The organism is Flavobacterium amnicola (assembly GCF_004122165.1).
Classification (GTDB): domain Bacteria; phylum Bacteroidota; class Bacteroidia; order Flavobacteriales; family Flavobacteriaceae; genus Flavobacterium; species Flavobacterium amnicola.
The window spans coordinates 1-57,671 of sequence record NZ_SBKO01000006.1 but is presented as its reverse complement, the minus strand read 5'-3'; the positions used below and the strand labels follow the sequence as shown (position 1 = coordinate 57,671).

Genomic DNA, 57,671 nt, shown 5'->3' with positions numbered 1-57,671 from the left:
GAAAGAACAACTAAGTAAATGGCAATGGTTTTCGGTATTGTTGTGTGTCATTAGTTGTGGTATTTTATCCTATGGTCACGTAACAGAATTGATATACAGTCTTGTTATTGCGACAACCTTTGCTTTGTATTTAATCAGTCAACGTAAGAACAATCAGTTTGATCGCTTTGTGGTGTTAACGGTTCAAATGGTAATTGCTACATCAGTATTGTTGCCTTTTTATCCTTTTTATAAGGGAGAAACACCAACAGCTTCTTTATTTTGGATTTTGATGACACTGATCGTGCTTTTGTTTACAATCATTCCGTTATTTCTGAATTTGTATGCACTCAAAGGCATGAATTCATCTGCTGTTGGGATTTTAATGTATACCAATCCGTTAATCAATTTTCTGTTGGCATTATTTTACTTCAAAGAAGAAATCAATCTGTCACAAGCCATTGCTTATTCACTCATTTTGGTTTCGATACTACTGTTTAATGAAAAAATGTTTTTTAAAACTAAATATTCCTGATAATGAGTTGTTTGTATGTTTTATAAATGTTAAAATTTTGTTAAAATAACAACGTTTTGTCAGTTAAAAGTAAAAAAATACGACCAAATGCATCATTGTTAAGGTGCTAACTTGTAGGTGCTTTTTTGTTAAAATTCTTTTCATAAGTATTTTTATGTTTGCTTCCAATTAACTAAAAAACCAAATTATTATGAAAAAGAATGTTTTGCTTTTTGGAGCATTAGCACTCACCACAATCTTTGCTTGTTCCAAAGAGGATGAGACTACAACTTTAACCAACGAACAACCTGCTGAACAAACTGTTAAACAACCATCAGGTATTGAAAATGAATGTAGTTATGTAGATGCTTATTGGCCTTCTTCTGCTGTTTTATCTACAACTTTATCTGCGGGCGCAGGTACGTCTTCTGATGTTACTTTGATGAACAATCAAAACTCAGCTATTAAAACTTTTTGGAGAGGAACTACTGTGGCGGCACCTACTTTTAGATTTGTTCAAAACGGTACAAATTGGAGTTCTACGTATAACGCAATTTCTTACAGTACGGGAAGAATTTATTATGGAGAAGGAATTTTTAGAGATGCAAAATCTAAAGATGCTTCCAATTTAGTCAATGTAATGATTCTGGCTCACGAATACGGACATCAATTGCAATATGCTTTTGGATTACCTTCTAAAAAAGAAAGTACAGCAAGACCAAATGAATTAGAAGCTGATGGTATGGCAGGATATTACTTACGAAGAGGCTATGGTAAAACCACGTTCTCGAGTATTTCTACCGCTTATGAATTCGCTTATGCTATTGGAGATTATCAAACAACAAGCTCGGGTCATCATGGAACTCCACCTCAAAGACGTTCAGCTGTACGTTTAGGATTTTTGTTAGCCGATCCTGCAAATGCTAAATTAACGGCTAGTCAATTTGATTATAACTTTTTCTACTATTATAACGGAGTGCTAGCAGGAACATATCGCTTGGCAAAACCGTCAACGATTAGCAATGCGACACACCAATACATATTGTCACATATGGAAGAATTAAAGAGAATCCAATCTGGGGAAATGTCTGACACAGAATATTTCAACTTAGACTAGTTCTTTTTATAATGCCTATAATAATCGTAAGGCCACCCAAAGGGTGGCTTTATTGTTTTTATTTTTTTGATTTTGACTTTAGGTTGTCATTTTGTCATACCTATTTCCTTGAAAACTGACAATTTACTCTATTTTCTTCCTTGGCACAATCCTTGTCATTTTGGATTTCGAGTTGTTAAATAGAATATACAAAAATTAAATATATTAAAAATGGGTAAAATAATCGGAATTGACTTAGGTACAACGAACTCTTGTGTTTCTGTAATGGAAGGAAATGAGGCAGTAGTTATTCCTAATGCTGAAGGAAAAAGAACAACACCATCTATCATTGCATTTGTGGAAGGTGGAGAAATTAAAGTGGGAGACCCTGCAAAAAGACAAGCAGTGACGAATCCAACGAAAACGGTTGCTTCTATCAAACGTTTTATGGGACACACTTTTTCTGAAACGACTGATGAAGCAAAAAGAGTTCCATATGCTGTAGTAAAAGGAGACAACAATACACCACGTGTGGATATTGATGGTCGTTTATATACAGCGCAAGAATTGTCAGCTATGACACTTCAAAAAATGAAAAAAACAGCTGAAGACTATTTAGGTCAAACAGTTACGGAAGCAGTTATTACTGTTCCTGCTTACTTTAATGATGCACAACGTCAAGCGACTAAAGAAGCTGGTGAAATTGCAGGTCTTAAAGTAATGCGTATCATCAATGAGCCTACTGCTGCGGCATTAGCTTACGGATTGGATAAAAAAGGACAGGATCAAAAAATTGCTGTATACGATTTAGGTGGTGGTACTTTTGATATTTCTATCCTTGAATTAGGAGATGGAGTTTTCGAAGTATTGTCAACAAATGGAGATACACACTTAGGTGGAGATGATTTTGACCAAACAATCATTGACTGGTTGGCAGATGAATTCAAAGCAGAAGAAGGAATAGACTTACGTTTGGATCCAATGTCATTACAAAGAATTAAAGAAGCAGCTGAAAAAGCTAAAATCGAGTTGTCATCTTCTGCTGAAACAGAAATCAACTTGCCTTATGTTACAGCTACCGCTTCAGGACCAAAACACTTAGTTAAAAAATTATCAAGAGCTAAATTCGAGCAATTGTCTGATTCTTTAGTAAAACGTTCTATGGAACCAGTTGCTAAAGCATTAAAAGATGCAGGTTTATCTACTTCTGATATTGACGAAGTTATCCTTGTAGGAGGTTCAACTCGTATGCCAAGAATTGCTGACGAAGTTGAAAAATTCTTCGGTAAAAAAGCGTCTAAAGGAGTTAATCCCGATGAGGTTGTAGCAATTGGAGCTGCTATTCAAGGTGGAGTTCTTTCTGGAGATGTAAAAGATGTATTGTTATTAGACGTTACGCCTTTATCTTTAGGTATCGAAACTATGGGTGGTGTAATGACTACATTAATTGAGTCGAATACTACTATTCCAACTAAAAAATCGCAAGTATTCTCTACGGCTGCCGATTCTCAACCAACAGTTGAAATCCACGTGTTGCAAGGAGCTAGAGCAATGGCTGCTGATAATAAAACAATTGGTCGTTTCCATTTAGATGGTATTCCACCAGCACCAAGAGGTGTTCCACAAATTGAAGTAACTTTTGATATTGATGCTAATGGTATCATCAAAGTTTCGGCAACTGACAAAGGAACTGGAAAATCACATGACATTCGTATTGAAGCTTCTTCTGGTTTAACTGCTGAAGAAATCGAAAGAATGAAAAAAGATGCTGAAGCCAATGCAGATGCAGATAAAATCGCTAGAGAGCGCATTGAAAAAATCAATGAAGCTGATAGTATGATTTTCCAAACAGAATCTCAATTGAAAGAGTTAGCAGATAAATTATCTGACGAGCACAAAACAGCGATTGAATTTGCTTTAACTGAATTAAGATTAGCTCACCAAAATCAAGATTTGGAAGCTATCCAAAAAGGTTTAGACAATGTTAATGCGGCTTGGAAAACAGCTACGGAAGCAATGTACGCACAAGGTGAGCAAGGGCAACCACAAGGTGAGCCACAAGCACAACAAGCTGAAGGTGATAACGTTCAAGACGTAGAATTTGAAGAAGTGAAGTAATTCTTTTTTAGATAAAAAAAACCCGAATCAGAAATGGTTCGGGTTTTTGTTTTTTACTGTTGATGATAAAACTATTTTATCGCAATCACCGAAATTTCAATATTTACATTTTTAGGTAAGGTGGCTACTTGTACCGTTTCTCTTGCGGGTGCAATATCTTCTTTGAAATATTTTCCGTAAACCGCATTAATTCTGGCGAAATCGCCCATATTCATAATAAATATTGTTGCTTTTACGACATTATCAAAAGTCATATCAGCGGCTTCCAGAACAGCTTTTAAGTTTTGCATCACTTGTTCGGTTTCCACTTCAATATTGTCTAAAACCAATTCTCCGTTAGCAGGATTTATCGCTACTTGACCAGAAGTGTATAAAGTATTTCCGCTTAAAACAGCTTGGCTGTATGGGCCAATTGGCGCGGGTGCTTTTTCAGTAAATATGATTTTCTTTGCCATTTTTTAGAATTTAATAATTTTGTGAACTCTTTTTTTATTGATGAAATTTTGAATAATATTTCTCGTGTCCCGATTGTTTTGCATCGGAATAATAATGGTTTTTAAAATCTCTAGATTGTTGATCTGATGATTTAAATCGTAAAAACAATAGCCTTTATAAATCCCATTTTCCAATAAAACGGCACTGCGTTCATTGGTGGAACGTCCCTTATCAATAATCACCATACTTTGATTGTTGAACTGATGATTTTGAATGAAATTCTCCACTCTGATGTTATAGTCTTCGGGTTGCTCCTTTCCTATACAGGCGCCGAAACATTGCTTGATGTCGTATTGAAAACACCCTTTTTTGGTATCATATAAGCCGTTTACTTTCTGGCAGAGTTGGTGCTTTTCGGTGATTTTAAACAAAGCGTTTTTGCCTTCCTGCTGGCTCGAAAATGAAGTGATTTCCTTTTTACGACCATCTGCTTTTAACACTTTTAAAGCCAAATACCCATTGTCATCCATGTCAGCATACAACGCCCATGGGAAAATGGTTTTGCGTTGTGCTCTGTTGTAAATCGGCTTGTTGATTTTTATTTCATCACTTTCTTTTAAAAGTGCGATTAATTCGCTTCCTGTTTCTTCAAAAGTTACGGTATAGACTTCGTGTTGTATCTTTTTACTTTTGCTAGACGTTCCAGTAAAATGTTGGTTGACCCTTTTTTTTATGTTTCGGCTTTTACCAATATAAATGAGTTCTCCTTTTTCATTATGGATATAATAAATGCCTACTTTACTTGGTAAGGCTTCCACAATATCTAATAATTTTGGCGACATGCCCGATTTAATTTCGGTCTTGACAAACGTTTTGACAATACTTTTTTCAGCATCTTTAGCCAATAGCATTTTGAATAATTTCACCGTTGCTAAAGCATCTCCGCTGGCTCTATGTCTGTCGGTAACCGGAATTCCTAATCCGCGAACGAGTTTTCCTAAGCTGTAGGAAGGTTGGTCCGGAATTAGTTTTTTAGACAATTCTACAGTACACAAGGTGGGTCTTTGAAAATGAAAGCCCAAACGACGGAATTCGGTTCGCAGAATGCGATAATCAAATGAAGCGTTATGCGCTACTACGATACAATCTTCGGTGATTTCAATAATGCGTTTGGCTACTTCATAAAACTTAGGAGCACTACGAAGCATGGCGTTGTTAATTCCTGTCAGTTTTACTACAAAGGGTTGGATTTCCTTTTCAGGATTCACCAAACTTATAAATTGGTCAATGACCTCATGGCCATCAAATTTATAGATGGCGATTTCGGTAATACCTTCTTCGTTGTATTGCCCTCCGGTGGTTTCTATGTCGAGTATGCAGTAAATAATATTTCTTTTTTATTTATCTCCCTCCAAATATACTACTTCCAACTCGAATCATGGTACTACCACATGCAATGGCTAATTGATAATCGCCACTCATTCCCATCGAGAGGGTTGAGAATTGACAATTAGCAATTGATAATGATTTTACTTTATCGAAAATAGATTTCAAATATTGGAATTCTTGTTTGATTTGATTTTGGTCTTCTGTAAATGTTGCCATTCCCATTAAGCCTGTAATCTTTATATTATCCATTTGTTTTACTTCTTCAGATTGAAGAATCTCTTCCAATTCCTTTTCATCTAATCCGAATTTTGTTTCTTCTTTTGCGATATAAATTTGTAGTAAACAAGGAATAATTCGATTGTGTTTTTTGGCTTGTTTGTTGATTTCTTCTAGTAATTTCAGACTGTCAACTCCGTGAATTAAACTCACGTATTCGGCCATAAATTTAACTTTATTAGTCTGTACATGCCCAATCATATGCCATTCGATATCTTTTGGCATGACTTCCCATTTTTCGGTCATTTCCTGGATTTTATTTTCGCCAAAAATACGCTGACCGGCATTGTAAGCTTCCATCAAGTCACTTACAGGTTTGGTTTTGGAAACCGCTACTAAAGTTACTTGTGGTGGAAGTGTAGCCTTTATGTTATTAAGGTTTTGTTGGATTGACATTGTGTTTTACTTTGTGTGCGATACGCTATAACTCATAGATCAAAAGACCACTTCTAAATTTAGGCTCTATATAGGTACTTTTGGGTGGCATAATCAAATTGTTGTCAGCTAATAATTTTATTTCATTGATATCAGAAGGGTAGAGCATAAAGCCGACTTTAAATTCTTCTTCGTCAATCATTTCTTTCATATGTAAAATAGATTGCTTGCCTGGTAAATAATCGATGCGTTCGTCGTTTCGTAAATCTTCCAATCCTAATATCGGATTCAAAACAGTATCATACAAAATTTGAGCATCCAGGTTTTCCAGAATCCCTTTGGTACTTTCTTTATGTTTGTATTGTAAGGCATAAAAATTACCGTTAAGGTACATGCCAAACTCATATTTATTTTTGGGTTGAAACAATTCACTTTGCTTATCTGTAATGACAAAATTTTTGGCAACCAGTTTTATGAAATCTTCTTGGGTGTGCCCATTTAAATCGCGAACTACACGGTTAAATTCATAAATTTTGACATTGCTTTCGGCAATTAAAAAACTCATGAAATAATTCAAATTTGGGTTTCCAGAAGCTTTGTCTTGTTCGTATAATAACTCTGCCGAAGCCGAACGATGATGACCATCGGCGATGTATAAATTCGGAATACTTGCAAAATGATCGATCAATAAATTGATTTCGGTTTCCGTATCAATTTTCCAAAGTGTGTGCTTTTCTTTATTGGTGGTCGAAAACTCGTAAATTGGTTTACTTTTTTTATGAATCGCAATAAAGGTATTGATTTCTGTACTATCAGGATAAGTAATCAAAACAGGTTCGGTATTAAAACCAGTTTGATGCAAATAATCTTTAAAAAGTTCGACGCGATATTGTAACGTATCTTCGTGTTTTTTGATGACATCGTTTTGATAATCTTCAATAGAAGTTCCGGCAATAATTCCAGTGAAAGAGTTGGTTTTGGTCTGAATTTCGTATAAATAAAAAACCGGTTTCTCTTCTTGAAATACTATTTTTTCATTTTTGAAATCATTATATTTTAACGTTACGGCCTTGAATCGCTTGTCGGAAGTAATACGTTGCGCATTGGCATAAGCGGGATTAATAACATGTAAAAACGAGTACGGATTAAAATTCAGCCATGCCGCTAGTTCGGCAGGAGAATAATCATCGTACATTCTACAAGAAACCAATCCGACTTTATCAGGTGCGGGACGAACGGCTTTGAAAGGAATTATTTTGGCCATTTATTCAATTGATAATGGATAATTAATAATTAACAATTCATTTTAAAAACTACCAATTATCAATTATCCATTGTTAATTATGAAAATTGTTTCGAAACTTTTTCTGCTTTTTTGCTTTCCGAATAATCGTAAAAACCTTCTCCTGATTTTACGCCTAATTTACCCGCCATAACCATGTTCACTAACAATGGGCATGGAGCGTATTTCGGATTTTTGAAGCCATCGTACATTACGTTTAAAATCGATAAACATACGTCTAGTCCAATAAAATCAGCTAATTGTAAAGGTCCCATTGGGTGCGCCATTCCTAATTTCATAACCGTGTCAATTTCTTGAACGCCGGCTACACCATTGTATAATGTTTCAATCGATTCGTTAATCATTGGCATTAAAATTCGGTTGGCTACAAAACCAGGGTAGTCGTTTACTTCAGTAGGTGTTTTACCTAATTTTACCGATAAATCCATAATGATTTTAGTCACTTCATCAGACGTAGAATAACCACGGATGATTTCTACTAATTTCATGATCGGCACTGGGTTCATGAAGTGCATTCCGATAACTCGCTCCGGATGTACTACTTGCGCAGCGATTTGCGTAATCGAAATAGAAGAAGTGTTAGAGGCTAAAATCACGTTGTGATCACAAACGTCACTTAATTGCTTGAAGATATTCAGTTTTAAGCCTACGTTTTCAGTAGCAGCTTCCACCACTAAATCACAACCTACGACACCGTCTTTAATGTCGGTATAGGTAATAATATTGCCAATTGTTTTGTGTTTGTCTTCTTCAGTGATAGCACCTTTAGTCACCATACGGTCAAGGTTCGCAGCAATTGTTGCCATTCCTTTTTCTAAAGATTTTTCTGAAATATCGATAAGTTTTACGGTAAATCCTGATTGTGCAAAGGTGTGGGCAATTCCGTTACCCATAGTTCCTGCTCCAATTACTGCAATGTGTTTCATTTTGTATTTATATTGAAAGTAGTTTTAATTATTTTTTCATTGAATCAATGATTTGGTAGGCTACGCGTAATGCTTCTGTAGCTTGTTCCAAAGTCACTACCGGAGTAGTGTTATTTTTGATGGCATCGGCGAACGATTCTAACTCATCCAAAATCGCGTTATTTGGTTCTACAGAAGGATTGTCATAATAGATTTGTTTTTTTACGCCCTCGGCATTTTGTAAAATCATATCAAAATCACCTGGAACTTCTGGTGCATCTTTCATTTTTACAACTTCACAAACTTTATCTAAATAATCGACAGAGATGTAGGCATCTTTTTGGAAGAAACGCGATTTACGCATGTTTTTCATCGAAATACGACTTGAAGTGATATTGGCTACACAACCATTTTCAAATTCAATTCTGGCATTCGAAATATCGGGTGAATCGCTTAAAACGGAAACACCACTTGCATTAACGCTTTTTACTTTCGATTGTACCACACTCAAAATGGCATCAATATCGTGAATCATCAAATCTAAAACCACAGGTACATCAGTACCACGCGGATTGAATTCGGCCAAACGATGTGTCTCGATAAACATCGGATTCTCAATTTTATCTTTCACTGCTTTAAAGGCAGGATTGAAACGTTCTACGTGCCCCACTTGCCCTTTTACGTTATATTCGTTGGCTAAAGCAATAATTTCTTCGGCTTCTTCCACGGTGGTAGCAATCGGTTTTTCTATAAATACGTGCTTGCCACTTTTAATAGATACTTTAGCACATTTGTAATGTGAAAGGGTGGGAGTAACAATATCAATAACATCAACGGCGTGAATTAATTTGGCAATGGTGTCAAATCGTTTGTAGCCAAATTCGGCCGCAATTTTATCAGCATATTCCGGATTTTCATCATAAAAGCCTACTAATTCGTATTTGGTTGATTCTTTAAGTAATCGTAAATGTATTTTTCCAAGGTGACCAGCACCTAACACGCCAACTTTAAGCATAGAATTGTATTTTAAACAAATGTAATATTATTTGTTTCAAGTTTCAAGTTTCAAGTTCAAAGTTTTGATTGATTTCTTGTTTGATTTTTACTTTTTTTAGCCCTATTTTTACCAAATATAATTACTTAAAAAGTTGAAAGATACCAACAAACATCAAGGGCTTAGAAATCAATTAGTAAAACTTTTGTCACAAAAAGGGATAACTGATAAAAATGTTTTGGAAGCCATCAACAAGATACCGAGACATCTTTTTTTAGAATCCGGTTTTGAGGATTTTGCCTACCAAGACAAACCTTTTCCTATTGGTGCAGGGCAAACCATCTCACAACCCTACACTGTGGCATTTCAGACAGAATTGCTTCAAGTAAAAAAAGACGACAAAATATTAGAAATTGGAACGGGTTCAGGTTATCAAACGGCAGTATTGTGTGTGATGGGAGCTAAAGTGTATTCTGTAGAACGTCAAAACGAACTTTTTAAAAAAACCTCTACATTACTTCCTAAAATGGGAATACGTCCCAAACATCTTTCCTTTGGCGATGGTTATAAAGGATTGCCAAATTATGCTCCTTTTGATAGTATTATCGTAACCGCCGGAGCTCCTTTTATTCCGCAACCTTTAATGGCACAACTTAAAATTGGTGGCAGACTTGTCATTCCTGTTGGGGAAGATGTACAAGTGATGACTTTATTGATTCGAAAAACCGAAACACAATTTGAAAAACATGAATTAGGAGATTTCCGATTCGTGCCTTTATTAGAAGATAAAAATTAGAATTATTTATAGTCTTTTTTTATTCGATCTAAATCGCGCTTGTTGTCGCGATCTTTTATAGTTTCGCGTTTGTCATAATTTTTCTTACCACGACACAATGCAATATCTAATTTGGCCAAACCTTTTTCGTTGGTAAACAATCGCAAAGGAACAATTGTAAGCCCTTTGTTTTGAACATCCTTCAATAGTCCTTTCAACTCCTTTTTGTTTAAAAGAAGTTTGCGTTCACTTTTAGCTTTATGATTGAATTGATTGCCAAAATGATACTCCTCAATATTCGAGTTAATGACAAAAAGTTCATTATTGTGAAATTCACAAAAGCTTTCGGCAATACCTGCTTTTCCTAATCGTATGGATTTGATTTCGGTTCCTGTTAAAACAATTCCAGCTGTATATCGATCGATAATTTCATAATCGAATTTGGCTCTTTTGTTGAGTATATTGACTGTTTTTAACATAGGTTGGCAAATTTAAGGGAAAAATTGTTCTTTTCAATTTTTGAAAGTATTTTTTTTAAAACTGCTTGATTATCAATTAAGTGTGTTTTTATCGGTATTTTGCTACAATTCATCGATTTGGTGATTATTTTTTTAATTGTTTTTGATATTTTTAAAAGAATTAACTGAAAAACCAACCAAAATGACAAAAAAACTCTTAAAATTTTGCGCAATATCTCTGTTTGCGCTGGCTTCGTGTACTAAAGAAGATACCACAACAACCGAAGCGTCAATTTCAATTCCTGAATCTCAAAAAACCGCTCTGTCGGCGGTAGAGGTAAAATCTAAAGTTTTAGAACAAGTAAATCAAAACAAACAATTTAATTGGGGTTCAACATCCGATTATATGGTTTGGAGTGCACTTCAAAACGGAAACAATGTGTGTACTATTGGTTTTGGAAATTCTAAAACTGATTTCGACCGAAGTAAATCTAGTAATCATGTGTACTTGCAAAATCAACTCTTAAGTTTGATTTCTAAATTTGAAGGAAAACCGATTGCTAAAATTCTAATTAACGCCGATCCATATTTAAATCTAATAGATGTGATTATAGAAAAGCAAGAAACCGTGATTGCCTTGAGAAGATTAGGTTATGTTCGTTATGTAGAACCTTCCGATTTTAGAATGACAGATGATGGGGCTAATGAAAATAAAAATGTGACTACAGATGCTATTGCTTCCTCTTCGGGATGTGGTTTGGAATCAGAAGCTGTAAATGCTCTAGATTATACTATTGTAACGCCAAATGCCAAAGCACCTTGGGCTTTTTACAAACACAATATTCCTTCGGCTTGGTCGTATTCATCGGGAAAAGGTATTGGTTTAGGAGTTGTAGATTCTGGTGCATCTACGGTAAATTCATTGCTAAATGCAAGTTTTAACAATGGACTTTCTACTGGAAGAACGGTCCAAAAATATGGGGTGTATGTTGATTCTATTTGGCCTTGGAGTACAGGTACCGATGGAGTAAATGATTTGTGTGGTCACGGAACAAGTATGGCTTCTGTAGCGACGGCTCCGCGTAATGATAAAGGACAGCCAGTAGGAGTTGCTTATAATGCAAACCTTGTAACTTATCGTGCTGCATCCAACGTTGTACTTGACGGATATCACGAACAAAATGGAGTGAAGAATGCTTTTACCGCGTTAGGAAATAATGCCAATGTAAAGATCATTTCGATGTCAATGGGGCATATAATTTCTGTTGGCAAAATTGAAGATGGTGTACGATATGCTTACAGCAAAGGGAAATTAATATTCTGTGCTGCTGGTACTTCTACAAGTTTTACAACATTTGCGGGTGTAATTTTCCCAGCATGGATGGCTGAAACAGTTGCGGTTACAGGAATCAAAGAAGCAAGTACGTATCAAGCTTGTGATGTTTGTCATACAGGTGGTAAAGTAGATTTTACTATTATGATGGAGAGAGCTTCCGGGAATCATATTCCAGTTAATAGTTATTATGATGCGCAAGGAGATTATGTGGGTGGTTCTTCGGTAGCCACTGCTACAACAGCAGGTATTGCGGCTTTAGTTTGGGCTAAAAATCCGACCTGGACTCGTGATCAAGTATTGGCAAAAATGCGTCAAACTTCTCATTTATATCCTAATAAACATGCTGAATATGGTTATGGAATGCCAAACGCTTTGTTAGCTGTTCAATAAAATTTGTTTTAGTTAAAAAGAAAAAGCCACGCATTGCGTGGCTTTTTTATTGTTGGGTAGCAATAAATTAATAACTTAATTTTAAACCACCATAAATATTGCGTCCTGCGGCGTTAATACCAGAAGCAAAATTTCTATACATTGTATCAAACATATTTTCTACTCCAGCATAGATGGTAACATATTTCATTGGTTTTCCAGCTACTTTAACGTTATACGTTTGCCAAGATGGCATACCAAACGATGGTGCGTATTGTTGATTGTCTTCACCACTGGTTGAATAATCTTCAATGTCTTTTTTACCATTATAAAGCATGTTAGCATCTACGGTTACATATTTGCTTTCGTAATTAAAACCGACTTTCCCATAATGTGGTGGAATGTGATCTAAAGGTTTTTCCTCTCTAGAATCTTTGGCAATAGAGCGACCATAGGTGTGGTTATAGCTTCCGTATATTTTAAAGTTCTTACAAACATTTAAATTCAATTTAGAAGAATATCCAAAGATATAACCATGATTTAAATTTTGAGAAGCATAAACATCTGCAGGGAAACCGTCATAGTTAATAGTGCTAGCACCATTATAAGTAAACTTATCCGAAACAATTACATCGTATAAATGCGTGTAAAAAATAGTGTTGTCAAGTTCTAAAGTTCTTTTTTCATTAAATAAAGTAATACCAAAGTCTCCTGTAATGTTTTTTTCGGGTTTGATATTTGGGTTTGGAACCACCAATCTTCCGTTTCCAGATGAAGAACCTACTGTCGATTCAAATACTTTAGCTAAATCATCAACATTAGGAGTTCTATAACCCGTTGAAAGGTTAAATGAAACTCTAACGTTTTTGGTTGAATTATTTACAATTCCAGCGGCAGCACTATAGGTGATATTGCTTTGTTCGATGTCTTTGAAAGGGAATTTAAAGAAATTTTGATTTACAAATTCACTACGTAATTTTGTAAAACCACCACGTAATCCTAGGTTATACGATGTTTTTTCAGTAATATTAGCGTTATAAGTTGCAAAGGCATCTGTACGTAGGGTAAAGTTTTTTCCATCAGGATAACGAGTATCTAAAGAATCAATTATACCTGTAACTCGATTCGTTCTGTTTGCAGTCGATTGTAAATCATCATAAAAACCTTCCACACCATACAATAAAGTTCCGTTACCTACTTTTGCCTTCAAATCTACATTGACAGAGTAAACAGAAATGTTTTCGATACGCGAATCTAAATTATCAGAATTACGAGATCTGTTAATACGGCTTTCTTCAATTTTTTGATAATTAGCCCCAACAGACAAATCACTATTTAAAAATGCTTTGTCTTTTGTGAATTTATATCCAGCTAAAAGACGTTCTTGTGGACCATAATTCCATACAGCGTAACGCAGTTTATTACTTCTAATATCAGTTAAACGGTCGTAACGAGGAATGTCATTAGTGGTTGAATATTGTAAATTTAAACTATGTGAAGACGTTTCGTTTGGTGCATAAACTAATTTTTGCATTGCATTGTACTGCTTATAACCAGAATATATTTGTGTGTACGGGTCTGGGTTTTTTACAATTTCATCAATATTACCTACTGTAGCCACATATTCAGGGCGTAAACCGAAGTAATCATAATTTCCATTAGGTTTGGTTCCCATTTTTAAATCGCCAAAATCATTGTAAGAAACGGCTGTTAAACCAGCAAATTTTGCACCGTGAAAGCCAAAATCAAAATATCCTGATTTTTCTTTGTTAGCACTTCCGTAACGCGTGTTTAAGTTTGCCGAAAACGATTTTCCAGCTTCAGAAAGTAATTTAGCACGTTTTGTAACTAAGTTGATTGCCCCACCCATAGCGTCTGAACCATATTGAGTAGAAGCAGAACCGAACAAAACATCCGCTTTTTCTAGCATATTTTCGTCAACGGTAATTACATTTTGTAAGTGACCACCACGATACACTAAATTGTTCATACGAACACCATCTACTAGAAGTAAGATTCTACTTGACTCTAAACCTCTTATTACGGGGCTTCCACCACCTTGTTGTGATTTTTGTACGAACAAACTTCCAGAGTTAGAAAGCATTTCGGCAGTCGTTTGATAATTTCCAAATTCAATTTCTTTTTTGTCGATGGTTTGAATTTGTTGCGAATTCTTTTTAGAATTATTATAACGCAACGCTTCCACCTTTACTTCATTCAATTTGTTTGAAGTAGTATCCTGTTCTTCTTGAGAAAACACAGATGCAGCAGCCATAATAGCTACAAGAGTAATTATTTTTTTCATTTTTTTAATAATAGATTGTACGGTTCATTATCATATGTCATTAAGGACTTGCCTGTTGAAATATGAAAATTATTTACTATTTGTATAACTTACGTATTATTGTTTATACAGCCAGTGGTGGCTTTAATAGAGAAGTTACGATATGAATTGTCTTACCTTCTTTTACGTTGAAATTTTCTTTAAAATTAGTTTCGTTGCTAAAAGAGTAGGTAACGGCAATTTCTTCCTCTAAAGTTACATAAGGAAGTTTTTTTTGTATTGTTTTTTTCTTGTCTTTCGAATTGGGATAGTCTTTCTTTAAAAAATGATTGAAAAAAAGATGTAATTTATGTTCTTGGGAATCTTTAAAAGCAATTAATTTAACGACTCCGTCTTTTTCAATTGAATGGGAATAAACATCATAAAAAACACCATCTATTTTGAATTCTTTTTTGTTTTTAATGGAATTCCAGCTTTTTAAAGTGATGTATTTTGTTTCACGTAAATGAAATTTGGTGACTTGCCTTTCTTGTCTATACGTTTTGATTTTTTCGTAAATCGTATCGGAAAAATAGGGCAATAACTGTATGGCATATATGCATATGACAGTTAATAGTGCTATATTTTTGAATCGCTTGAACATAATTGGGTCTACAAATATAAAAACATATCTGCAATTACTTATCTTTTAGCTTGGAATATATAACCGTATCTAAAAAACGACCTTCATAAAATTCATTTTCCTTGAGATGGGCTTCTTTAACAAATCCACTTTTTTCTAAAACTTTTGCCGAAGCCAAATTCTTAGGGTCAATAATCCCTTCAAGAGAGTGCATTTTCATATGGTTGAAACCGTAGTCACAAATCAACTGAACGGCTTCAGTAGCAATGCCTTTTCCGTAAGCTTCTGGTAACAGCATATAGCCAATTTCCGAGCGGTAATGTTCCCATTTAATACGATAATGTCCTATAATTCCGAGAAGTTTATTACTCGGTTTTAATGTAATTGCCCAATTGATACCTTCTCCAGTGTCAATTTTATCGTTAATCATGGTGATGTGTGCCATGGCTTCGTCAAGATTGGTAACCAAAGGTCTTGGGATATATTCCATTATTTTAGGATCGCTTTTCAAGGCATACACTTCTTGAATGTCATCGGAAGTTAATCGGCGAAGGACTAAGCGGTCGGATTCTAAATTCTGAAATGGGAGAAAAGGATTTGTAGTCATGTTATAAAATTTCTATACGAAAAGAGCATTCAAATTTATCATTCGGTGCAAGCGTTTGAATGGCTTCTTTATTTAAAATATTTCCATCTGATTTTAAGGAATCTGCATATCCAAACCAAGGTTCTATACATAAAAATGGTGCCTCCGCTTTGGTCCAAATTCCCAAATGAGGAAAATTTCCAAGATGAATTTTTAAATATGGATTTCCATTTTCAAATATAGTTAAACTTCTGGATGAAATGTTTTTGAAAACCAAGGCATCTTTCTCGAAAAGCGAGTAGGATAGTGGAAGTATTTGATTGTCTAATGGAATTTTGGTTGTTTCGCCTGAAAATTGTTCGTTTTCTAAGGCATGTGTAACCAGTTCTGCATCACTGTCGAACAAAATTTGGTAGTCATTTTTGCTAAAATCTATCGCAAAAGCAGGATGCGCGCCAATCGAAAAAGGCATTATAGTATCGGAATTGTTAATTACCGTGTATTGTAAGGAAAGGGAGTTTTTTTCTAAGCTATATTTTAATTTCAAGTCAAATTGAAACGGATACGCTTGTAATGTGATACTGTTTTCAGTCAATAAAAATTCAATTGTACTCTCTTTTTGATCAATGATTTTAAATTCATAATCTCTTGCAAATCCATGTCTTCCTAATGTGTAAGACGCATTGTTAATGGAAAAAGTATCTTTTTTCAATCGCCCTACAATAGGAAATAAAATAGGGGAAGTTTTGTTCCAGAATTTTGTATCGACATCCCAAATATAATTGTTCTTGTTTTGTTTGATTTGAATCAATTCGGCACCTTTTGAATGTATTTCAACAGAAAGATTTTCATTTGAAATGATGTTATTCATTTATATTCAGAATTTTAGTTGTATTTAAATTTAATTTATTAACTTTATGATAACCCAAATTTATTAAAATTATAATGGTATGAGCGTAGAATTTGTAACAATTGAAAAAGAAGCAATTGCGGACTTGCATTTTCCAAAAAAAGATGTTTTGGAAGAGCGCGAAGATATCGCAAGAAGAAAGCAAGAATTGGACAGAGCGTTGTCTTTAGGAAATCTGGAGCATTCTAAAATTAAAATATTTTTTGAAGACGATGCTTCAAAGAAGATGGTGGAAACAACTATTTGGGGCGTTACCGAGGAAAGAGTGATTTTAAAACAAGGGGTTGTTATCCCGATTCAACGAATTTATAAATCTATTTGATACGTTAGTTAAAGTGATTGACACCCTTTGAAATTATTTTTTGAGGGTGTTTTTTTATGCGGTAGTATTCCAAGGTGTGTTAAAAATTAACTTCAAATTACAGTTTTAATTCTTATTAAATTTTATTTCAGAATTTAACACCTTTTAAGGTTTTGTTTAACATCATCCTTGAGCAATGAAATTTAATTTTACAGAACAATCATCAATCCAAAAACTTATTTGATCATTTAGGTATTTCATGTACAGTTGAAAACTATTTGTTTAATTAAATTTTTGGATTATGAAAAAAGTAATGAGTATTTTGTTATTCGTTTTTCCGCTACTAGTTTTAGGACAGGAAAAAAGAGATTTAGAATTAAGTTCTGATGAATTGCCAACAGTAGTAATTAAAAATGCTGGCGATGATTTTTCGGTTTATTTACCTGATAGAAACCCTGATCAGAAAGTTAGACAGTTACAAGACAAGTTTATTGGCTATAATTTAGGTAAAAATGAAGAAGGCTTTGATGAATTTTTAGTTTTGTTTGAAGGGGAAGATGCTTCTTTAGCTGCTACTTACAATGAAAAAGGCAAATTGTTACGAGTAGTAGAAAAATATGAAAATGTAAAGCTTCCACGTAAAGTTATTTTTTCAGTGTATAAGGAATATCCCGATTGGGTCATTGTTCAAGATAAATTTTTATACACCCAAAAAGATGGGGATATATTAAAAAAACAGTATAATTTAAAAATTAAAAAAGGGAAAGAGACTAAAAAAATTGTAGTGAAACCTAATGGTGATTTAATTGCAGATTTGTAAGATCTAATACAAAGACTAAAAAGGCTGTCAGAATATGACAGCCTTTTTATAATCTAAAAAACCAAACTTTATTTTTCCGAATGGTTGCTGAAAACCAATTCTCCATTAAAACTGTCAAGTAATATTATACTTTCGTTGCTTACTTTACCAGCTAAGATTTCTTTCGACAATCGATTAAGCACTTCTCTTTGAATAACTCTTTTTACCGGACGCGCTCCAAATGTTGGATCATATCCTTTTTGAGATAAATAGGTAATAGCCTCCGGAGTAGCATCCATTGTAATTTGTTGCTGTCCCAACATTTTAATGACATTTTTCAATTGTAGTTTTACAATTTCTTTTATGTTTTCATTGCTTAATGGAGTAAACATTACAATCTCGTCTATTCGATTGATGAATTCGGGACGAACCGTTTGCTTTAATAATCCTAATACTTCTACTTTGGCAGCTTCTGTAGCTGCTTCGATATCACCCTTCAAGTTTTCAAATTTCTCTTGAATAATATGACTGCCCATGTTAGAGGTCATAATGATAATGGTATTTTTGAAATCGGCTACACGACCTTTATTGTCGGTCAACCTTCCTTCGTCTAATACTTGCAAAAGGATATTGAAAGTATCCGGATGTGCTTTTTCAATTTCATCTAATAATATTACCGAATAAGGTTTTCTTCTTACCGCTTCGGTTAATTGTCCGCCTTCATCATACCCAACATAACCTGGAGGAGCACCTACTAATCGACTCACACTATGACGTTCTTGATATTCGCTCATATCGATTCGTGTCATGGCATTTTCATCGTCAAAAAGATATTCGGCCAATGCTTTAGCCAATTCGGTTTTACCTACTCCCGTTGTCCCTAAGAATAGAAAAGATCCAATTGGTTTTTTCATGTCCTGAAGACCAGCACGGCTTCTACGCACAGCATCACTAATCGCTTCTATAGCTTCTTCTTGCCCAACAACTCTTCGATGTAATTCTTCTTCCAAATGAAGTAGCTTGTCTCTTTCACCTTGTAGCATTTTCATAACAGGAATTCCTGTCCATTTTGCGACCACTTCTGCAATGTCTTCCCGCGTCACTTCTTCTTTAATCAAGGAAGTTTCCGATTGGTTTTCTGCTAACTGAAGTTGTAATCCGTCTAATTTTTCTTGTGCTTCTTTGATTTTTCCATAGCGAATCTCGGCTACTTTCCCATAATCTCCTTCACGTTCGGCACGTTCGGCTTCTCCTTTGAAATCTTCAATTTCTTGCTTTACCGCTTGGATAGTGTCTACCAAATCTTTTTCCGATTTCCAACGGGTGAATATTTCATTGCGTTCTTCTTTCAAATTGGCCAAATCCAATCCAAGAATTTTTAGTTTATTTTCATCATTTTCTCTTTTGATTGCTTCGATTTCAATTTCCAACTGCATGATTTTTCGATCCAAAACATCCAATTCTTCTGGTTTCGAATTGATTTCCATACGCAGTTTAGAAGCCGCTTCATCCATTAAATCGATGGCTTTGTCCGGTAAAAAACGATTGGTAATATAGCGTTGCGATAACTCAACCGCAGCGATGATGGCGTCGTCTTTAATACGAACTTTGTGATGGGTTTCATATTTTTCTTTGATTCCACGTAAGATTGAAATGGCACTTTCGGTATCCGGTTCGTCAATCATTACTTTTTGAAAACGACGTTCTAAAGCTTTGTCTTTTTCGAAATATTTTTGGTATTCGTCTAAAGTGGTTGCTCCGATTGCTCTTAGTTCACCGCGCGCTAGGGCAGGTTTTAAAATATTGGCGGCATCCATAGCGCCTTCGCCACCACCAGCACCAACCAAAGTATGAATTTCATCAATGAAAAGCACAATGTCTCCTTCAGCAGAAGTCACTTCTTTCACGACCGATTTTAAGCGTTCTTCGAATTCTCCTTTGTATTTTGCACCCGCAATTAAAGCACCCATGTCGAGCGAATACACGATTTTGTCTTTTAAATTCTCCGGAACATCACCATCTACAATTCGATGTGCTAATCCTTCCGCAATAGCGGTTTTACCCACTCCAGGTTCTCCGATAAGCATCGGATTGTTTTTAGTACGTCGGGTTAAAATTTGTAATACGCGGCGAATTTCTTCATCACGTCCAATCACCGGATCCAACTTACCTGTGCGCGCCAATTCGTTGAGGTTTTTGGCGTATTTATTCAGGGCATTATAGGTTTCCTCGGCTGAAGCAGAAGTTACTCGTTCTCCTTTTCGGATTTCGCTTATAGCGGCTTCTAATCCTTTTTCGGTGACACCTTGGTCTTTTAAAATCTGTGCAACTTTACTTTTGGATTTAAAAATGGCTAGAATTAAATGTTCAATCGAAACGTATTCATCGTTCATTTTCTTAGCAATAGTGTTCGCTTCCAATAGTGTTCGATTGGCTTCCCTAGAAAGCATCAATTCGGCACCCGTTACTTTTGGAAAACTTTGGATGGTACTGTCTAAAATTTGCTTGAACAAATTCAGATTCACATTTAATTTTTTCAAAATAAAAGGCGACACATTTTCATCCACTTCTAAAATACCTTTAAAAATGTGTTCGTTTTCTAGTTGTTGTTGGCCATAGCTTTGCGCTATTTGCTGTGCTTGTTGTAAGGCTTCTTGCGATTTGATGGTTAAATTATTTATGCTCATATTTTTTTAACGTTTGTTGTTTATTTTTTACTTTCTAAAGTGTTTACCTTTGCGAAGTATTGGACAATTTGTGTTCCAATGTTAAAACAAAGACAAATTGACTGGTTTTTAGCGATTTAAGAAATTAAAATCGGTCAAAATGACTTATAAATAACGAATTATGAGCTTTTTTAAGAATATTTTTGGAGATTCAAATGACGAAACTTCAGTCCCAAAAATGGATTGGACTTTACTAACCAATGAGCAACAACTCGATGAAATAGTGGAACAATCGAAATCAAAACCGGTAGTCATTTTCAAACACAGTACTCGTTGTAGTATTAGCCGTATGGCTTTAAAACAATTTGAAAGAGAGTTTGATTTAGAAGATAAAATTACTCCTTACTTTTTGGATTTATTGGAATATAGAACAATTTCAAACGCAATTGCTACTGTATTCGGTGTTATGCATCAATCGCCTCAAATTTTATTGATTAAAAATGGAATTTCGGTTTATGATGCTTCTCATAGCGATATACAAGTCGAAGATCTTAGAATGCGATACTAATTATTTAGAACAATCAAATTAAAAGAAATGTTTACGATAGAGCAAATAAAAGCAGCACATTCAAAAGTAAAGTCAGGAGCAGATTTTCCAGCCTACATCAAAGAGCTTAAGCAATTAGGAGTGCGATTTTATGAAACTTTTGTTTTCGATGGTCATACCGAATTTTATGGAAATGAGCAGGAAAAAATTTCTTCTGACTCTAAGTATGAAAATTTAGAGATTGCTGAAAATAGTAATGTAAATCAATTTGTAATCGATTTGAAATTGCATCAAAAAGGTCAAACCGATTATCCTACTTTTTGTGTAGATTGTGCAAAGGCGGGTGTAGAAAAATGGGCCGTTAATATCGAAAAACTCACATGTACTTACTATGATAAAGTAGGAAAGGAATTATTAATTGAAAAAATCCCTCAATAATAGTCTGGAATTAGCGATAAAAAAAATCCCGTCTCATTTTTTGAAAGAGACGGGATTTTTTATTTTCTAAATTTATTTCGGGTAATAATGTTCTTTAATTTGGCTTTCAAATCTTCTCCGCTATCATACACCATTTGTTCATTGGATGGGAAAGGAGTCGCACGTCGACCAAAATACTGCAAATAATCATTATCACAGGCATTTTTATCCCCGTTGTAGTTAGCATAAATATATTCGAAAACATACTCGCTCGATAAAGGGAAAGTGTCTATTAACTGATTACTTCTAAAATCAATATAATCAATTTTAGCGGTCACTTGACAGGATTTAAATTGTTTGAATTCGTAAATGGTAGCGCGAACGGTTTTCATGTTGTCGACCATTACTACATTTCCTTTATCATCTTTTACTTGGTTTCCGTTAGCGTCTAATAATGGTTTTTTACCGTCTGCAATTTGCTTTTCTTTGGTAAATTCACGTTCTTTTATTTGTTCTGGTGAAATGTTGATATTTCTGAAATTTACCAACATTGCAAAATCATATTTTATATCTTTTTGGCGATTACTGTGATAAACCGTCCATTTGTCATTTAATCCGAAGGTGCTAAAATCTAAAAGATCACTTTGCAAACGAGTTGGTATCACCATATTGGTTTCGTTTTTGGTATACACGTGAACATAATCGGTTCCTTTAAATAGGCATTCGTTCATTAATTGCTTGGCATCTTTGTAGTTGGGATTGATTTCTTCCAAATACCCAAAATCATCATAAGCTTCACGATAGTTAAACTTATCGTTGTTTTTCATTAATTTTTTAGCATTATCATATAAATAGGCAGATAATTTAGATTTGGTCGCTATAATTTCGTCTGAATAATCATCAAAAGGGAAAATGGCATTTCGTCCTTCTTTTAATAAAGATAAGGGCAATAACGGTCGGATGCGTTCTTGACGATTTTGTAATTGCAGGTAAAGCGTATAAATTTTTTCCAGATGTGAAGCACTGCCGTCTTTTTGACGCATGGCAATATCGTCTAAATCTCTTTGTTTTACTTTGGCAAAAGCTTCTTCAAGAAGATAGACATAATCTTGTTTTCCTTTGGAATTTTTATTGGTTTTTAGGTTTTCAATGGAACGATTAATAGCACCATCATAATTACCGTCGCTAAGCATTGATTGTGTTCTTTTCACACCGCTACAACTGATTAAAAAAGCTACAAGTAATAGTAGAGAAGTAATTTTCTTCATAATCTTGAATTTTGGCAAATATATGTAATTCGAAAATACAAAAAGTAAGCCAAAATAGGAATTACTTTATAGTTTCATTTTACCAATAACTATCTTGAAGAATTTTCCACTGATTATCTTCCTTTGTAAAAACCAGTGTAAAACTTACTTTGTGGATTCTATTTTGTTTGTCTTTTATTTCAGAAGTTCCTTTTTGCCAAATAACAGTGTCTATTTTTTCAATAGAAGTAGTACTTAGTTTCCAGGTACCTCCAAGGTTTTCGAATGATTTCCAGTATTTTTTGAGTGCCTCTTCTCCTGAAATTTCAGTGTTACTTCCAATCACCTTTCCTTTTTGGGAATAGAAACCAGTTATTGATTCAAATTTACCTTCATTGTAAGCCATTTCCATATCTTTTAAAATGGATTGAATTTCGGCTTCAATCGTAGTGGATTTGTTTCTGTATTCTAAATCAAATTCCGGTGTAAAAGTTTTTCCATCATCATTCGAAATCTCTCCAAATTGACGCACAAATCCGTTTTCTAATTTGTAAAAAGTAAGACGTCTGATGCTTATTCCATTATTATTGTTTTTGAATGGTCTGCTTAAAAACTGCATGGCATTGTTTTCAAATTTCCCCGTCAGGTATTCGGTTGTACCTCCTGCATTGTCCACCCACGTTTGTTGCCATTGTTCGGTTGCGGCATTGTACGTGTTGTAGCTTTTACCTGAAAAATACAATCCTTGTTGTGCATTCGCGGATGTCCATTCCTCTAAAACAATACAGTTGTTTAATATTTTTGTAATTTTAGAATGTCCCGCTAACCCTTTTTTACCATAGACCTCCCAGTCGCCAATCCAAAAATCGAATTCATTATATTTTGGATTCGATTCGCAAGGTTTTTGTGCAAAAGTAGAAAGAGTAATTGTTCCGAATAATAAAAGAAAATAATGTTTCATATTATATATAAAAAATAAGAGCAATTTAATTCAATTGCTCTTATTAGTATGTTAACAAAAATGTAATGTTATTTATTTAGTTGGAATAGGAGGTAACAGTTTGCTGGAAACTTCTCCAAAACCAATTCTAATGTCTTTGTTTTGACAAAATCCTCTAATAATAACAGTATCCCCATCATTGATGAATTTACGTTCTGAACCATCTTTCATTGTAATTGGTTTTTGTCCGCCCCAAGTCAATTCAAGCATCGACCCAAAAGAATCTTCAGTTGCTCCAGAAATGGTTCCAGAACCCATCATATCTCCAGAATTAATACGACAACCATTTATAGTATGATGTGCTAATTGCTGACTCATAGTCCAATACATGTATTTTAAATTGGATTTTGAAACGATACTTTCTTCTACATTTTCAGGTGCAATCGCAACTTCTAAATTAATATCGAAGGCATGATCTCCTTTTTGTTGTAAGTAAGGAAGTGGTTTTGGATCATCTTGTTTTGGAGACGCACAACGGAAAGGCTCTAAAGCATCCATGGTTACAATCCAAGGTGAAATAGAAGAAGCAAAGTTTTTGGCTAAGAATGGTCCTAGAGGAACATATTCCCATTTTTGAATATCACGGGCACTCCAATCGTTTAACAATACCATTCCGAAAATATATTCTTCGGCTGCTTCAATAGGAATATTTTCTCCCATTACATTAGCATCGGTAGTGATAAAGGCGGTTTCTAATTCAAAATCAACTAAACGAGAAGGACCGAAAACAGGTTGCGTTTCTCCATTTGGAAGGGTTTGTCCCATTGGTCGGTGCACTGGAATTCCTGAAGGAACAATGGTTGAACTTCTTCCATGATAGCCTACAGGGATATGTAACCAGTTGGGTAATAAAGCGTTCGCAGGATCGCGAAACATTTTACCAACGTTTGTGGCATGCTCTCTACTAGAATAAAAATCAGTATAATCACCAATAAATACGGGAAGTTGCATTTCTACGTCTTCCATTTTAAAAATGACAACATCTCGATGGCTTTTGTTATCTCGTAGTTTGGCATTTTCGGCATCAAAAATATCGGCAATGCGATTACGAACCAATCGCCAAGTTTTTTTTCCATCGGAAATGAAATCATTTAAAGTGTCTTGCATGAAAACATCGTCGGTTAATTCGATTCCGTCGAAATACCCCAATTGTTGCAAAGCACCTAAATCAATCGCAAAATCACCTATGCGAGATCCAACCGTTACTACATTTTCTTTGGTTAAAAAAACTCCAAAAGGAATGTTTTGTATAGGGAAATCGCTATTTTGAGAAATCTCTAACCACGATTTTCTGTCAGGATTGTTAGCTGTTATAGGCATAATATATTTTTTTGTGATAAATCATTAATTTGATAGTTCAAATATAGTTTCTATTGGGATTATACCAAACACTTTTCGTATTTTTGAACACGATTTAACAAATTTATAAGAAATGCAACGCGACGAACAAATTTTTGACTTAATTCTTGACGAACAAGACAGACAGATTCATGGTATTGAACTGATTGCTTCTGAGAACTTTGTAAGTGATCAGGTAATGGAAGCAGCCGGTTCTTGCTTAACTAATAAATATGCGGAAGGCTATCCCGGTAAACGATACTATGGAGGTTGTGAAGTGGTTGATGTTGTAGAACAAATTGCTATTGATAGAGCAAAAGCACTTTTTGGTGCCGACTATGTGAACGTGCAACCGCACTCTGGTTCTCAGGCCAATACAGCTGTTTTTGCTGCATGTTTAAAGCCAGGTGATAAAATTTTAGGATTCGATTTGTCTCATGGAGGTCACTTGACTCATGGTTCTCCAGTTAATTTTTCAGGAAAATTATACAATCCAGTATTTTATGGAGTGGATGCCGAAACAGGTGTTTTAAATTATGATAAAATTCAAGAAATAGCGACTAAAGAACAGCCGAAATTAATTATTGCAGGAGCATCAGCGTATTCTCGTGATATGGATTTTGAGCGTTTTCGTAAAATCGCCGATTCAGTTGGCGCGCTTTTAATCGCCGATATTTCGCATCCTGCTGGCTTAATTGCCAAAGGATTGATGAATGACCCAATTCCACATTGTCATATTGTAACCACAACTACTCACAAAACATTGCGTGGTCCTCGTGGTGGTATGATTATGATGGGTAAAGATTTTGAAAATCCATGGGGATTAACCACTCCAAAAGGCGAAATCAGAATGATGAGTCATGTATTGGACATGTCGGTTTTTCCAGGGAATCAAGGTGGACCATTAATGCATATTATTGCGGCCAAAGCTGTAGCCTTTGGAGAGTGTTTGTCAGACGAGTTTTTTCGTTATGCCGTACAAGTGCAAAAAAATGCACAGGCAATGGCAGAAGCTTTTGTAAAAAGAGGCTACAATATCATTTCAGGTGGAACAGACAATCACATGATGTTGATTGACTTACGCAATAAAAATATCTCTGGAAAAGAAGCAGAAAACGCATTAGTGAAGGCTGAAATTACGGTAAATAAAAATATGGTTCCTTTTGATGACAAATCGCCATTTGTGACTTCGGGAATTCGTGTGGGAACTCCTGCTATTACTACTCGTGGTTTGGTAGAAAGTGATATGGAAACGGTGGTTGATTTTATCGACAGAGTGTTAATGAATCATACCAACGAAGAAATTTTGGAACAAGTTGCCGATGAGGTAAACGAAATGATGAGCGAAAGAGCCATGTTTGTATTTTAAAACAAACTTCATTTATAAATAAAAAATCCCGAGTTATTGCTCGGGATTTTTTTTATTCATTCAAATGTTCATAAGCACCTAAATCAGGGGGAGAGGTTCTGGTTTTGCCATCAGCATCTTGTGCAATGATAAACGCGGGATCTCCTTTAGCTTTAGCCGCAGAAGTTAAACCAATTCTTAAGTTGTTTTTAACTGAATTTTTAAACTTTGGATCTCTCGAATTGATATTGGTCGCAATCAAATTGCTGTTGTCATTCAAAAATGGAGTGTACAGCGGATTGGTGTTCAATTGGCCGCTAGGATCATAAAATTTGATCAAGCAATGATTGATGTTATAATTAAAGGCAATTGAGGTGTCAGAATCTCTTTTTAAACCCAATTCAATGTTGCCTAATCCATAAATAATACAGTTGGTAAAATTAGCTTGTACCAAAGGCGAAACAAATAAAGCATCACCTTGTTTATAGGTATTGTCTAAATAAACCGCTGGACTTTGTCGGGAACCTGACCAATAATTGGCAAAAGTACAATGCGTAAAATCATAACTTCCACCTAAAATACAGGCCAAGCTCGATTGACCACATTTGTTGATTACAATATTTTCACCGTTTATTTTTCCTTTTCGAGCAATGATTCCGTAATTGGAAGCATTGTAAATTTGAGTATTTTTAATTTGAACAGTTGTCGCATCTTGATTATCTACAAATATTCCAACGGTAGCATTTTTGATGGTGGCGTGGTTGAATGCGTTATTAGTACTTCCTTCTGCCAAATAGATAATTCCCCATTGCCCTGGAGTTTCTGAAAAGCTAGGTTCCAGTCGGTCGCCCTCAAAAATCACTTCGTTTTCTAAAGATTCGGTAGTAGAAATAGTTCCATTGACTTGAATACTTCCGCCATTTTTTACAAAAATCCCCGATTGATCATGAAAATGAACACGAGCGCCAGGGTCAATGGTAAGTACATCCCCCGATTTGACTCCTGCATAGCCATAAATGACATAAGGCTTGTCTTTTGTAAAATGCAATTCGCCTCCAGAAAGTTCAAATCCATAAATTTTACTTTCAGGATCAGTATCATCTAATTGTAGGTTTTCATAGCTGTATCCGCCACCGCTTATTGGCGTTCTATCAGGATATAAAAAGATGGCATCTTGAATCAATGTCACCAAATTGACTTTTTGTTGGTAAGCACCTGAGTCGAATAAAATTTCATCAGTGTATAACAAATCGGTTGGATTGGCATCAATAATGTCGGCCGTTTGTTCAATAAAGACAAACATACTGTCTTTGGCTAAAAGCTCAACATTGGTGAATAATTTACCATTATTGTCCGATCTTCCATCTACCATTAATCGGTATTTGGAACTTGCTCCTTTTCCCAAAGCAATACTTGGGATGGAAATGTCTTTATCACTTCTGTTATAGACTTTCAACATATAAGTACTTGAGGCAATTCCTGTAAAAACAGTGTCTAAATACACCGTTGTTTTTGAAAACTGAAGATTTCCAGTACTGGGTACCGTGTCGAAATCTTTTCTACAAGAAGTTAATGTTGTTAAAATAATTATAATTAAGGAAAAGTAAATGCGCATTGTTTTTGATTTATTTCGGATAAAAATAGTGAAAAACTATAAACGAATGAAATTGTTTTTTATTCTGCTATCTCGAATTTTAATCCTATTTTTCGTAAATTTGAGTCACTAATCCTAAAACATGAACTTTAATAAAGAAGAAGTTATTCGTATTTGCAATAAAATGTGTCAAAATACTTTGATGCAAACCTTAAATATAAAATTTACGGATGCCGGGGAAGATTTCCTAGTTGCTACAATGCCCGTTACACCAGATGTTCATCAACCTATGGGTTTATTGCATGGAGGGGCAACGGTGGCTCTCGCCGAGAGTGTGGGAAGTGCAGCTTCCATTATGTTTATAAATACTGAAAAACAAGAAGTTCGTGGTATCGAGATTTCTGCCAATCATTTAAAAAGTAAACGAGAAGGATTGGTTACGGCAACTGCCAAAATAATTCATAAAGGACGTTCTATTCATCTATGGGAAATAAGAATTGTAGATGAACAAAATAATTTGATTTCGCTTTGTAAACTGTCAAATATGGTTTTACCTAAACGTTAAAACAATGAAATCTATTTTTGAAAGGGTAAAAATTCAGCAAAAGCTGCATTTACCGTTTGTTATTTATCGAAAACCCAATTCGAAAACGTTAATCGGAATTTTTCAAAAAGACGATCATTTGTATTTTTCTGAAGATTTTACAGAGAAAGGGTTTGTATTTGCTCCATTTTCTGGTGTTCCCATTTGTTTTCCCTTCGATAAATCGGAAGTAAAATTCAATAATATTTATTTTGAAAGTTCTACGGAGACAACGCATCAAGTCGAGACATTACTGGAAGAAAAAGAAAAATTTGAATCCCTTGTAGCAAAAGGAATTGAAGTGATTAAGGCAGGTATTTTTAATAAAATTGTGGTTTCAAGAAAAGAAACGGTAGAAGTTGAAGGCTTCGATTTGGAAACTACCTTTGAGAAAATGATTCATAATTATACGACTGCTTTTTGTTATTGCTGGTTTCATCCTAAAATAGGTTTGTGGATGGGCGCTACACCAGAACAATTGTTTAAAGCCAAAGAATACAAATTTCAAACAATGGCTTTGGCAGGAACGCAAGCATTTAAAGGGGATGAGGAAGTTTTATGGAAAAGCAAAGAGCGTAAAGAACAAGAATTTGTCACCGAATTCATCATCGATAAATTAAAAAAAGAAACCAAAGAAGTTCAAATTTCGGAACCCTATACAACGAGAGCAGGTAATTTACTTCACCTTCGTACTGATATTGAAGGGGTGTTAAATCAAGATAGTAATTTAAAAAATGTAATTGATATTTTGCATCCCACACCCGCCGTTTGTGGTTTGCCCAAAGATTTAGCTAAAGCCTTTATTGAACAAAACGAAGGCTATGATAGAGAATTTTATACGGGGTTTTTGGGTGAAATCAATTTAGATTATGCCACCAATGATACTGCTACCGATTTGTATGTGAATTTGCGTTGTATGAAAATAGAAGATAATAGAGCCAATTTATTTATTGGTTGTGGAATAACTAAAGATAGTCATCCAGAACACGAATGGGAAGAAACGGTGAATAAAGCCAAAACAATGAAACAAATTTTATAATGAAATTAGATATACTAGCCTTCGGCGCGCATCCTGATGATGTAGAATTAGGTTGCGCTGCTACCATAGCCAAAGAAATTTCACTCGGTAAAAAAGTAGGAATTATCGATTTAACTCGTGGAGAATTAGGAACTCGCGGCACTGCCGAAATTCGTGATGCAGAAGCGAATAAAGCTGCCGAAATTTTGAATATTTCGGTTCGTGAGAATTTAAATTTTCGTGATGGTTTTTTTAAAAATAATGAAAAGCATCAATTGGAAGTCATTCGAATGATTCGAAAATACCAACCTGAAATCGTATTGTGTAACGCTATTGATGACCGACATATTGACCATTCTAAAGGAAGTAAATTGGTTTCGGATGCTTGTTTTTTATCCGGTTTGTTAAAAATTGAAACGAGTTGTGATGGTAAAATACAGCAACCTTGGCGACCAAAATTAGTCTATCATTATATTCAGTGGAAAAACATTGAACCGGATTTTGTGGTCGATGTTACGGGTTTTATGGATATAAAAATACAGGCAATCCTGGCGTATGATTCTCAATTTTACAACCCGAATACGAATGAACCTGAAACACCAATTACTTCAAAAAACTTTTTAGACAGTGTGAAATACCGTGCGCAAGACTTTGGGAGGCTAATTGGGACGGAGTATGCCGAAGGATTTACGGTAGAAAGATATTTGGCTGTCAATAGTTTAGGAGATTTAATTTAATTTTGTAAAAAAATCTTTTGCAAAACTCAACTTTTGCGCTATATTTGCACTCGCAAACGAAATTTAGATTCTAAACGGAGTTTGTATAGCGAATAAATGGTGATTGTAGCTCAGTTGGTTAGAGCGTCGGATTGTGGTTCCGAAGGTCGCGGGTTCGAGACCCGTCTTTCACCCTTAAGCAAATAAAAAAAGCGTTGATATTTTCAACGCTTTTTTTTGTTTCTATAGTTTATCTACAACTGGTCGTTTGTCTCTATTGGCCAAATCCCAAGCAATGGCAAAAGCTAATTGGGCTCTTTTTGCTAAAGCATCATATTCAATTTTTTCAGGATCATCGGTAGGCATGTGATAGTCTTCGTGTGTTCCATTAAATAAAAAAACTGAAGGGATGTTGTGCTTTGCAAAATTATAATGGTCAGAACGGTAGTAAAAACGATTCGGATCATTTTTATCATTGTATTTGTAATCCAAATCCAGCTGGACAAAATCTTTGTTTGCTTTTTCGGTAAGGTCATATAAATCCGAAGACAAATAATCGGAACCAATCACATATACATAATTATTGCTGTCTTTATGACGTTCGTCACGGCGGCCAATCATGTCAATGTTAACATCGGCAACAGTATTTACTAATGGGAATAAAGGATTTTCAGAATAGTATCTTGATCCATGTAGTCCATGTTCTTCCCCAGTTACATGTAGAAACAAAATTGATCGTTTCGGTCCTTTTCCTTCATTTTTAGCTTTTTGGAAGGCTTGTGCAATTTCAATTAATGCCACTGTTCCAGATCCATCATCATCGGCACCATTATATACTTCACCATTTTTCATTCCCACATGATCATAATGTGCAGAAACAACCACAATTTCTTCCGGTTTTTCAGAACCTTCAATAAATGCCCAAATGTTTTCAGAATCGCCTAGTTTTGGACTAAAAGCTTTTTGGAAAAAGGATGCTGGTATGGGTTGGTAAAACGATTTTGCTCCTTTAGGGAAGGGAATACCATCAGTTTTGTATTGTTCAATGATGTACTTACCTGCTTCTTTTTGTCCGGCTTCACCAGTATTTCTGCCTTGCATTGCATCCGATGCAATTACATATAAATGTTTTTTTAAATCTTCTTGTGTGATTGTTTTGATATAATCCTCAGCTGAAGCTTCTTTGCCTACACTTGAAATACTTGTAACAGAATTTTGAGCTTTACAGCTAACAAAAGCAATTGAAAGTAGTCCTAATAAAAATAGTTTCTTTTTCATTTTAAAACATTTGATACACGAATGTAACTAAAAGGATAAAAATTATCAAGAATTATTAGATTTAATTAACATTTAAAGCGCTATAGGCAATCAATAAAACTAGAAAAATTGCGATGAATATTGAATTAATTAAAAACATTAAGCTGACTTTTAGTCGCGAAATGAATTTAGTTTCGAGATACATTCTTCTGTGGGATCTGAAAAAGTAAAAAATCCACCAGAATGACATGGTTACCGAAGCAATGCCTAAAATTATTTCAGTGGTGTTGTTTTTTCCAAACCAACTCAAAACCCAACTCAATAACATAAAAAGGCTAAAAGAGAGCAAAAGCATTGAAAAGTAATGAAAGGTATATACACCATGCTCGTAGTAATACCAACGTTTTTTATTGTGAAATAGCCAAAGGATGAAAGCAAAAATTGGCAAATACATGAAAATTACTTTTGGTAAATTCTGATAGATGGATTTAACGAATTTGTATTTAAACTCCTCAAAAGTATTGTGCTCGCTTATTTTGGCTATTTTTTTCATAATCCAATATTCAACAGCATTGAATTTTTCTTCTTTTGGCAGTGATTTTTGAATCGAATCGAGCGTTGCTACACTTTTAATTTCTCCAATAGCTATTACATCCGATATTTTTTTGGTATTGGAATCTTTGTTTTGATCGGTATTAGTGACTTTTACAATTGAATTGTCATCACTTTGGAAAACAGGAAGTACGGAAAGTAAAAAGAAAGTTACAAAACTGATAAAAATATACAATTTAACAGGAGGGACATAGGTTTGTCTTTTACCCGCTAAGTATTCCTTGGTGAGCTTTGCAGGACTGAAAAGTAAATGTTTGATGGTTTTCCAAAAGGAACCATCATAATGCGTCAAATCTTCTACAAAATGCGTAAATAGATAATGAAAAGATTCTCTCGTATGTTTGTTTTCTTGTCCGCAATGGGGACAAAATCGTTCTTCTACTACATGTTGGCAGTTTAAACAAGTTTTATCTTCACGTAAAGAATGTTGTCCCATATCGCTTACTCTTCTGTTTCTAACTCATTTGATTTAGAATAGTTACGCCATTTTTCAATACAGTCTTTCATATCTTGTGGAACTTCAGTATCAAAGCGCATATATTCTTTTGTGGTTGGATGTTCAAATCCCAGTGTTTTGGCGTGTAATGCTTGTCTTGGTAATATTTTAAAACAATTTTCTACAAACTGCTTGTATTTAGTAAAGGTTGTTCCTTTTAAAATGAGATGGCCACCATAACGCTCATCATTAAATAAAGGATGACCAATATGTTTCATATGCGCCCGAATTTGATGGGTTCTTCCGGTTTCTAAATTACAAGAAATAACGGTGATATATCCAAATCGTTCTAAAACTTTGTAATGCGTAACGGCTGGTTTTCCAATTTCGGGGTCGTCATAAACGGCCATTTGCATGCGGTCTTTGGCATGACGGGCCAGATTGCCTTCAATGGTTCCAGCATCTTCTTTAACATTTCCCCAAACAATCGCGATATATTCTCTTTCGGTGGTTTTGTCTTCAAACTGTTTGGCTAAGTGTGCCATAGCTTGATCGGTTTTGGCGATGACTAATAAACCAGTAGTGTCTTTATCTATTCGGTGAACCAATCCAGGGCGTTCACTACTATTCATGGGCAGATTTTCGAAATGGTAGGCCAAGGCATTTACCAAGGTGCCAGTATAATTTCCGTGACCAGGATGTACGACCAAACCAGCCGGTTTATTTATAAGCAATAACGATTCATCTTCATAAACAATATCCAACGGAATGTTTTCTGGATCAACTCTATTTTCGAAAGGAGGATGCGAAAGCATGACCTTTATTTCGTCGAAAGGTTTTACTTTGTAATTTGATTTTACTGGAATTCCATTAGCAAAAATATTACCTCTTTCTGCGGCTTGTTGAATTTTATTACGCGTTGCATTTTCGATCAATTGCATTAAGAATTTATCAACACGCAAGATGGATTGTCCTTTGGGTGAAATAAATTTATAATGTTCGAATAAATCGTCTTCTAATTCGTCTTTCTCGTTTTCAATAAAAGTAATTCCCATTAATCTGTAATTTCAGTAGAATCAATTGGATTTGTATTTTCAAGATCTTCGTCTTCAAAACCTATTTTTCCATCTCCAAGTACTAAATTGATTTTTGTCATTTTTAATACTTGTTGACCTGCTTTTATCGGTTTACCATTAATATTCATTTCCAGTACCATGTCCTTGGCTAAATTAGGCACATAGGTAGTATCACCAACAGTCAAGCCCAATGCGTTTAATGTAGGAACAGCTTGACGGTAGGTTTTTTGAACCAATTCTGGCAAGCGAACTTTGGCATAGGCTTGTGCATTTATTTTGACATAAATCACACGATTTTCTTTGACTTTACTTCCTGCTTTTGGATCTTGATTGACAATGGCCAATTTTGGGAACGATGGATTGTAATCGACTGTATCTAATAATTCATAGTCTAAATCCAACTCATCAAGTTTGTCTTCAGCTTCTTCTAATGTCATTTTACTAAGATTCGGAACGGTAATTTCCTGACCATGGTTGGTCGTAAAACCAATCCAATACATAAACAAAAACAAGGTAGCGCAAACAATAAGAAGGGCTAAAAAGACTTGTTTGAAAAAGGTAAAGCTCAAAAGAAATTTTTGTAAACTCATAAAAATGTATTTCGACAAAGATAATAAAATTGTAAAGTGTTTTGTTCCGAAAAAAAATGATAATTTTGTTTTACTATATAATTTTTTATGAAGCACATTGCCATCATCATGGGAGGTTACTCAAGCGAGTACCAAATTTCACTTAAAAGCGGAAACGTAGTTTATCAAAATTTAGATAAATCAAAATTCATAGGATATCGAATTCATATTTTTAAAGAAAAATGGGTCTATGTAGATGATAATGAAAATGAATTTCCAATCGATAGAAACGATTTTTCAATCACAATCAACGGAACCAAAATTCTTTTCGATTGTGTTTTTAATGCGATTCATGGTACGCCAGGAGAAGACGGATTAATGCAAGCGTATTTCGAATTAATAGGTTTAAAACAATCTTCTTGTGATTATTACCAAGCAGCTTTGACGTTTAACAAACGTGATTTGCTTTCGGTTTTAAAACCTTACGGAATCAAAACGGCGACTTCCTTTTATTTGAATCTTGGTGATGTTGTAAATGTCGATGAAATTATTGATAGAGTAGGGTTGCCTTGTTTTGTAAAACCGAATAAATCGGGTTCCAGTTTCGGAATTTCGAAAGTCCATAAAAAAGAAGATTTTTTAGTAGCGGTCGAAAATGCTTATAAAGAAGACAACGAAATCATCATTGAAAGTTTTCTGGATGGGGTAGAAGTTTCAGTTGGAGTAATTAATTATCAGGGAGAAGTAATTGTATTGCCTATTACTGAAATTGTTTCCGAAAATGATTTCTTCGACTATGAAGCCAAATACTTAGGAAAATCACAAGAAATTACACCGGCTCGTCTTTCACCTGAAATTGAAAAAAGAGTGCGTGAAGTAGCTAAAAAAGCATACGAAGTTTTAAAAATGAGCGGATTTTCACGCAGTGAATATATTTTAGTGAAAGGAGAACCTCATATGTTAGAAATGAATACAATACCAGGACTAACTTCAGAAAGTTTGATTCCGCAGCAAGCTCGCGAAGCCGGAATTTCATTGCAAGATTTGTTTTCGAATGCGATTGAATTAGCGCTAAAAAAATAATTTATGAGAAAAGCTGTATTCCCAGGTTCTTTTGACCCTTTAACGTTAGGACATTTGGATATTATCAAAAGAAGTATTCCGTTATTCGATGAGATTGTCATTGCAATTGGCGTGAATGCCGATAAAAAATACATGTTTTCTTTGGAAGAGCGCAAACGTTTTATTGAAGAAACGTTCAAAGAGAAACCGACCATTTCGGTAATCACTTATGAAGGCTTAACTATTGAATTGTGTAAGAAGTTAAAAGCCGAATTTATACTTCGTGGTCTTCGCAATCCCGCCGATTTCGAATTCGAAAAAGCCATTGCACATACCAATAGAAGATTGTCTAAGATAGAAACGATATTCTTGCTAACTGCAGCCAATACGTCGTTTATAAGTTCTAGTATCGTACGTGATGTAATAAGGAATGGTGGCGATTATAAAGTACTCGTTCCTGATGCTGTGAGAATCAAATAAAAGCAAAAAGCCTGATAGTTAATACTTATCAGGCTTATTATTTTCTTCTTCTTTCTTCACGACTTTTCTGGCGACTTCAATTTTAAATTTCTTGCCTTTCATTTTTTCATCGCGAATATTACTTAGTAAGTCTTTGACTTTTTTAGATTTCACAGCGGCAAAAGAGATGAAATCTTTGACTTCAATTAATCCTAAATCGCCTTTTTCTAATTTTCCTTTTTGAGAAAAGAAACCGACAATGTCAATTTTATTTAGTTTGTTTTTCTTTCCACCGCTAATGTAAATGGTTTGGAATTCTGGTGCTTTGGGTAATGTTGTAGCGTTTTCGACATTCAAAACGGTCATTCCGTAGTTGATGTAATCCAGTTTCTTTTCACTTTCATGAACCACAATATACGAAGTTCCCGTAGCCATCATTCTCGCCGTTCGTCCGTTTCTATGAGTAAATTCGTCTTCTTTGGAAGGCAAATGATAATGAATCACGTGTTTCATCTCTGGAATATCCAATCCACGTGCTGCCAAATCGGTGGTCACTAAATAACTTACACTTCCATTTCTAAATTGAATCAAAGCGCGTTCGCGCTCTTCTTGATCCATTCCCCCGTGGTAATACGTAGCGTAAATTCCTTTTTCGGTCAAAGTATCACTAATTCTTTCGGCAGCATCACGATGGTTGCAAAAGATAATGGCTTGTTCCGATTGTAAAGAACAAATCAATTGAAACAGACTGTTAATTTTGTCCTTTTCTTTCGATACAACCATTTTCATCGAAAGATTGGTTTTTTCTTCTTCCGTTGGAATAAAATCCAAAACAGTCGGATTTACGACTCTCGTGTATTTCGGAATTTCAATATCAGAAGTCGCAGAAACCAATACCCGTTTGTTTAATTTAGGCAATCTCCCAATGATATAAGACATTTGTTCGTGGAAACCCAATTGCAATGACTTGTCAAATTCGTCAAGAACCAAGGTTTCAATAGTGTCGGTTTTGAAGGTTTCTCTTTCAATATGATCGGCAATTCTTCCAGGTGTTCCAATTAGAACCGCTGGTGGATTGCTTAAATTTTTAATTTCCGTTTCGATAGAATGCCCACCGTAGCAAACATTTACCTTGTATTGGGTGCCCATTTTTTTCCAAACCTGTTCAATTTGCAATCCTAATTCTCTTGACGGCACTAATATTAAACATTGAACCGCATTGCTATCTTCTTGTAACATTTGGAAAATAGGCAGTAAAAAAGCCAATGTTTTTCCCGAACCTGTTGGAGATAGTAATAAGACATTGCTGTCGTTAAGGATGACATCTTGAGCAACTTCTTGCATTTCATTTAGGCTTTCGATACCTAAATTGAGCAAAACATTATTGGAATGATGGAATGTATTCATTTGGCAAAGGTAGTTTTTAAATTACGAATTGGAAATCGGATTTTTTATAAATGGCTAAGACATTAATTTATTTACATTTGTGATTACATTTTTGAAAACTTCTGCGATGCGATTTTTTTTATTTCTTTTTTTAGGATTTTCTATTTCAATGGTGAGTCAAATCAATACTAAATATGTAACTGATTTTGAAAAAGGAAATGGAAACCAATCGGCCAATTACGAACAAACCATTCAGTTTTTTAAAGCTTTAGATGCCGATTTTGAAACGGTAAAAATGGAGATTGCTGGAGAAACTGATAGTGGTTTGCCCTTGCATATGGTAACGTTCCATTCTGAGAAAACGTTCGATTTTAAACAACTACAACAATCAAAATCGATTATCCTTATCAACAACGCTATTCACGCAGGAGAGCCGGATGGGACAGATGCCACCATGCAGTTTTTTAGAGATTTGGCCTTGGGAAAAATTAAAGCGCCGAAAAATACTATTTTGGTTACCATTCCAGTTTATAATATTGGTGGTATGTTGAATCGAAATTCGACCTCGAGAGTGAATCAGAATGGACCTGAAGAATACGGTTTTAGAGGTAATGGAAGAAATTTTGATTTAAATCGCGATATGATAAAATCGGATGCCAAAAACACAAAAAGTTTAGTGGCGTTATTTCACCAACTGAATCCTGATGTCTTTATAGACAATCATGTGAGCAATGGTGCCGATTACCAATATACTTTAACTTATATTCAAACCGAACCAAGCAAATTAGGCAAGGAGTTGGGGGCTTTTATGCAAACTAAAATGACTCCTTCTATTGTAAAAGAACTAGAATCCAAAGGAGTACCTACAAGTCCCTATGTGAATGTTTGGGGAACAACTCCCGATAACGGTTTTACTCAATTTTTTGATGCCCCACGATATACTACGGGGTTCTCCTCATTGTTTAATAGTATTGGTTATGTAGTGGAGACACATATGTGGAAGGATTATGCAAAGCGCGTAAAAGCGACTTACGAATTTATGTTGTCGACTTTAAATTATGTGGAGTCGCATTCGAACGAAATTAAATCGGCCCGAAAAGCAAATGAAAAGCAATTTAAACCAAATGATAAGTATCCTATTCAATGGGTAATTGATTCCTCGAAGGTGGTTCGTTTTGACTTTTTAGGATTTGAAGCGGGGTATAAAAAAAGTGAAGTAACGACTGGAAACAGATTGTTTTATGACCGAAATAAACCTTTTAAAAAGCCAATATCCTATTATCCTAATTACAAATCGGTGAAAGAAATTGTGATTCCTAAAGCCTATGTGATTCCCCAAAATTGGTGGAACGTAATTGATTTGCTTACATTGAATCGTTGTCCGTTTAAGCGTATTCAAAATGATACTTTAATGGAAGTGGAGAGTTATACCATTCAAGACTATAAAACGTCCAATACAGCCTATGAAGGTCATTATTTGCATCGAAATACAAAAGTGAACGCTACCTTAGTAAAAGAGAAGTTTAGAAAAGGAGACTATATTTTTGAAGTGCAACCTGAAGTAGTAAAGTTTTTAGTGGAAGTGTTAGAACCAGAAGCGATGGATTCGTATTTCAATTGGAATTTTTTTGATACCATTTTGCAACAAAAAGAAGGGTATTCTGATTATTTGTTTGAAGATTTAGCCGTTCAGATTTTGAAAGAAAATCCGCAAATAAAAAAACTATTAGAAGATAAAATGAAAGCAGAAGCTTCCTTTGCCAATGATGCCAATGCACAATTGGATTTTATATATAAAAATTCAAAATACTACGAAAAAGCACATTTGCAATATCCCGTATTTAGGATTTTGAAGTAATCGTTTTTTTGAGCGTTTTAAGATTCAATTGTTTTAAAGGGTCTCTATTTTTTAGACAGTATGAAGTGTGAAAATGATGATTTTGCAAAAAATCGATTTGAATTTTATCCCATGATTCTCTATTTATTTCGGGATGAAAATGTTGTAATTCTTCCAATAATTTATCTCCTCTGGTTTTGAAAGTAGTGGTGCCAAGGTATTCCAAGTCGGCATCCGCCAAAATGTCTTCGAGTTTATTTTTTGGAAGTTGAGGTACTTTTGTAGCTTCAATCATTCCGGTAATTAGGTCAATTTCATCTAAAGAATAGCCATAATCTGGTAGTATTTTTTTTGACATTGCAATACTTTTCTCTTCGTGCCCTTTATTGATCTCATTGAGATAGCCGGCATCGTGAAATAAGGCTGCGGTTTTAATAAGGATAATTTCTTCTTGGGCTATTTTTTCAGACAAAGCGATATGCTCGGCCATTTCTATTACATGTTTGGTATGTTTCCAATCGTGATAAACTAAATAGGGAGGTAATTTTGTTTGTAGACAATTTTGCATGTAAGCAAACAAGCTGTTCCAGTCATTCATTGTCTAATGTTTTTTTCTATAACGTAAAATTCCTCCGCTGGCTTCTTTAATGTATTGAATAAACATAAAAGCTTTGGGGTCTAATTCACTCACTTCATTTTTAATTCGGAGTAGTTCTAATCGGGTGACAACAGTAACAATTATATCGCAATCGGTTTTAATATTAAAACTATCAGGGAGGTAGCCACGTTCCCCTTTTATAACGGTAATTCCTTTTCCAAATTTGGTTACAATGAGTGATTTTATTTCTTCACTTTTAGCAGAAATTATATTCAATGCGGTGTATTGTTCTAACCCATCAGCGATATAATCCAATGATTTTACAGCAGCAAAATAGGTTACAATCGAATAAAATGCAGTTGTAATTCCAAATACCCAAGCGGCAACTAAAAAAAGAATCGTGTTGATGCCAAAAATGACTTCTGATATATTGAGTCCAATTTTTCGTGTCACCAGCAATGCTAAAATTTCTACACCATCCGCAATAGATCCACTTCTAACGCATAATCCCATCCCAATACCAATTAGACATCCGCCAAAAAGTGCAATCAAAATAGGGTCGGAAGTCACACTCTCTATATGGATCAAATAAGTGCAAAGACTTATTAAACTAAAAGTAATGAAAGAATGGACCGCGAAGGTTTTACCCAGTATTCGTTTTCCTAAAAACAAAAAAAACATATTAAAAATCAAGACGAGTGCGGCAAAAGGAATATGAGTCACTTCGTTCAGAAGCATAGAAAGTCCTATTACACCTCCGTCAAGAAATTTATTAGGTAACATAAACCCTTTAAGTGCAAGCGAAATAAAAATAACTCCCAATAAATTTAGAATGATGTTTTTCGGACGCAAGATTTCTTTCCAATTAATAGAATTAAGTTCTGGACTCATAAGAGTGAATTTTTATAATTTATTTAAGTTGTTGGAAATGTGATAGATGAGTATGCTAATTTACTAAAAAATAGCTATATTTGTCCTTTATTTCTTCCAAAATTTTTTATCCCCACTTTTCCCCGAATTAGTATTTCAAGAATTAAGTACAATCTTAATACGATTTGCTATGGCAACATTAGTTATTACAATCCGATTAGATGACTCAGGAAGTGGTTTAGAATTAAATGATGGACAAAGCAACGGTCCACACATTACAACAAGAGCTGCAAAGCGAGACACCATTAAATGGAAACTTATTCCCAACTCAGGAATAGATGAACTTTTAGAAATTCAAATCAAAGATTTTGATGTCTTTGAACAAGCTCCCTCACGACAACCTGATGGTTCATTAATAGGTCAAATAGGTGATTACCCAGAAGGTACCACTGCTAATTATGCTATTTCTTATAGCGTTAATGGAAGACAGCAAGTACATGATCCTAAAATTCTAATACGCGCATAAACTATATTTTCTAAAACAAAGACATATTTAGTAATTAAAAAAACAAACAAATTATGGCAAATGTAAATGTAACTTTAAGTGTTAACACCGGAAGTATTGTAAATCCAAATGTAGATGCCTACTGTACCTTTGGACAAGGAAATGGCGTGAGTAATGAAAATTATACAACCGAAGCCAATGTAGGGGATACCATTACTTGGCAAGGGGTGTCGAGTTCATCACCTACAACGGATGTAGTTAATATAACCTCGATTAATTACACTGGAGGACAAAATATTTTTGATCAAAATGTGATTAATGGAAATAATGGTACTCCTGAAAAAGTAATTGCTACTATAGCAAGTAGTACACAAGGAGAAGAAGAAGAATACACTATTAATTTTACCGTTTATAATGGTGCAAATCGTCGAAATGGGTCTTTTAGTATTGATCCTAAAATCATAGTTAATCCATAAAAACATGCTTTTTTGTAAATCGAATTTAAAGATTTTGTTTTTTTTGATTTCAATAAATTGTGTTTGCCAAAGTCAAAAAGTGGCAGATAGCCTCTTGGTTATTTACGAAAAAAATAAATTTCTAAGTACTACCGAAAAATTGGAATTACTTAGAAATTTATCTTTTAATGAAACGAACAATTTGCAAAAGTCTATAAAGTTTGCAGAGGAACTTATTCTGTTTTCTCATCAAGAAAAAAACTATTTGTATTTGTATAGAGGTTATATCCAAAAAGGCAATAAGCTTAGATTGTTAGGAGAATTAAAGGAAGCTTTAGAATCCTACTTTAAAAGTTTAGATGCAGCCACCAAAGCGAAATTGCCTACCGGACAAGGTCTTGCTTATTCAACGATTGCCGATGTGTATTCTGAATTTGGAAATTCAAAAAATGCTCAAATTTATTATGCTAAAGCCGTTAAAATACTACGAAAAACAAATGACACCATAGGCTTGGCTTCTACTTTGTTAAATTCTGGAGATGCTTATATTAATTCAGGAAATCTTCTATTGGCCAAAGAAAAAACAGAAGAAGCCAAAACTATTTTCAAACAAGTCCACTACGAAAGTGGTGAAGCGTATGCTCTAGGGAATTTAGGAATGATTTATGCCAAACAAGGAAATGACAAACAAGCAGAGATCAACATTACAAAAGCTATTAAACTATTAGAAAAAATTGAAGATTATTACCCTATTTGTGTATACCTCACGTACATGTCGGACATCTATTTGGAAAAAGGGAATAAAACTGCAGCTTTAAATTATTTAATAAACAGCTTGTCTTTAGCCAAGACGCATGGTCTGAAAAAAGAAATCAGCGAAGCCAACTTAAAGTTATCCCAATTGTATGACAAATTAGGAAAACCAAAGGAATCGTTAGGCCATTTACAAAATCACATCATTTACAGAGACAGTTTAAAGAATTTAGAAACCGTTCAAAAAATTGCAGATATGCGCACTGATTTTGAAGTTTCTCAAAAACAAGCCGAAGTAGATTTACTAAGCCAACAAAAAAAGAACCAGCGTATTGTAGTTTTTGCCACTATTATAGCCTTAGGATGTATTGCATTTGTTGCATTTGGCTTGTACAGACGCAATAAATTTGTACAAAAAACCAATAAAATAATCGATTATGAAAGAAAACGTTCGGATGATTTACTTCGTAATATTTTACCAGAAAGCACTGCCGAAGAATTAAAAGTGAACGGAAAAGTGAAAGCCAAACGATTTCAATCGGTTACCGTTTTATTCACCGATTTTCATGGATTTACACATTATGCTGAAAATCTACCTCCGGAAAAGCTAGTCGAAAGTGTCGATTTTTATTTTTCAAAGTTTGATGAAATTATTGAAAAGTATGAGTTGGAAAAAATAAAAACTATCGGTGATGCGTATATGTGTGCTGGAGGGTTGCCTTTTCCAACAGAAGACCATGCCTTAAAAACAGTACAAGCCGCTATAGAAATTGCTTCTTTTGTAGAAGAAACAAGACGGTTGAATGCGTTTAATGAGACTTCTTTCGAAATTCGTCTAGGAATAAATTCAGGTCCGGTAGTGGCAGGAGTAGTTGGGACTAAGAAATTTGCCTATGACATTTGGGGAGATACTGTAAATATAGCGTCTCGATTAGAATCCAATTCAGAATCAGGAAAAATTAATATTTCTGAAAGTACTTATGCCTTGGTTAAAGATACTTTTGATTGTGAATATCGAGGTGAAATTATTGTAAAAAACAAAGGGCTGATGAAAATGTATTTTTTGAATCCTGTTCAAGTCAAAAAAAGAATTACTCCTGCAGTTTCTTCTCTTCTTCAAACAACAATTTAATGTTTTCGTATGAATTTTTTAAAGCGTCTTCAATTTGATCTGGGTTTAACCAAGCCACTTTTTCAATTCCTTCTTCGATTTGCCCCACTGGAGTTCCATCAAAGTCAGTTTGCATTTCAAACCATTGTGTGATTTTAAGTCGGTATTTGCCACTACGTTTGAAGATGTGGTAGGTTTTTTGAAGTTTTTGTGTGATTTCTAATCCATTAACACCAGTTTCTTCTTCCACTTCACGCATAGCGGTGTTCTCAATTTCTTCATTTTTGTTCATACCTCCTTTGGGTAAATCCCATTTTCCACCTCTAAAAATGAAAAGCACTTCTCCTTTTTTATTGTACACCAATCCGCCACCTGCATGGTTGACTTTTATTTTTGTTTTTAAAGTATTCAGAATTTCTTTTTCGTCCGGATGGTACAAATAAGCCTTTTGAATTTTATTCTGAAAATAATTCACAATAAGCTGTTCAATGTCAATGCTTTCAAGTAAAAAAAACTTAAAATCGGTCTCTTTAACAATTTGATTTGTTAAGAAAAGAGGTTTATCGTTCACAAAAACTTTATACATTTGCAGTATGATTTTTAATAAAGACACAGCGACCAAAACAGCCGAATTGCTTTTACAAATAAATGCAATTAAATTGAATTCTAAAAATCCTTTTACATGGGCTTCGGGATGGAAATCTCCGATTTACTGTGATAATAGGGTAATTCTTTCATTTCCAGCGATACGAAATTTTATAAAAGACGAATTTGCGAAGAATATTGAAAAGCAATTTGGAAAACCCGATGTTATTGCAGGGGTTGCCACAGGTGCTATTGGAGTTGGAATTCTTGTTGCACAGGAGTTGGGACTTCCTTTTGTATACGTTCGCCCGGAACCTAAAAAACACGGACGCTTGAATCAAGTGGAAGGTTTTTTACAAAAAGGACAAAATGTAGTAGTGGTAGAAGATTTAATTAGCACAGGAAACAGTAGTTTAATGGCGGTTGAGGCGTTACGTAATGAAGGTGCCAACATCAAAGGGATGGCAGCCGTTTTTACCTATGGTTTTGATATTGCGACGACCAATTTTAAAAATGCTAATGTTGATTTGTATACCTTGAGCAACTACGAAAACTTATTAGATTTGGCAGTGGCCAAAGAATACATTACCGAAAACGAACAAGATTTGCTTAAAGAATGGCGTAAAAATCCATCGGAGTGGAGTGTTGAGGTATAGTTTTTGTAATAAATTTTATTCGTAAACGTCAAAAAATATAAATTGTTTTTCTAACAATCTAAAAGTCTAATAATCTAACAATCTAATGCAATGAATTTAGAAAGTCCAAAAGTTACGGTTCAAAAATCGGCCGAATATATGTTTAACGAATTGTCTCAAGTTAAAAACTTTGAGAAATTAATGCCCGAGAACATTGCAAAATTTGAAGTAATTGATGAAAATTGTTTCGAATTTGGTTTAAAAGGAATGCCAGAAATAAAATTGGTTAAAAAAGAAGCGGTAGCCAATTCTAAAATTGTTTTAGGAGCAGCATCAAGCAAATTGCCTTTTACCTTAACGGCTAATTTAAATGAAACCACTGCTGATTCAACAGATATTCAATTGAATTTTGATGGTGAATTTAACGCGATGATGGCCATGATGATTAAAGGTCCAATCTCTAAATTCATTGAAACTTTAGCAGAAAATATGCATAAATTGTAATAACCTCCTACAACATAAAAAAAACCTTCTTGAGCAATCAAGAAGGTTTTTTTCGTTTAATAAATCATCGAAATTTCTTTGATTCCATATTCGTGAATGCTGTCATCTTCCAGCATGACTTGCAGTTGACCGTTTTTGTTTACGGCCTGTATTATTCCCATGAATTTTTCCTGATTGTTATTTTCAAAAACCACAGGTTTACCAATTTTAAAAAGCAGTTCATGATAGGATTTCCAAAGCAAATCTACTTCTTTGTTTTTTATCTTTTCAGTATACATTTGCAGATGTGTTACAATTTCTTCCAAAATGGCTTCAATCTCAAAATCTTGATTCATAATATTTTTCAAAGAGGTGGCTTTTGGCAGTTTTTCAAAATCGGTTTGATTGATATTCAACCCAATTCCGACAATCGATTCGATGTTTCCTTTTTCTTTAAATACATTTTCAATTAATATGCCAGCTATTTTCTTGTTATCTGACATAATGTCGTTGGGCCATTTTATAGACAAGGCAGGAATATTTATTTTTTTTAACGCGTTAATTATAGATAAACTTACCGCAATATTTAACTCAAAAATAGCCTCATAGTTGTTCAAGGTTTTTTTTATTAAAATACTGGTTATTAGGTTTTTAGACTCTTCTGTTTCCCAAATTGCACCCATTTGACCTCTGCCTTTTGTTTGTTTTTTGGCAGTGACAATCGTAAAGTTTTCTACTGATTGATGTTGTAATAATCCCTTTAAGAAATCATTTGTAGAATCTATGGCATCGAGTTTGATTGTTTTCATATGTCAGATTTTGAAACAGTGTCGAAGTATATCATATTTATCGTCAAAATAAAGACAAAATTCAATAACTTTGCAAAAATAATAGATTAAGAGATAGATGGCCAAAAAAGCAGCAGAAAACGATATTTTACTAGCAAATATCATTAAAGGGATTGAAGATGTAAAAGGAAACGATATAGATATTCTTGATTTAAGAGAACTGGAAAATACGGTTTGCGATTATTTTGTGGTGTGTAACGGAAATTCGAACACACAAGTAAATGCAATTGTAAATTCAGTTCAAAAATCAGTTTCAAAAGAACTCAAAGAAAAACCTTGGCATGTTGAAGGTACAGAAAACGGAGAATGGGTTTTGATGGATTATGTACACATTGTGGTACACGTATTTCAAAAACATATTCGTGAGTACTATAACATAGAAAGTCTTTGGGGTGATGCAAAAATCACAACTATTGAAAACAAATATTAACACATAAATATCTATGTCAAAAGAAAATAAACAAAAAAATTTCAAATTTAATCCGTGGTGGATTTACGGAGTTGTTGGAATTATTTTTTTAGGAATGTATCTTTCCGATCAATCGCGTTGGTCTGTTCCTCAAAAAACTACCATTTCTAAATTTTATCAGTTTTTAGATTCTTCACAAGTTGAAAAAGTAGTTGTTTATAACAAAAATTCGGCAGAAGTTTTTCTAAAACCGGCTGCTCTAAAGTCAAAAACACATAACAAAATTGAACCTACTGATGTGTTGGGTAATCCCAATATAGGACCTCATTATACCTTAGAAATTGGAAATGATGAGATTTTCCAAAACAAATTAGACGAAGCACAAAAAGCAAATAAGTTGGCTTCTTACGATTACAAAACATCGGGGGATTGGACGGATATTTTGACTTCCTTTTTACCAATAATTATACTGGTTGGTTTCTGGATATTTATGATGCGACGCATGTCTGGCGGAGGCGCTGGAGGTGGCGGAGGTCAGATTTTTAGCATCGGAAAATCAAAAGCAAAATTGTTTGATGAAAAAAACGATGTTAAAACAACTTTCAAAGATGTCGCTGGTTTAGAAGGCGCCAAAGAAGAAATTCAAGAAATTGTAGAGTTCCTTAAAAATCCACAAAAATATACCAATTTAGGAGGTAAAATTCCTAAAGGTGCTTTGTTGGTTGGACCTCCTGGAACAGGGAAAACCTTGTTAGCAAAAGCCGTTGCTGGTGAAGCACAAGTGCCTTTCTTTTCATTGTCAGGTTCCGATTTTGTCGAAATGTTTGTTGGAGTAGGAGCATCACGTGTTCGCGATTTGTTCAAACAAGCCAAAGAAAAATCACCGGCGATTATTTTTATTGACGAAATTGATGCGGTTGGTCGTGCTCGTGGGAAGAATAATTTCTCAGGTTCTAACGACGAACGTGAAAATACATTAAACCAATTATTGACAGAAATGGATGGATTTGGTACTGATACAAGTGTTATTGTATTGGCTGCTACCAACCGTGCCGATGTATTGGATAAAGCCTTAATGCGTGCCGGACGTTTTGACCGTCAAATATATGTTGACCTTCCAGATGTTCGTGAGCGTAAAGAAATTTTCGAAGTGCATTTAGCGCCACTTAAAAAAGTGGAAGGTTTGGATACCGATTTCTTAGCGAAACAAACGCCAGGTTTTTCGGGAGCTGATATCGCCAATGTATGTAACGAAGCAGCTTTAATTGCAGCGCGTAATAACAAAGAAGCAGTGGATAAACAAGATTTCTTGGATGCTGTAGATAGAATTGTAGGCGGATTAGAAAAAAAGAATAAAATCATTACTCCAGAAGAGAAAAAAGCAATTGCTATTCACGAAGCTGGACATGCCACGGTGAGTTGGATGTTGGAACATGCAGCGCCACTTATTAAAGTGACTATTGTGCCTCGTGGACAAAGTTTAGGTGCGGCTTGGTATTTGCCAGAAGAGCGTCAAATTGTACGTCCGAACCAAATGCTTGATGAAATGTGTGCCACTATGGGTGGTCGTGCAGCTGAGAAAGTTATTTTTGATAATATTTCAACGGGTGCATTAAGTGATTTGGAAAAAGTAACCAAACAAGCGCGTGCGATGGTTACCGTGTATGGATTGAATGATAAGTTAGGAAATATTACCTATTACGATTCTTCAGGACAAACCGATTATAATTTTTCGAAACCGTATTCAGAAGAAACGGCTAGAACCATCGATCAAGAGATTTCAATTCTTATTGAAGCGCAGTACCAACGTGCGATTATGATTCTTCAAGAGAATAAAGACAAGCTAAATCAATTGGCTGATATTTTAATCGAAAAAGAAGTCATTTTTAAAGACGATTTGGAAACTATATTCGGAAAACGTCCATTTGACAAAGTTTCTCACGAAGAAATTGTTTAAAACTTAGTTAATAAAATCAATAAAAAACTCAATCTAATGTTAAAATTAGATTGAGTTTTTTTTATCTTTGAGGTTAATACCAACAACTGCCAGTATTTATAAGCGATATATGAGTCTTTTTAGAAAAATATTTGGATCTAGTAGTGACGCAGCAAGCGAAGCGAACGAAAATTCCTATAATCCGTTTCAAGATGTACACTCTCAACTTCCAGCCGATGAGCAGTTTACTCATAACTTCAAGAAAAACGGAGGTAAGTTTTTGTACTGCGAAAATATTGCCGAACTAAACGAACAGTTTGAAAATATATTAGAAGAAAACGATTGGTTTGAATCGGAAGCCCTGTGTTTAGAATCGCGTCTTTTTAATATGCTAGACGATAATAATATTTCTCGAACCAATGTTGCCAAACCAAGCTTTTTATTGGCCAGTTGCGAGAATTTAATTGCCGAAGAAGGTTCGGTTTTGTTTTCCTCAAATCAAATCAAACAAAACAAGCCAAACGATTTGCCAGATAGCATCGTTATTGTAGCGACGACAAGTCAAATTATCGTTAGCAAAAGTGATGGTTTAAGAGAAATTAAAAAGCGTTATACTACCGATTATCCAACGAATATAACGACTATAAAATACTTCGAAAAAGTAAAAGAAGAAGATTTCTTACACTACGGAAGTTCTCCGAAAAATTTATATTTACTACTTCTTGAAGATTTATAAAATGAATGAAAACGTAGTACGTTCATTGTCAGGAATTGTTTACATTTTCTTGCTCATCTTTGCCACGCTATTTTCCAGAGAATCATTCTTGATTTTATTTGGTTTATTTTTGTTGCAAACGGTTAGCGAATTTTCTGCTTTAATTCAATTGCCTAAAATAGCTTCTTTGCTTGTTTCTGGAGTTTTGTATTTACTTTTTGGTGTATTTTTCTCGAATCAATGGTCTACAGATTTAGGGTTGCTTTTGGCTTCCATTTTTGTATGTGGCCAGTTATTGCTTTGGTTGTTTTCCAAAGTATCGAAGCCTATTGTTACCAGTACCGAGAAATGGGTAAAGCTTATTGGTTATATCGTTTTACCATTTGTTTTTATCTCTAAAATTCCAATGTTAAGCAATCAGTTTATTCCTTCAATAATTATTGGTATCTTTATCTTGATTTGGACAAATGACACCTTTGCCTATTTGGTTGGAAAATCGATTGGAAAAAATAAGTTATTTGAAAGAATCTCACCTAAGAAAACCATTGAAGGTTTTGTTGGAGGATTGGTTTTTGCTATTATTGTTGCCTTTTTATTGTCGAAAAGTACCACATTTGGAAGTTTTTTTAGTAGTAAGTATTGGATTCCTATTGCTATAATTGCTAGTATTTTTGGTACAATAGGCGATTTAATTGAGTCAAAGTTTAAACGAATTGCAGGGGTGAAAGACAGTGGTACCATTATGCCAGGTCATGGTGGAATTTATGATCGTTTGGATAGTATTATATTTGTAGCACCATTCGTTTTTTTATTTTTAAAAATTATAAGTTATGTTTCATAAAGAAGGAAGTAAGATTATTTTATTTGCATCAGTACTATTAGTTGCAATACTTTTATTAGCAGGAGAGTTAATTGACATTGCTTGGTTGCGAATGGCTATTCAGTTAATTGGATTGTTTTTCTATGTAATGATTCTTCAATTCTTTAGAAATCCTAACAGAACCATTGCGCCTAATGAAAATTCAATCGTAGCTCCAGTAGACGGAAAAGTGGTAGTAATCGAAGAAGTTTTCGAAGAGGAATATTTCAAAGACAAGCGTTTGATGGTTTCTATTTTTATGTCACCTATCAATGTACACGTCACGCGTTATGCCGTTTCAGGAAAAGTAAAGTATAGTAAGTATCATCCAGGTAAATATTTGGTGGCTTGGCATCCAAAAGCTAGTACCGAAAATGAACGTACTTCAGTAGTGATTGAAAATAGTGTTTTTGGTGAAATCATGTACCGTCAAATTGCAGGTGCGTTGGCCAAAAGAATTGTAAACTATGCGCAAGAAGGAGATGTTGCCGTGCAAGGAACTGATGCTGGTTTTATAAAATTTGGTTCGCGTGTTGATTTGTATTTGCCTCTAGGGACAAAAGTCAATGTAAAACTTCAAGAGAAAGCGATCGGTAATAAAACAATAATTGCTTTAGGGTAATATGCCTGAAAAAGATTTAGATACTCAATTTAAAGAAGCATTTGAAAGAGCTTCGAACATGGAGCAAGATTCCTTGCCTCAGGATGTTATGCTTCGTTTGTATGCCTATTACAAGCAAGCTACTTTTGGTGGATTTGGAAGTGTAAACTATTCGAGTCAAGATGTTCGTGATGCTTTTAAAACCAATGCTTGGCTACAGGTAAGCAATATGAGTGAAGAGGATTCGAAAATAGCCTATATAGAACTTGTTAACGAAATACTAGGAAAATAATATGAGAAATAAGGCCGTTTTATTTTTGACAGTATTTGCTTCAATGGTTGCTTGTAAAAAAGATACCTTGGTTGAAGTAGTGGATGTTCCAGCAACTCCTATTGTTGCTATCGAACAAAAAGGTGGTAAACCATCTGATTTAAAGGCTGCCGAAGGTGCTTTCGAACTTTATGCGCTACCTTTTAGTTATCAAGCTTTAGAACCTCATGTTGACGCAACAACAATGGAATTGCATTATGCCAAACATTTGTTGCCTTATGTAAACGCGCTGAATAAATCCATCATAGGGAAGAAATACGAATCAATGGAAATTGTAGATGTTCTTAAAAATCTAAATTTTTCAGACGTTGATGTTCGAAACAATGCCGGCGCGGTGTACAATCATAACTTCTTTTTTGAATCTATGGCGCCCAAAGCGGGAGGAGAACCGGAAGGGGAGTTGTTAGATGCTATTACTAGAGATTTTGGCTCTTATGATGAATTTGTGCGCCAATTTGCGGAAACTTCAGTGAAATTGCAAGGTTCGGGTTGGATCTGGTTGTTGTCGGATAAATACGGAAGATTGCGAATTATTACTACGCCTAATAATGATAGTCCGCAAACAAAAGGTTTAGGTATTGTTGGGATTCCGTTGTTGAATTTAGACGTTTGGGAGCATGCTTATTACCTTAAATTCCAAAATAAAAAAAGAGAGTATGCTTATACCTTTTTTAGTGTGGTCAATTGGGACAAAGTAGAAGAGCGTTACGGCGCTTTTTCAAAATCATCGGCACCTGCTGCCACAACCCCAAGTACTACAACAGAAACGATAGAAGTGCCTGTAGAAACGACTCTGAAAGTCGAAGAAAAATCAAATTAATTTAAAATTTTATAGTAAATGAAGAAGGCATTTTTTATTGTGTCGGTATTGTTCTATGTTAATAGTTATTCGCAATCAGAATCAAAAAAAGCAAAGATTTTGGAAATGATTTCTTTAACGGGAGTGGATAAAATTGGGGTACAAATGATGGATAATATCATGAATAGTTTTAGAAATAGAGATAATAGTATCCCGGATGATTTTTGGATCGAAGTAAAGAAAGAAGTAAATTCAGAAGAGTTAATCAATCTTTATGTTCCTATCTATGATAAATATTATACCGAAGAAGATTTAGAGAATTTGGTGAAGTTTTACAAATCACCTACTGGAAAAAAAGTCACTTCAATTATGCCACAAATGATGAACGAGTCAATGGAAATTGGAAAGAAATGGGGGCAGGAGTTGGCCCAAAAAGTAATTCAAAAATTAGAGAATAGAAAATAAAAAAAATCCCGAGTAATCGGGATTTTTTTATGAGGGAAGGTTATGGTTTAAACCGTTTGCTTTTTCGAATTCCAGATAAAATACAATCCGGCTATTATAAATGGAATACTCAACCATTGTCCAGTTGAAAGTAATCCTAAAGTGTTTTCAAATCCGCCTTGACTTTCTTTAACTGATTCTACAATAATTCTCACCGTAAATAAAGTCACTAAAAAAGTACCAAATAATAATCCTTGTTTGTTTCTTGCTTCTGTTTTCCAATACATGTAAAATAAGATACCAAAAACAAAAATATACCCAAATGCTTCATAGAGTTGGGATGGATGTTTGGGTAATATGGCTTCAATTGTAGTGGAAAATTGTGGGTCGGTAGTAAGTGCTTTATACGCTTCTTTCGGATTGCCAATACCCGTCATTTCCATAGCTTTATTTTTACTAATCGCATCTTGTACAAACTTGATTCCGAAAGGGGAAGTAGTGATGTCTCCCACAATTTCCGAATTGAAAAAGTTGCCCAAACGTACGAAAATAGCACCACTCGCTACTGGGATGACCACTCGGTCTAAAACCCAAAGAATAGGTCTTTTGATGATGTTTTTCGAATAAAAATACATGAAAATAATCACTGAAATAGCCGCACCATGACTGGCTAATCCTTGAAAACCAGTAAATTCAAATTCAGGTTTGAAACGTACCGGAAGTAATATTTCACCTAAATTTTGACTGTAATATTCCCAGTCATAAAAGAATACATGACCTAAACGAGCGCCTAGTAAAACCGAAATCACCATCCATACAAACAGTGAATCTAATTTTTCTAAAGATTCGTTTTCACGGATGAAAATCTTTTTTGTGATATAAAAACCTAAGGAAAAAGCAACAACAAACATCAAGCTGTAAAAACGTAAGTTTAATGGACCAAGTTCGATTCCTTCCGAAGGATTCCAAACGATATAAAGTAAATTATTCATAGTATTTTTTCGATTGAATCAAAAATAGTGTTTTAATTCGTAATTCGTAATTTTTAATTCGAAATTCTAGGGTACAGGATCATAACCGCTACCTCCCCAGGGATGACAACTTAGTATTCTTTTTGTTCCTAGATATAACCCTTTAAGTACTCCATGTTTTTTTAATGCCTCTACCATGTAGTGGGAACAAGTGGGTTGGTACCGACAAGTAGCGGGTAGTAATGGTGAAATAATAATCTGATAAAAACGTACCAGAAATAAAAAAGGTGCTATGAGGATTTTTTTTAGCATTTTCAATTAAAATGTAAAACTTGTTCCGTCTTTTCCGTCTTTAAGAATGATGCCTAATGCTGCCAATTGGTCACGAATCTCATCTGATAAAGCCCAGTTTTTATTAGCACGTGCTTCCTCTCTCATTTTGATTAACATTTCAACAACACCGGATAATTTATCAGAATTATTAGCGGTTTCCGACTCGTTTTGAATACCTAAAACATCAAAAACAAATGAAGTTAAAGTTGTTTTTAATAGCGTCAAATCTTCCGTTGTGATAGATTCCTTTCCATCATTCAATAAATTCACAAATCGAATTCCTTCAAATAAAGTGGCAATTAAAATAGGTGTATTAAAATCGTCATTCATTGCTTCATAACAACTGTTTCTCCAAGATGTAATATCAAGGGTAGAGTTATTTTTTGTCGGAATACTATCAATCAACTTGATGCCTTCCATCAAACGAGAAAAACCTTTCTCGCTGGCTACCATAGCATCGTTTGAAATGTCTAAAACACTTCTATAGTGCGCTTGCATAAAGCAAAAACGTACAATGCTTGGGTGGAATGCTTTTTCAAAAAAAGTATTTTCACCATTGATTAATTCCATTGGTAAAATATAATTTCCAGTCGATTTACTCATACGCAAACCATTCATTGTTAGCATGTTGGTATGCATCCAGTATTTTACAGGAGTTGTTCCATTGCAAGCTTTTCCTTGTGCGATTTCACATTCGTGGTGTGGGAATTTCAAATCCATTCCGCCGCCATGTATATCAAACGTTTCACCCAAATACTTGGTACTCATGGCTGTACATTCTAAATGCCATCCTGGGAATCCTTCTCCCCAAGGGGAATTCCAACGCATGATATGAGCTGGAGAAGCACTTTTCCATAAGGCAAAATCTTGCGGATTTTTCTTTTCGTTTTGTCCGTCAAGATCGCGGGTATTGGCAAAAAGTTCATCCACATTACGATTACTTAATTCGCCATAATTCAATCCTCTTTTGTTGTATTCTTGTACGTCAAAATACACCGAACCTTGACTCTCATAAGCAAAACCATCCGCAATTAACTTTTGGGTCAATTCGATTTGTTCTATAATATGACCCGTTGCTGTAGGTTCAATAGTGGGTGGTAAAAAATTGAATACATTCAAAACCTTATGAAAATCGACAGTATACTTCTGTACCACTTCCATCGGTTCTAGTTTTTCCAGACGCGATTGTTTTACAAATCGGTCGTTGTCTACATTTCCGTCATCGGTCAAATGCCCAGCATCGGTAATGTTTCGTACATAACGCACCTTATATCCTAAATGTAAAAAATAACGATAAATCATGTCGAAACTCATAAAGGTGCGCACATTTCCTAAGTGCACATTGCTGTAAACCGTAGGGCCACACACATACATACCAATATTTCCTTCGTGAATAGGTGCGAAGTTTTGCTTTTCACCCGAAATCGTATTGTAAACCTGTAATGAGTTTGATTTATATGAAGTCATTTTATAAGGAGCTATTTCCTGCTATTCGCTGTATCTGTCATTGCGAGGAACGAAGCAATCTAAAATTGTTGTTCTTTTCGCAATGTCAGGATGCCGCTTCTATCAGGGCTATTAAAATTTTGTATCTAATTTAATGTAATCTAAAAATTCGCGACGTGTTTTTTCTTCTTTGAATTTTCCGCCAAATTCGGCAGTAACCGTGCTACTTTCAATGTCTTTTATACCGCGAGAATTCACGCATAAGTGTTTGGCATCCATTACGCAAGCCACATCTTCAGTACCTAAGGCTTTTTGTAATTCTTGAACGATTTGCATCGTTAAACGCTCCTGTACTTGAGGTCTTTTGGCATAGTAATCTACGATTCGGTTCATTTTGGATAAACCGATTACCTTTCCATTAGAAATGTAGGCCACATGAGCACGACCTATAATAGGTAATAAATGATGCTCACAAGTGGAATACACAGTAATGTTTTTTTCCACTAACATTTCATTGTATTTGTAATGATTTTCGAACGTAGAAGAACCCGGTTTTTTGTTGGGGTGCAATCCGCCAAAAATCTCTTTGACAAACATTTTAGCTACTCGGTTTGGAGTGCCACTAAGACTGTCATCTGTCAAATCCATTCCCAAAGTGGTTAAAATACTTTCAACATCTTTTTTGATAGATTCTATTTTTTGTTCGTCAGTTAAATCAAACGCATCTTTACGCAACGGGTTTGTTGCACTGGTTGCTATATGGTTGTTTCCGATTTCTTCTTGAAAATCTTCGTTTTGTGCCATTAAATAAGGTAATTTAAAGTAAAAAGTATAAAAAATAAGATGCAAATATAAGGTTTTACTTGCAACTAATAATCGTTAAAATGCAAAAATAATTGTTCAGTTCTAGTATAATTTATTGAAAAATACTTAAATTTCGAAGTTTTTATTAAAACCCTACCAAAACATAATATATTTATGAAAAAAATAATACAATTTTTATTTACTGTTATTGTTTCGCAAACTATATTTTCACAAAACGTAACAGTTACTATTGATGCACCTTTACCAGTTTGTAATTCGGGTGATTGTACCACTTTACAAGCTAATTTTAATAATACACAACCTACAGGGACGTATACCGTTGCATCAATTCCTTATAATCCTTTATTTATTACTACAGGTGGAACTTTGATTACGTCAACTAATTCTGATGATATTTGGTCGGATGTAGCTTTTACATTGCCTTTTAATTTCTGTTTTTACGGTCAAACGTATAATTCGGTTTTAATTGGTTCTAATGGAGTGGTTCATTTTCCAAATGGTTCTCAGTCAGCTGCCGGTTTTTGTCCTTGGAGTTATACTGCAACTATACCTAATGCAACGTTTCCTATTAGAAATGCCATTTATGGAGTCTATCAAGATACAGATATCAGAACTCCTCCAGTTACAAATGGTGCAGTTCAAAACGTAAATTATTATATTGCAGGAACCGCACCTAATAGAGTCTTTGTAGCTAATTTTAACCAATTGCCACAATTTAGTTGTGGTGCAGGAGTTGGGTTGCAAACTACTCAGGTTATTTTATATGAAACGACCAATGTAATTGATGTATTGGTTAAAAATAGAACCTCTTGTACTACTTGGAATGGAGGAAGAGGCGTTATTGGTGTTCAAAACGGCACGGGTACTCAAGCGGTAGTGCCTACAGGAAGAAATACGGGAACATGGTCCGCTGTTAATGAGGCATGGCGCTTTACGCCAGCGCAAGCGGGACCAACCAATACAACCTTAAGTTGGTTGGCGAATGGAGTGCCAATACCAGGGAGTACGAATGTAAACCCATTATCGGTTTGTCCTACAGTAGCTACAACCTACACGGCACAAGTAGATTATTTGCAATGTGATGGTTTGAATAAAACGGTAACTGATAATGTTTCGGTTGGTCCGGAACCACCACTACCAACTTTAAATCCACAAAATATTGTACAATGTACTTCAGGGGCTGGTCCTTATACCTTTAATATTAATCAAAATACCTACATGTTAAATGGGGCGCCAGCAAGTGATTATGTTTTTTATTACTATGTTGATAATGCTGGAGTGCCAGGGACTCAAATTCCAAACGGAACACTTGCTTCTTATACTCCTGCATCTACTGTTTATCCTCAAACGATTTGGGTAATGGTGGAAGATCAAAATACAACAGGTTGTACTAATTTGAGATCATTTACAATTAATGTTGTAGGTGCTCCAGGCGGAAGTTTCTCCTATGCAAGTCCTTTTTGTGATAGCGAAACAACTCCTCAAGCTCCAACATTAACCGGTTTAACTTCTGGGGGGACATATTCGTCATCACCAGCAGGCTTGATAATCAATTCGGCCACAGGAGCAATCACTCCAAATGGAAGTACTCCTAATACATATACCATTAATTATAATATTCCTGCTACGGGTACTTGTCCTGCTTATGCAGCGCCACCTGTAAGTGTAACAATTAACGCTTCGCCAGTAGCTCCAACTGTAAATACAGTACCAGCTACTTGTTCGTCAGATAGTGTAACTACGATTACTAATTACAACGCAACTTACACTTATACTTTTACTCCAGCGGGTCCAACAGTAGGAGCTTTAGGAGTAATAAACGGAATGATAACAGGAACATCCTATACGGTAATTGGAAATAATGGAAGTTGTGATTCACCAGCTTCAGTATCATTTATTAAAGATGATATGTTAGTGACTCCGGTTACACCAACTATAATTCCGACTCCAGCTACTTGTACGACCGACGGAATTAGTACAATTTCAAATTACAATGCAACATATACCTATAATTTCTTACCTCCAGGTCCAACAGTCGGAACAACAGGAATAATAAGTGGTATGACGGTTGGAGCATCTTATACAGTTAATGCAAGTTTAGGAACATGTAATTCTCCTACCACGCTTCCATTTTTCAATGCACCAATGGCCGTTGCACCAGTAGCGC

Annotated in this window: 58 protein-coding genes, 1 tRNA gene and 1 pseudogene (1 of these 60 running past the window's edge); 31 read left to right on the top strand and 29 right to left on the bottom strand. The window is 34.8% G+C overall.

The window, feature by feature from the left end:
• The 3 genes from EQG63_RS11625 to dnaK form a co-directional block, all read left to right on the top strand.
• Window positions 1-514: the 3' portion of an EamA family transporter gene (locus EQG63_RS11625; protein ID WP_129436548.1), read on the top strand. The gene continues 377 nt to the left of window position 1, outside the view; 514 of the gene's 891 nt are visible here — the last part of the coding sequence; its start codon lies off the left edge, out of view; its stop codon occupies window positions 512-514.
• Between the two features lie 190 nt (window positions 515-704).
• A complete protein-coding gene (locus tag EQG63_RS11620; RefSeq protein WP_129436547.1) occupies window positions 705-1,610 on the top strand; it encodes a neutral zinc metallopeptidase in 906 nt (301 codons plus the stop codon).
• Window positions 1,611-1,820: 210 nt separating this feature from the next.
• On the top strand, window positions 1,821-3,707 hold the full coding sequence (dnaK, locus tag EQG63_RS11615; protein ID WP_129436546.1) for a molecular chaperone DnaK: 1,887 nt from the start codon (window positions 1,821-1,823) through the stop codon (window positions 3,705-3,707).
• A 71-nt stretch (window positions 3,708-3,778) separates the two neighbouring features.
• Here dnaK and EQG63_RS11610 read toward each other — a convergent pair whose 3' ends face one another.
• From EQG63_RS11610 to EQG63_RS11585, 6 genes are all read right to left on the bottom strand, one after another.
• Window positions 3,779-4,162, bottom strand: coding sequence for a RidA family protein (locus EQG63_RS11610; RefSeq protein WP_129436545.1), 384 nt, complete (start codon window positions 4,160-4,162; stop codon window positions 3,779-3,781).
• Between the two features lie 3 nt (window positions 4,163-4,165).
• Window positions 4,166-5,527: an exonuclease domain-containing protein gene (locus EQG63_RS11605; RefSeq protein ID WP_129436544.1), complete on the bottom strand. Its 1,362-nt coding sequence runs from the start codon at window positions 5,525-5,527 to the stop codon at window positions 4,166-4,168.
• 16 nt (window positions 5,528-5,543) lie between these two features.
• Window positions 5,544-6,203, bottom strand: coding sequence for a YggS family pyridoxal phosphate-dependent enzyme (locus EQG63_RS11600; RefSeq protein WP_129436543.1), 660 nt, complete (start codon window positions 6,201-6,203; stop codon window positions 5,544-5,546).
• Window positions 6,204-6,228: 25 nt separating this feature from the next.
• The gene (locus EQG63_RS11595; RefSeq protein ID WP_129436542.1) at window positions 6,229-7,446 is read right to left on the bottom strand and encodes a DUF1015 domain-containing protein; all 1,218 of its coding nucleotides are present in this window, start codon (window positions 7,444-7,446) and stop codon (window positions 6,229-6,231) included.
• 77 nt (window positions 7,447-7,523) lie between these two features.
• Window positions 7,524-8,411, bottom strand: coding sequence for a 3-hydroxyacyl-CoA dehydrogenase family protein (locus tag EQG63_RS11590; RefSeq protein ID WP_129436541.1), 888 nt, complete (start codon window positions 8,409-8,411; stop codon window positions 7,524-7,526).
• A 28-nt stretch (window positions 8,412-8,439) separates the two neighbouring features.
• Entirely contained in the window at window positions 8,440-9,405 is a 966-nt protein-coding gene (locus EQG63_RS11585) for a Gfo/Idh/MocA family protein (protein ID WP_129436540.1), read from the bottom strand.
• A 133-nt stretch (window positions 9,406-9,538) separates the two neighbouring features.
• Between EQG63_RS11585 and EQG63_RS11580 the strand changes: the two genes are divergently transcribed.
• On the top strand, window positions 9,539-10,180 hold the full coding sequence (locus tag EQG63_RS11580; RefSeq protein WP_129436539.1) for a protein-L-isoaspartate(D-aspartate) O-methyltransferase: 642 nt from the start codon (window positions 9,539-9,541) through the stop codon (window positions 10,178-10,180).
• A gap of 2 nt (window positions 10,181-10,182) precedes the next feature.
• On the opposite strand, the gene smpB is transcribed toward EQG63_RS11580, so the two are convergent.
• Entirely contained in the window at window positions 10,183-10,638 is a 456-nt protein-coding gene (gene smpB, locus EQG63_RS11575; RefSeq protein ID WP_129436538.1) for an SsrA-binding protein SmpB, read from the bottom strand.
• 181 nt (window positions 10,639-10,819) lie between these two features.
• Between smpB and EQG63_RS11570 the strand changes: the two genes are divergently transcribed.
• Window positions 10,820-12,343 carry a S8 family peptidase gene (locus EQG63_RS11570; protein WP_129436537.1) on the top strand — a complete coding sequence of 508 codons (1,524 nt, stop codon included), beginning with the start codon at window positions 10,820-10,822 and terminating at the stop codon, window positions 12,341-12,343.
• Window positions 12,344-12,410: 67 nt separating this feature from the next.
• On the opposite strand, the gene EQG63_RS11565 is transcribed toward EQG63_RS11570, so the two are convergent.
• The 4 genes from EQG63_RS11565 to EQG63_RS11550 all read right to left on the bottom strand — a co-directional run bounded on the left by EQG63_RS11565 (window position 12,411) and on the right by EQG63_RS11550 (window position 16,685).
• Entirely contained in the window at window positions 12,411-14,627 is a 2,217-nt protein-coding gene (locus EQG63_RS11565) for a TonB-dependent receptor plug domain-containing protein (protein ID WP_129436536.1), read from the bottom strand.
• Window positions 14,628-14,730: 103 nt separating this feature from the next.
• The gene (locus EQG63_RS11560; RefSeq protein WP_129436535.1) at window positions 14,731-15,249 is read right to left on the bottom strand and encodes a hypothetical protein; all 519 of its coding nucleotides are present in this window, start codon (window positions 15,247-15,249) and stop codon (window positions 14,731-14,733) included.
• A gap of 34 nt (window positions 15,250-15,283) precedes the next feature.
• A complete protein-coding gene (locus EQG63_RS11555) occupies window positions 15,284-15,835 on the bottom strand; it encodes a GNAT family N-acetyltransferase (RefSeq protein ID WP_129436534.1) in 552 nt (183 codons plus the stop codon).
• A gap of 1 nt (window position 15,836) precedes the next feature.
• A complete protein-coding gene (locus EQG63_RS11550; protein WP_129436533.1) occupies window positions 15,837-16,685 on the bottom strand; it encodes an aldose 1-epimerase family protein in 849 nt (282 codons plus the stop codon).
• A 79-nt stretch (window positions 16,686-16,764) separates the two neighbouring features.
• On the opposite strand from EQG63_RS11550, the gene EQG63_RS11545 reads away from it, so the two are divergent.
• Window positions 16,765-17,046, top strand: a complete 282-nt coding sequence (locus tag EQG63_RS11545) for a hypothetical protein (protein WP_129436532.1) — start codon at window positions 16,765-16,767, stop codon at window positions 17,044-17,046.
• A gap of 280 nt (window positions 17,047-17,326) precedes the next feature.
• Window positions 17,327-17,845, top strand: coding sequence for a hypothetical protein (locus EQG63_RS11540; RefSeq protein WP_129436531.1), 519 nt, complete (start codon window positions 17,327-17,329; stop codon window positions 17,843-17,845).
• A gap of 68 nt (window positions 17,846-17,913) precedes the next feature.
• Here EQG63_RS11540 and clpB read toward each other — a convergent pair whose 3' ends face one another.
• Window positions 17,914-20,511, bottom strand: coding sequence for an ATP-dependent chaperone ClpB (clpB, locus tag EQG63_RS11535; protein WP_129436530.1), 2,598 nt, complete (start codon window positions 20,509-20,511; stop codon window positions 17,914-17,916).
• 160 nt (window positions 20,512-20,671) lie between these two features.
• Here clpB and ytxJ point away from each other — a divergent pair, with 160 nt between their 5' ends.
• Together ytxJ and EQG63_RS11525 are read left to right on the top strand one after the other, a co-directional pair.
• Entirely contained in the window at window positions 20,672-21,058 is a 387-nt protein-coding gene (ytxJ, locus tag EQG63_RS11530; protein ID WP_129436529.1) for a bacillithiol system redox-active protein YtxJ, read from the top strand.
• A gap of 27 nt (window positions 21,059-21,085) precedes the next feature.
• Window positions 21,086-21,475, top strand: a complete 390-nt coding sequence (locus tag EQG63_RS11525; RefSeq protein ID WP_129436528.1) for a DUF1398 domain-containing protein — start codon at window positions 21,086-21,088, stop codon at window positions 21,473-21,475.
• 59 nt (window positions 21,476-21,534) lie between these two features.
• On the opposite strand, the gene EQG63_RS11520 is transcribed toward EQG63_RS11525, so the two are convergent.
• From EQG63_RS11520 to fahA, 3 genes are all read right to left on the bottom strand, one after another.
• Window positions 21,535-22,722, bottom strand: coding sequence for a hypothetical protein (locus tag EQG63_RS11520; protein WP_129436527.1), 1,188 nt, complete (start codon window positions 22,720-22,722; stop codon window positions 21,535-21,537).
• A gap of 79 nt (window positions 22,723-22,801) precedes the next feature.
• Entirely contained in the window at window positions 22,802-23,662 is an 861-nt protein-coding gene (locus tag EQG63_RS11515) for a YybH family protein (RefSeq protein WP_129436526.1), read from the bottom strand.
• Between the two features lie 72 nt (window positions 23,663-23,734).
• Window positions 23,735-25,021, bottom strand: coding sequence for a fumarylacetoacetase (fahA, locus tag EQG63_RS11510; RefSeq protein ID WP_129436525.1), 1,287 nt, complete (start codon window positions 25,019-25,021; stop codon window positions 23,735-23,737).
• A 112-nt stretch (window positions 25,022-25,133) separates the two neighbouring features.
• Between fahA and glyA the strand changes: the two genes are divergently transcribed.
• Complete coding sequence (glyA, locus tag EQG63_RS11505) at window positions 25,134-26,408, top strand: serine hydroxymethyltransferase (protein WP_129436524.1); 1,275 nt, start codon at window positions 25,134-25,136, stop codon at window positions 26,406-26,408.
• Between the two features lie 52 nt (window positions 26,409-26,460).
• On the opposite strand, the gene EQG63_RS11500 is transcribed toward glyA, so the two are convergent.
• Complete coding sequence (locus EQG63_RS11500; RefSeq protein WP_129436523.1) at window positions 26,461-28,002, bottom strand: hypothetical protein; 1,542 nt, start codon at window positions 28,000-28,002, stop codon at window positions 26,461-26,463.
• A 121-nt stretch (window positions 28,003-28,123) separates the two neighbouring features.
• On the opposite strand from EQG63_RS11500, the gene EQG63_RS11495 reads away from it, so the two are divergent.
• The 4 genes from EQG63_RS11495 to EQG63_RS11480 all read left to right on the top strand — a co-directional run bounded on the left by EQG63_RS11495 (window position 28,124) and on the right by EQG63_RS11480 (window position 30,493).
• A complete protein-coding gene (locus tag EQG63_RS11495) occupies window positions 28,124-28,546 on the top strand; it encodes a PaaI family thioesterase (RefSeq protein ID WP_129436522.1) in 423 nt (140 codons plus the stop codon).
• A 4-nt stretch (window positions 28,547-28,550) separates the two neighbouring features.
• Window positions 28,551-29,603 (top strand): isochorismate synthase, encoded by a 1,053-nt coding sequence (locus tag EQG63_RS11490; protein ID WP_129436521.1) that lies wholly within the window; start codon window positions 28,551-28,553, stop codon window positions 29,601-29,603.
• Entirely contained in the window at window positions 29,603-30,319 is a 717-nt protein-coding gene (gene bshB1, locus EQG63_RS11485; RefSeq protein WP_129436520.1) for a bacillithiol biosynthesis deacetylase BshB1, read from the top strand. Before EQG63_RS11490 ends, bshB1 begins: the two co-directional genes overlap by 1 nt.
• A 98-nt stretch (window positions 30,320-30,417) precedes the next feature.
• Window positions 30,418-30,493 (top strand) — tRNA-His (locus EQG63_RS11480).
• A gap of 48 nt (window positions 30,494-30,541) precedes the next feature.
• Here EQG63_RS11480 and EQG63_RS11475 read toward each other — a convergent pair.
• From EQG63_RS11475 to EQG63_RS11460, 4 genes are all read right to left on the bottom strand, one after another.
• Window positions 30,542-31,576, bottom strand: a complete 1,035-nt coding sequence (locus EQG63_RS11475; protein ID WP_129436519.1) for a M28 family metallopeptidase — start codon at window positions 31,574-31,576, stop codon at window positions 30,542-30,544.
• A gap of 61 nt (window positions 31,577-31,637) precedes the next feature.
• Window positions 31,638-32,603: a DUF3667 domain-containing protein gene (locus EQG63_RS11470; protein ID WP_129436518.1), complete on the bottom strand. Its 966-nt coding sequence runs from the start codon at window positions 32,601-32,603 to the stop codon at window positions 31,638-31,640.
• Between the two features lie 5 nt (window positions 32,604-32,608).
• On the bottom strand, window positions 32,609-33,658 hold the full coding sequence (locus tag EQG63_RS11465) for an RluA family pseudouridine synthase (protein WP_129436517.1): 1,050 nt from the start codon (window positions 33,656-33,658) through the stop codon (window positions 32,609-32,611).
• Window positions 33,658-34,269, bottom strand: coding sequence for a PASTA domain-containing protein (locus EQG63_RS11460; protein WP_129436516.1), 612 nt, complete (start codon window positions 34,267-34,269; stop codon window positions 33,658-33,660). Before EQG63_RS11460 ends, EQG63_RS11465 begins: the two co-directional genes overlap by 1 nt.
• Before the next feature lie 87 nt (window positions 34,270-34,356).
• On the opposite strand from EQG63_RS11460, the gene EQG63_RS11455 reads away from it, so the two are divergent.
• On the top strand, window positions 34,357-35,331 hold the full coding sequence (locus EQG63_RS11455) for a D-alanine--D-alanine ligase (protein ID WP_129436515.1): 975 nt from the start codon (window positions 34,357-34,359) through the stop codon (window positions 35,329-35,331).
• Window positions 35,332-35,334: 3 nt separating this feature from the next.
• Window positions 35,335-35,790, top strand: coding sequence for a pantetheine-phosphate adenylyltransferase (coaD, locus tag EQG63_RS11450; RefSeq protein WP_129436514.1), 456 nt, complete (start codon window positions 35,335-35,337; stop codon window positions 35,788-35,790).
• 18 nt (window positions 35,791-35,808) lie between these two features.
• Here coaD and EQG63_RS11445 read toward each other — a convergent pair whose 3' ends face one another.
• Window positions 35,809-37,176 (bottom strand): DEAD/DEAH box helicase, encoded by a 1,368-nt coding sequence (locus EQG63_RS11445; RefSeq protein WP_129436513.1) that lies wholly within the window; start codon window positions 37,174-37,176, stop codon window positions 35,809-35,811.
• A 106-nt stretch (window positions 37,177-37,282) separates the two neighbouring features.
• Between EQG63_RS11445 and EQG63_RS11440 the strand changes: the two genes are divergently transcribed.
• On the top strand, window positions 37,283-39,013 hold the full coding sequence (locus EQG63_RS11440; protein ID WP_129436512.1) for a M14 family metallopeptidase: 1,731 nt from the start codon (window positions 37,283-37,285) through the stop codon (window positions 39,011-39,013).
• Here the strand turns inward: EQG63_RS11440 and EQG63_RS11435 are convergent.
• The gene (locus EQG63_RS11435; RefSeq protein WP_129436511.1) at window positions 38,997-39,590 is read right to left on the bottom strand and encodes an HD domain-containing protein; all 594 of its coding nucleotides are present in this window, start codon (window positions 39,588-39,590) and stop codon (window positions 38,997-38,999) included. The two genes, EQG63_RS11440 and EQG63_RS11435, sit on opposite strands and share 17 nt — an antisense overlap.
• 3 nt (window positions 39,591-39,593) lie before the next feature.
• The gene (locus tag EQG63_RS11430; RefSeq protein ID WP_129436510.1) at window positions 39,594-40,481 is read right to left on the bottom strand and encodes a YitT family protein; all 888 of its coding nucleotides are present in this window, start codon (window positions 40,479-40,481) and stop codon (window positions 39,594-39,596) included.
• A gap of 169 nt (window positions 40,482-40,650) precedes the next feature.
• Here EQG63_RS11430 and EQG63_RS11425 point away from each other — a divergent pair, with 169 nt between their 5' ends.
• From EQG63_RS11425 to EQG63_RS11415, 3 genes are all read left to right on the top strand, one after another.
• Complete coding sequence (locus EQG63_RS11425; RefSeq protein ID WP_129436509.1) at window positions 40,651-40,986, top strand: hypothetical protein; 336 nt, start codon at window positions 40,651-40,653, stop codon at window positions 40,984-40,986.
• 53 nt (window positions 40,987-41,039) lie between these two features.
• A complete protein-coding gene (locus tag EQG63_RS11420) occupies window positions 41,040-41,441 on the top strand; it encodes an AidA/PixA family protein (RefSeq protein ID WP_129436508.1) in 402 nt (133 codons plus the stop codon).
• 79 nt (window positions 41,442-41,520) lie between these two features.
• Entirely contained in the window at window positions 41,521-43,305 is a 1,785-nt protein-coding gene (locus EQG63_RS11415) for an adenylate/guanylate cyclase domain-containing protein (RefSeq protein ID WP_235827832.1), read from the top strand.
• Here EQG63_RS11415 and EQG63_RS11410 read toward each other — a convergent pair.
• A complete protein-coding gene (locus EQG63_RS11410) occupies window positions 43,265-43,870 on the bottom strand; it encodes an NUDIX hydrolase (protein ID WP_129436506.1) in 606 nt (201 codons plus the stop codon). The genes EQG63_RS11415 and EQG63_RS11410 overlap by 41 nt on opposite strands.
• A gap of 7 nt (window positions 43,871-43,877) precedes the next feature.
• Between EQG63_RS11410 and pyrE the strand changes: the two genes are divergently transcribed.
• Window positions 43,878-44,525, top strand: coding sequence for an orotate phosphoribosyltransferase (gene pyrE / locus EQG63_RS11405; protein ID WP_129436505.1), 648 nt, complete (start codon window positions 43,878-43,880; stop codon window positions 44,523-44,525).
• A 90-nt stretch (window positions 44,526-44,615) separates the two neighbouring features.
• Window positions 44,616-45,008 (top strand): SRPBCC family protein, encoded by a 393-nt coding sequence (locus EQG63_RS11400; RefSeq protein ID WP_129436504.1) that lies wholly within the window; start codon window positions 44,616-44,618, stop codon window positions 45,006-45,008.
• Between the two features lie 56 nt (window positions 45,009-45,064).
• Here EQG63_RS11400 and EQG63_RS11395 read toward each other — a convergent pair whose 3' ends face one another.
• Complete coding sequence (locus EQG63_RS11395) at window positions 45,065-45,796, bottom strand: biotin--[acetyl-CoA-carboxylase] ligase (protein ID WP_129436503.1); 732 nt, start codon at window positions 45,794-45,796, stop codon at window positions 45,065-45,067.
• 97 nt (window positions 45,797-45,893) lie between these two features.
• Between EQG63_RS11395 and rsfS the strand changes: the two genes are divergently transcribed.
• The 8 genes from rsfS (at window position 45,894) to EQG63_RS11355 (ending at window position 51,950) form a co-directional block, all read left to right on the top strand.
• On the top strand, window positions 45,894-46,265 hold the full coding sequence (gene rsfS, locus EQG63_RS11390) for a ribosome silencing factor (RefSeq protein WP_129436502.1): 372 nt from the start codon (window positions 45,894-45,896) through the stop codon (window positions 46,263-46,265).
• A 13-nt stretch (window positions 46,266-46,278) separates the two neighbouring features.
• Window positions 46,279-48,201: an ATP-dependent zinc metalloprotease FtsH gene (ftsH, locus tag EQG63_RS11385; protein WP_129436501.1), complete on the top strand. Its 1,923-nt coding sequence runs from the start codon at window positions 46,279-46,281 to the stop codon at window positions 48,199-48,201.
• Between the two features lie 109 nt (window positions 48,202-48,310).
• Window positions 48,311-48,916, top strand: a complete 606-nt coding sequence (locus tag EQG63_RS11380) for an LUD domain-containing protein (protein WP_129436500.1) — start codon at window positions 48,311-48,313, stop codon at window positions 48,914-48,916.
• A 1-nt stretch (window position 48,917) separates the two neighbouring features.
• A complete protein-coding gene (locus tag EQG63_RS11375) occupies window positions 48,918-49,736 on the top strand; it encodes a phosphatidate cytidylyltransferase (RefSeq protein WP_129436499.1) in 819 nt (272 codons plus the stop codon).
• Window positions 49,726-50,376, top strand: a complete 651-nt coding sequence (locus tag EQG63_RS11370; RefSeq protein ID WP_129436498.1) for a phosphatidylserine decarboxylase family protein — start codon at window positions 49,726-49,728, stop codon at window positions 50,374-50,376. The genes EQG63_RS11375 and EQG63_RS11370 overlap by 11 nt, the downstream gene beginning before the upstream one ends.
• A gap of 1 nt (window position 50,377) precedes the next feature.
• Window positions 50,378-50,647 (top strand): acyl-CoA-binding protein, encoded by a 270-nt coding sequence (locus tag EQG63_RS11365; protein WP_129436497.1) that lies wholly within the window; start codon window positions 50,378-50,380, stop codon window positions 50,645-50,647.
• Window position 50,648: 1 nt separating this feature from the next.
• Window positions 50,649-51,506: a superoxide dismutase gene (locus EQG63_RS11360; RefSeq protein WP_129436496.1), complete on the top strand. Its 858-nt coding sequence runs from the start codon at window positions 50,649-50,651 to the stop codon at window positions 51,504-51,506.
• 18 nt (window positions 51,507-51,524) lie between these two features.
• A complete protein-coding gene (locus EQG63_RS11355) occupies window positions 51,525-51,950 on the top strand; it encodes a DUF2059 domain-containing protein (protein WP_129436495.1) in 426 nt (141 codons plus the stop codon).
• Between the two features lie 47 nt (window positions 51,951-51,997).
• Here the strand turns inward: EQG63_RS11355 and lgt are convergent, their stop codons facing one another.
• From lgt to folE, 4 genes are all read right to left on the bottom strand, one after another.
• Window positions 51,998-52,921, bottom strand: a complete 924-nt coding sequence (lgt, locus tag EQG63_RS11350) for a prolipoprotein diacylglyceryl transferase (RefSeq protein WP_129436494.1) — start codon at window positions 52,919-52,921, stop codon at window positions 51,998-52,000.
• 66 nt (window positions 52,922-52,987) lie between these two features.
• The gene (gene yidD, locus EQG63_RS11345; protein ID WP_129436493.1) at window positions 52,988-53,212 is read right to left on the bottom strand and encodes a membrane protein insertion efficiency factor YidD; all 225 of its coding nucleotides are present in this window, start codon (window positions 53,210-53,212) and stop codon (window positions 52,988-52,990) included.
• Between the two features lie 6 nt (window positions 53,213-53,218).
• Entirely contained in the window at window positions 53,219-54,700 is a 1,482-nt protein-coding gene (gene cysS / locus EQG63_RS11340; protein WP_129436492.1) for a cysteine--tRNA ligase, read from the bottom strand.
• Between the two features lie 111 nt (window positions 54,701-54,811).
• Window positions 54,812-55,483 (bottom strand): GTP cyclohydrolase I FolE, encoded by a 672-nt coding sequence (gene folE, locus EQG63_RS11335; RefSeq protein WP_129436491.1) that lies wholly within the window; start codon window positions 55,481-55,483, stop codon window positions 54,812-54,814.
• A 174-nt stretch (window positions 55,484-55,657) separates the two neighbouring features.
• On the opposite strand from folE, the pseudogene EQG63_RS11330 reads away from it, so the two are divergent.
• Window positions 55,658-57,671 (top strand): annotated as a pseudogene (locus tag EQG63_RS11330) (hypothetical protein); the annotation flags it as partial.

What these genes read in the sequence shown, in the direction of transcription:
- EQG63_RS11620 (WP_129436547.1), top strand. Translation starts at nt 705, where the DNA reads ATGAAAAAGAATGTTTTGCTTTTTGGAGCATTAGCACTCACCACAATC.
- dnaK (WP_129436546.1), top strand. Translation starts at nt 1,821, where the DNA reads ATGGGTAAAATAATCGGAATTGACTTAGGTACAACGAACTCTTGTGTT.
- EQG63_RS11610 (WP_129436545.1), bottom strand. Translation starts at nt 4,162, where the DNA reads ATGGCAAAGAAAATCATATTTACTGAAAAAGCACCCGCGCCAATTGGC.
- EQG63_RS11600 (WP_129436543.1), bottom strand. Translation starts at nt 6,203, where the DNA reads ATGTCAATCCAACAAAACCTTAATAACATAAAGGCTACACTTCCACCA.
- EQG63_RS11595 (WP_129436542.1), bottom strand. Translation starts at nt 7,446, where the DNA reads ATGGCCAAAATAATTCCTTTCAAAGCCGTTCGTCCCGCACCTGATAAA.
- EQG63_RS11590 (WP_129436541.1), bottom strand. Translation starts at nt 8,411, where the DNA reads ATGAAACACATTGCAGTAATTGGAGCAGGAACTATGGGTAACGGAATT.
- EQG63_RS11585 (WP_129436540.1), bottom strand. Translation starts at nt 9,405, where the DNA reads ATGCTTAAAGTTGGCGTGTTAGGTGCTGGTCACCTTGGAAAAATACAT.
- smpB (WP_129436538.1), bottom strand. Translation starts at nt 10,638, where the DNA reads ATGTTAAAAACAGTCAATATACTCAACAAAAGAGCCAAATTCGATTAT.
- EQG63_RS11570 (WP_129436537.1), top strand. Translation starts at nt 10,820, where the DNA reads ATGACAAAAAAACTCTTAAAATTTTGCGCAATATCTCTGTTTGCGCTG.
- EQG63_RS11565 (WP_129436536.1), bottom strand. Translation starts at nt 14,627, where the DNA reads ATGAAAAAAATAATTACTCTTGTAGCTATTATGGCTGCTGCATCTGTG.
- EQG63_RS11560 (WP_129436535.1), bottom strand. Translation starts at nt 15,249, where the DNA reads ATGTTCAAGCGATTCAAAAATATAGCACTATTAACTGTCATATGCATA.
- EQG63_RS11555 (WP_129436534.1), bottom strand. Translation starts at nt 15,835, where the DNA reads ATGACTACAAATCCTTTTCTCCCATTTCAGAATTTAGAATCCGACCGC.
- EQG63_RS11550 (WP_129436533.1), bottom strand. Translation starts at nt 16,685, where the DNA reads ATGAATAACATCATTTCAAATGAAAATCTTTCTGTTGAAATACATTCA.
- EQG63_RS11545 (WP_129436532.1), top strand. Translation starts at nt 16,765, where the DNA reads ATGAGCGTAGAATTTGTAACAATTGAAAAAGAAGCAATTGCGGACTTG.
- EQG63_RS11540 (WP_129436531.1), top strand. Translation starts at nt 17,327, where the DNA reads ATGAAAAAAGTAATGAGTATTTTGTTATTCGTTTTTCCGCTACTAGTT.
- clpB (WP_129436530.1), bottom strand. Translation starts at nt 20,511, where the DNA reads ATGAGCATAAATAATTTAACCATCAAATCGCAAGAAGCCTTACAACAA.
- ytxJ (WP_129436529.1), top strand. Translation starts at nt 20,672, where the DNA reads ATGAGCTTTTTTAAGAATATTTTTGGAGATTCAAATGACGAAACTTCA.
- EQG63_RS11525 (WP_129436528.1), top strand. Translation starts at nt 21,086, where the DNA reads ATGTTTACGATAGAGCAAATAAAAGCAGCACATTCAAAAGTAAAGTCA.
- EQG63_RS11520 (WP_129436527.1), bottom strand. Translation starts at nt 22,722, where the DNA reads ATGAAGAAAATTACTTCTCTACTATTACTTGTAGCTTTTTTAATCAGT.
- EQG63_RS11515 (WP_129436526.1), bottom strand. Translation starts at nt 23,662, where the DNA reads ATGAAACATTATTTTCTTTTATTATTCGGAACAATTACTCTTTCTACT.
- fahA (WP_129436525.1), bottom strand. Translation starts at nt 25,021, where the DNA reads ATGCCTATAACAGCTAACAATCCTGACAGAAAATCGTGGTTAGAGATT.
- glyA (WP_129436524.1), top strand. Translation starts at nt 25,134, where the DNA reads ATGCAACGCGACGAACAAATTTTTGACTTAATTCTTGACGAACAAGAC.
- EQG63_RS11500 (WP_129436523.1), bottom strand. Translation starts at nt 28,002, where the DNA reads ATGCGCATTTACTTTTCCTTAATTATAATTATTTTAACAACATTAACT.
- EQG63_RS11495 (WP_129436522.1), top strand. Translation starts at nt 28,124, where the DNA reads ATGAACTTTAATAAAGAAGAAGTTATTCGTATTTGCAATAAAATGTGT.
- EQG63_RS11490 (WP_129436521.1), top strand. Translation starts at nt 28,551, where the DNA reads ATGAAATCTATTTTTGAAAGGGTAAAAATTCAGCAAAAGCTGCATTTA.
- bshB1 (WP_129436520.1), top strand. Translation starts at nt 29,603, where the DNA reads ATGAAATTAGATATACTAGCCTTCGGCGCGCATCCTGATGATGTAGAA.
- EQG63_RS11475 (WP_129436519.1), bottom strand. Translation starts at nt 31,576, where the DNA reads ATGAAAAAGAAACTATTTTTATTAGGACTACTTTCAATTGCTTTTGTT.
- EQG63_RS11470 (WP_129436518.1), bottom strand. Translation starts at nt 32,603, where the DNA reads ATGGGACAACATTCTTTACGTGAAGATAAAACTTGTTTAAACTGCCAA.
- EQG63_RS11465 (WP_129436517.1), bottom strand. Translation starts at nt 33,658, where the DNA reads ATGGGAATTACTTTTATTGAAAACGAGAAAGACGAATTAGAAGACGAT.
- EQG63_RS11460 (WP_129436516.1), bottom strand. Translation starts at nt 34,269, where the DNA reads ATGAGTTTACAAAAATTTCTTTTGAGCTTTACCTTTTTCAAACAAGTC.
- EQG63_RS11455 (WP_129436515.1), top strand. Translation starts at nt 34,357, where the DNA reads ATGAAGCACATTGCCATCATCATGGGAGGTTACTCAAGCGAGTACCAA.
- coaD (WP_129436514.1), top strand. Translation starts at nt 35,335, where the DNA reads ATGAGAAAAGCTGTATTCCCAGGTTCTTTTGACCCTTTAACGTTAGGA.
- EQG63_RS11445 (WP_129436513.1), bottom strand. Translation starts at nt 37,176, where the DNA reads ATGAATACATTCCATCATTCCAATAATGTTTTGCTCAATTTAGGTATC.
- EQG63_RS11440 (WP_129436512.1), top strand. Translation starts at nt 37,283, where the DNA reads ATGCGATTTTTTTTATTTCTTTTTTTAGGATTTTCTATTTCAATGGTG.
- EQG63_RS11435 (WP_129436511.1), bottom strand. Translation starts at nt 39,590, where the DNA reads ATGAATGACTGGAACAGCTTGTTTGCTTACATGCAAAATTGTCTACAA.
- EQG63_RS11430 (WP_129436510.1), bottom strand. Translation starts at nt 40,481, where the DNA reads ATGAGTCCAGAACTTAATTCTATTAATTGGAAAGAAATCTTGCGTCCG.
- EQG63_RS11425 (WP_129436509.1), top strand. Translation starts at nt 40,651, where the DNA reads ATGGCAACATTAGTTATTACAATCCGATTAGATGACTCAGGAAGTGGT.
- EQG63_RS11420 (WP_129436508.1), top strand. Translation starts at nt 41,040, where the DNA reads ATGGCAAATGTAAATGTAACTTTAAGTGTTAACACCGGAAGTATTGTA.
- EQG63_RS11410 (WP_129436506.1), bottom strand. Translation starts at nt 43,870, where the DNA reads ATGTATAAAGTTTTTGTGAACGATAAACCTCTTTTCTTAACAAATCAA.
- pyrE (WP_129436505.1), top strand. Translation starts at nt 43,878, where the DNA reads ATGATTTTTAATAAAGACACAGCGACCAAAACAGCCGAATTGCTTTTA.
- EQG63_RS11400 (WP_129436504.1), top strand. Translation starts at nt 44,616, where the DNA reads ATGAATTTAGAAAGTCCAAAAGTTACGGTTCAAAAATCGGCCGAATAT.
- EQG63_RS11395 (WP_129436503.1), bottom strand. Translation starts at nt 45,796, where the DNA reads ATGAAAACAATCAAACTCGATGCCATAGATTCTACAAATGATTTCTTA.
- rsfS (WP_129436502.1), top strand. Translation starts at nt 45,894, where the DNA reads ATGGCCAAAAAAGCAGCAGAAAACGATATTTTACTAGCAAATATCATT.
- ftsH (WP_129436501.1), top strand. Translation starts at nt 46,279, where the DNA reads ATGTCAAAAGAAAATAAACAAAAAAATTTCAAATTTAATCCGTGGTGG.
- EQG63_RS11380 (WP_129436500.1), top strand. Translation starts at nt 48,311, where the DNA reads ATGAGTCTTTTTAGAAAAATATTTGGATCTAGTAGTGACGCAGCAAGC.
- EQG63_RS11375 (WP_129436499.1), top strand. Translation starts at nt 48,918, where the DNA reads ATGAATGAAAACGTAGTACGTTCATTGTCAGGAATTGTTTACATTTTC.
- EQG63_RS11370 (WP_129436498.1), top strand. Translation starts at nt 49,726, where the DNA reads ATGTTTCATAAAGAAGGAAGTAAGATTATTTTATTTGCATCAGTACTA.
- EQG63_RS11365 (WP_129436497.1), top strand. Translation starts at nt 50,378, where the DNA reads ATGCCTGAAAAAGATTTAGATACTCAATTTAAAGAAGCATTTGAAAGA.
- EQG63_RS11360 (WP_129436496.1), top strand. Translation starts at nt 50,649, where the DNA reads ATGAGAAATAAGGCCGTTTTATTTTTGACAGTATTTGCTTCAATGGTT.
- EQG63_RS11355 (WP_129436495.1), top strand. Translation starts at nt 51,525, where the DNA reads ATGAAGAAGGCATTTTTTATTGTGTCGGTATTGTTCTATGTTAATAGT.
- lgt (WP_129436494.1), bottom strand. Translation starts at nt 52,921, where the DNA reads ATGAATAATTTACTTTATATCGTTTGGAATCCTTCGGAAGGAATCGAA.
- yidD (WP_129436493.1), bottom strand. Translation starts at nt 53,212, where the DNA reads ATGCTAAAAAAAATCCTCATAGCACCTTTTTTATTTCTGGTACGTTTT.
- cysS (WP_129436492.1), bottom strand. Translation starts at nt 54,700, where the DNA reads ATGACTTCATATAAATCAAACTCATTACAGGTTTACAATACGATTTCG.
- folE (WP_129436491.1), bottom strand. Translation starts at nt 55,483, where the DNA reads ATGGCACAAAACGAAGATTTTCAAGAAGAAATCGGAAACAACCATATA.